The sequence below is a fragment of the Streptomyces sp. NPDC038213 genome, assembly GCF_055600495.1.
Window position 1 is genome coordinate 1 of sequence record NZ_JBVJYM010000026.1, and the last position, 55,336, is coordinate 55,336.

Sequence of the window (55,336 nt, forward strand, 5' to 3'; positions counted from 1 at the left end):
GGCGTTGATTTTTGGCACGCTGTTGAGTTCTCAAGGTGCGGACGCTTCCTTTGTACTGACCCTCTCGGGCTTTCCTCCGGGCGCTTCCTTCGTTCTCGCGTTTCCGACTCTATCAGATCTTTTCGGACCCGATTTCCTCGGCGCTTTCCGGTCCAAGCCGCTTTCGCGCTTTTCCCTTCCGGCATTTCCGACTCTATCAGACCCTTTCGGGCCTGACTCCCAGTCAGCGGGCTTTGCCTTGGGACTGTTGGGCCCTTCCGGCTCCCGAAACACTAGCGGATTTCCCGGGGAACCCGTAATCGGGCCGTGGTCATGAATTCAGGCATGCCGAATTCACTCCCGGTGGGAGATCGCGCTGTGTCAGCTTGGGTTGCCGCGACGAGGCGGCGGACGGCCGTCCCGGACCGTTCCGGATCCAGGACAACTCGGAGGAGATTAGGCGCCCGAGGCCACCACGTCAATTCGAGGCGTGCTGACGGGGCTCCGCGAGGGCGTCGAGAGTTCGGGGACGGGTCTGACCGCCGTAGACAGTGAAGGCCCGTGCCGTGCACGGTCGGGTCGCTGAGCCCCGCCGCCCGGCGCGGGCGCGGGACCGTGTCCGCCGCGCTCCCCGTGCTCCCCTCCCGGGGTGAGCCGGGTGAGGATGAGGAGGTCGTACGCGGCGAAGCACTCGGCCGCCGCGGTGCGCAGCCGCTCGTCGCGCCCCGCCTGTACGTACAGCTCGAACGGCGCGATGTGGCGGCTGTCGGAGGAGTGGCCGCCCGCCACCTGCGCCACCGCCTCGGCCGCCTGCCCGATGTCGGGGGAGTCCCCGCGCTTCGCGGAGCGGGTCCAGGCGCGCGGCGGGTTCGACGGCTCCGTACGGCGGATCGGGGAGGCCCGGCGGGCCCGCCGGTAGCAGCGGCGCCGGCACCGCTCCAGCGGACCGGACCCCGCCCCTCCCCCCGACACGCCGCGCGCAGGGGGCTCCCTGTGCGCCGACCGGCCGCGGGCCCGCGCGCGGCGGCGGGCCGGGGCGGGCGTACGGCTGCTAGGCAGGCGTGACCGCAGGCCGCCCACGGCCACGCCACCGCCCCCGGGAGACACCGTGCCCACCCGCGCCTCCGTACGCCGCCGTTCCCCCTTCGGCCTGCCCCTCGGGCTGTCCGCCGCCGCCCTCGCCGCCGCCGCGCTCGGCGGGCTGCTCGCGCCCGCGCAGGCCGCGGACGCCGGGCCCGGCGCGGCCGGCCGCCCCGACCCGTACCTCCAGCGGCAGCTGGACCGGCTGGTGGCCCGGGAGGACGGCCCGCCCGGCGTGATCGCCGTACTGACCAAGGGCGACCAGACGCAGGTGTACAGCTCGGGCGTCGGGGACATCGCCACCGGCCGCCGGCCCCACATCGACGACCACATGCGCATCGCGAGCATCGCCAAGGCCTTCAGCGGCGCGGTCGCGCTGCGGCTCGTCGACCGGGGGGAGCTGTCGCTGGACGACACCATCGGCGAGGTGCTGCCCGCGCAGCCGGCCGCCTGGCACGCCGTCACCCTGCGCCAGCTGCTCCAGCACACCAGCGGGCTGCCGGACTACTCGCGCGACCCGGAGTTCCTGAACATCCTGCGGGCGGACCCGCGCCACGTCTTCGACCCGCGCACCCTGCTGGACTTCGTCGCGGACGAGCCGCTGCTCTTCCAGCCGGGCAGGCTGTACGAGTACTCCAACTCCGACAACATCGCCGTCGCCCTGATGGCCGAGGCCGCCACCGGCCGCCGCTACGAGGACCTCCTCAAGGAGCTCGTGTACCGCCCCCTCGGCCTGCGCCGCACCAGCCTGCCGCTGGGCTACCGGCTCCCCCGCCCCTTCCTCCACGGCTACGACGTCACCCCGCCCGCCGACCCCGAGGACGTCAGCGAGGCCATCGGCGCCTCCGGGGTCTGGGCCTCCGGCGGCATCGTCTCCACCCCGCGCGAGCTGGGCGCGTTCATCCGCGGGTACGCGGGACCGGCGCTCGTGTCGAAGAAGACCCGCAAGGAGCAGCTGACCTTCCTGCCCGGCGACTCCTCGGAACCGGCCGGCCCGGGCACCAACGCCGCCGGGCTCGCGCTCTTCCAGTACACGTCCCGCTGCGGGGTCCTCTACGGCCACACGGGCAACACCCCGGGGTACACCCAGCTCGCCGCCGCCACCCCCGACGGCAAGCGCTCCCTGACCTTCACCCTCAACACCCAGACCAGCAAGAGCAACAAGCCCGGCCTCCTGGCCCTGCTGCGCACGGTCCAGGAGGACTTCGCCTGCAACCTCCTGAAGGGCTCCTCGGACCACTGATTCCCGCCCGCCGCCGGCCCCGGACCCGGGACCGGCGGCACGCACCTGCGGCGACTCGGCCCCGCGGCGCTACACCCAGGGGTCCGTGAGTTCGCGGAGGAGGGTGAGGGAGGTGCGGAGCTGTTGCATGCGGCGGGGGCCCAGGTGGGATTCCCATTCGCGTTCCACTTCGGCCACCACCGCGTCCGCCACGCGTTTCGCCGCCTGCGCCCGGTCGGCCAGGCAGACCAGGCGGGCGCGCTTGTCGGTGGGGTCGGGGGTGCGGCGTACGTAGCCCGTCTTCTCCAGCTGGTCGACCAGGAAGCCGGCGGTCTGCTTGGTGACCTGGGCCTGGGCTGCGAGGTCCGTGAGGCGGGTGCCGTCGGGGCCGATGCGCTGCATCACGCGCGCCTGGGCGGGGGTGAAGTCGTCGAAGCCCGCCTCCGCCAGGGCCGCGAAGACGCGGTTCTCCAGGGCGCGGTACGGGAGGAAGAGGAGGACGCCCGTGTTGGGGGCGCCGTCCGCCGTTTCACCCGGCATTCCGGTTCGCCCTCCCTCCGACTTGACTGTAGTCAGAGACGCTGACTAATTTGGTCAGTGAAGCTTACCAGTTTCTGTGGCTGCTCTCACCAAGTGGGTGATCACCGTGACCGCGAACTACCTCCTGGCGACCGACGAGCTGTGGGAGACCGTCGGGCGCGAGCGGACGGAGCTGGCCGAGCTGCTGGAGGGGCTGGGACCGCAGGAGTGGGACCGCCCCACGCAGTGCGGGGACTGGCGGGTACGGGAAGTCGCAGCGCACCTGAGCATCGGCGCCCGGTCCACCGTCCCCTGGGCCCTGCGCGAGTTCGCACGCGCCCGCGGCAACACCGACCGCATGATCCACGACACCGCCGTCGCCGCCGCCCGGCGCCCGACCGCCGAGATCACGGCCGACCTGCGCGCCGTCGCCGGCTCCCGCCGGATGGCCTTCGGCACCACGCCCCACGAGTCCCTGATCGACGTACTCGTGCACGGCCAGGACATCGCGCTCGCCCTCGGGCGCGAGCGGACCATGCCCCCGCGCGCCGCGCGCGACGCGGCCGAGCGGGTCTGGACCATGCGCTTCCCGCCCCGGCCCTGGCCCCTCCCCGAGGCCCGCCTGACCGCCACCGACGCCGACTGGTCGCGCGGGAGCGGCCCGGAGGTGCGCGGCCCGATCTGCGCCCTGCTGTTGCTGCTCACCGGGCGCACGGCCGCCGCCGAGGGGCGGTTGGAGCGGGTGGGAGGGTGAGCGCCGGGGCCGGAGGCCCGGGGGGTCAGGAGGCCGCGGGGGCGACCCAGGCGCCCGTCAGGGACTGGACGGCCGAGCCGTCGGTGTCGGCCAGCTTGGTCGCGGTGAAGGCGCGGGCCCATTCCGAGGTCTGGATGCGGAAGGCGGGGCGGTCGGCGGTGAGCGCCTCCAGGACGGAGGCGGCCGCCTCGTCGGGGGTCTGGGCGCCGTTCAGGAACTGGTTGACCGTACGGTCGAGGTAGGCCCGCAGCGGTACGGCGTACGCGCCCGCGGCCGCGATCTCGGCCTCCAGGTCGAGGCCGATGTTGTTCACGAACTCGGTGGCGACGGCGCCCGGCTCGACCACGCTGACGGACACCCCGAGGGCCGCCGCGACCGGCGCGAGGCTCTCCATGTACCCCTCGACGGCGAACTTCGCGGCGCAGTAGGCCTCGTTGAAGGGCTGGCCGACGACACCGCCGACGCTGGTGACGGTGACCAGCCGGCCGCCGGTGGCGCGCAGGTGCGGAAGGGCCGCCTTGGAGACGTGCAGCACGCCGAAGAAGTTGACCTCCATCACCGTGCGGACCTCGTCGACGTCCTCGTTCTCCAGGGTGCCCAGGTGTCCGGCCCCGGCGTTGTTCACCACCGCATCCAGGCGGCCGTAGTCCGCGACCACTCCCCCGACGGCGGCGGCGACACCCGCCTCGTCCGTGACGTCCAGCTGCCGGACGTCGAGCTCGACGCCCGCATCGGCGGCGGCCTTGCGCAGGGCGTCGGCGCGGCCGGTGTCGCGCAGGGTGGCCACGGTCCGCCAGCCGGCCCGGGCGGCGGCCACGGCCGCGGCCAGGCCGATGCCGGAAGAGGTGCCGGTGATCAGGACGACGGGCGCGGCGGGGGAAGGGATGGTGGTCACGGCGGGGCCTCTCTCACGGTTGCCAGATTAAGTGCGTGTACACACACCATAGACATTATGTGCGTGTGCACGCAACCGGTATCCTCGTGACCATGGCGAAGAGGAAGATCACCCAGGCGGAGATGCCCGTCGCGGACCACGCCTTCTACGGGCTGGTCTGGGCCGGGACCGTCCTCACCGAGCGCGTCGACCGCGCCCTCACCAAGGCGCACGACCTGCCCGTGTCCTGGTTCGAGGTCATGCTGTGGCTGTCCTCCAGCCCGGAGCCGGTCCCCGCCTCGGTGCTCGGCAACAGCACCATGCTCAGCCGCAGCCAGGTCTCCCGGGTCGTAGACGCCCTCCAGGGCCGCGGGCTGGTCACCCGAACCCCCTCCGCCCGCGACGCCCGCTCCGTCGAGGTCGCGCTGACCCCCGCCGGGCACGAGCTCTTCGCCGCCGCGGACGCCACCCGCCGCGCCTGCCTGGCCCCCGTCTTCACCGAGCTCCTCGACGAGGAGGACCTGACGGCGCTCAGCACGGTGTGGCGCAAGCTGAAGGAGCACAAGGACCGGTTCGCGTAGCCGCTGCGCGTCCGCGGGCCCCCGGCCCCGACCGGCCTGCGGACTTCCCGTACCCGGGCGGCCCGCCAGGTCCTAGAGTGTCGGCGTGAACGAGCAGAACCCCGCACTCATCGCCGGCCGCTACGAGCTGGTCGAACGCATCGGCCAGGGCGGCATGGGCCGGGTCTGGCGCGGTGTGGACCGCCAGCTCTTCGGGCGCGAGGTCGCCGTGAAGGAGATCCTCTTCCCGCCGGGCATGGAGGACGCCGACCGCGCGATGCTGCTGCGCCGGTTCACCGGCGAGGCCCGCGCGGCGGTCAGCCTCAGCCACCCGGGGATCATCACCATCCACGACGTCGTGGAGCACGAGGGCGCCCCCGTCATCGTCATGGAGCTCGTCAAGGGCCAGTCGCTCGCCGCGGCCGTCCGCGCGCAGGGCCGGCTGCCGCTGCGCCGGGTGGCGGAGATCGGGGCCGCGATGGCCGAGGCGCTGGCAGAGGCCCACGAGGCCGGGATCGTCCACCGCGACATCAAGCCGGACAACGTGCTCCTCGCCAAGGACCGCGTGGTCCTGACCGACTTCGGCATCGCCCACCTCGCGGACGCCACGACCCGGCTCAGCCACAGCGGCAGCGTCATCGGCACCCCGCAGTACATGGCCCCCGAGCAGCTCGACGGCAAGCGCCCGACCCCCGCCAACGACGTGTGGGCCCTCGGCGCGACCCTTTACCACGCGGTCGAGGGGCGGCCGCCGTTCGAGGCGGACGGGTTCCACGCGCTGGCCGTGGCCGTGTTCACCCGCCCCCACCGGCCGCCCGTGCACGCGGGCCCGCTGGGGCCCGTACTCGACGCCCTGCTGGCCAAGGACCCGGTGCAGCGGCCGGACGCGGCGCAGGCCGCCGAGCTGCTGGCGGCCGCCCTGGGCGCGGCGGGCGCTCCGCCCACCGTGCCGCCCCGGCCCCCGGTCCCGCCGCGGGATCCGCGCACGGTGCCGCTGCCGCCGCCTGCGGGTACGGGTACGGATGCCGGTGCGGGAGCGGACGCGGATGCACGGACTCCGGCGCCCGTGCCCACCCCCACCGTCGCGGATCCCGCGGGCGGCACCGGAGGGGCAGCAGGCACCGGAGGGGCAGGAGACAGCGGCGGTACGGACTCCCTCGTCACCCTCGACGGCAGCGGCGCCGGCCACGGGACCCGCAAGGCGGCGGCCGGTGCGGGCGGGCGCGGGCTGTCCCGGCGCTCCGTCGTACTCGCCGCCGCCTCGGCCGTGCTCGTCAGCGGGTCCGCGCTGGGCTGGGTGCTCTCCCAGGGCGACGGGAACGGCGGCGGGAAGAGCGAGGGCAAGGGCGGTGCTGCCGCAGGGGCGCCCGCCGGTTCCGGGGGCGCGGCCGTGACCGTGGTGATCGGGGTGGACGCGCCGCTCAGCGGCGGGCTGGCCGCGCTCGGCGGCGGAATCAGGAACTCCGCGGAGCTCGCCGTACGGACCGCGAACGAGAAGAAGCACGTACCCGGCGTGACCTTCGAGGTCAGGGCCCTGGACGACGAGGGGCAGCCCGCGAGGGGCACGGCGAACGCCTCGCAGTTCGCCGCCGACAAGAAGGTCCTCGGCGTGGTCGGACCGCTCAATTCCGGCGTCGGGCTGGCCATGGCCCCGGTGCTCGAACAGTCCGGACTGGTCAACGTCTCCCCCGCCAACTCCGACCCCCGCCTGACCCTCGGCGAGGAGTGGGCCACCGCCCCGGCCCGCCCGTACGCGACCTACTTCCGCACGGTCGCCACGGACATCGCCCAGGGCCGGGCCGCCGCCCGGTTCCTCCTCGGGAGGACGGAGACGGCCGGCCCCGGGACGGGCAAGGTCTACGTCCTGGACGACGGCGGCAGCTACGGCACGGCGCTCTCCTCCGTCTTCGACGCCGAGTTCGCCCGGCTGGGCGGGACGGTCGTCGGCACGGACCGCATCGACCCCGCGCAGGACGACTTCGCCTACCTCGCCCCGCAGATCAAGGCCTCCGGCGCCCGCGCCGTGTACTTCGGCGGCTACTACGACACCGCCGGGGCCCTCTCCCGGCAGCTCAAGAAGGCCGGGGTGACCGTCCCCGTGATGGGCGGCGACGGCATCTACGACCAGGGGTACCTGGCCGGCAGCCCGAAGGTCGAGGAGGACCTCGCCACCAACGTCGGCGTGCCGACCGACAGCCTGCCGGGCGGCGCGGACTACGCCGCACGCTACGAGGCGGCGGGGTACGACGAGCCCGCCGGACCGTACGGTGCGTACGCGTACGACTCGGCCTGGGCGCTGATCGAGGCGGTGAAGGCGGTCGTGGCGGGCAACGGCGGCAAGCTGCCGGAGTCCGCGCGGGCGAAGACGGCGGCCGCGATGGCGGGCGTGTCCTTCGAGGGGGTCACCGGCCCGGTGTCCTTCGACGCGTACGGGGACACGCGCAACCCGCGGGTGTCGACGCACGTGGTGAAGAACGGCGCCTGGAAGACGTGGGGCGCGAACGTCACCACCCCCTGACCGGCCCGGGCCGGACCCGGATCCCGCTCAGCCCCCGGCGGGCCGGTCAGCCGCCGCGTTCGCGGGCGTCGCAGGGGCCCCCGCCGACACCGGCGCCACCACCGCGAAGGCGACCCGGACCGTGAGTCCGCCCTCCGGTGCCGGGTTCGCGGTCGCGGTCAGTTCGGCGCCGTGCGCGCGGGCGATGGCGGCGACGATCGACAGGCCGAGTCCGGCGCCCTCGCCGGGGGCGTGCCGCCGGGCCTCGCGGCGCCGGAAGGGCTCCAGCAGCCGCGGCACGTCCGCGGCCGGCACCTCCGGCCCGGTGTTGGAGACCACGAGCGAGCCCTCCGGCCCCGTCCCCACGGTGATCGTGCCGCCCTCGCGGTTGTGGCGGACGGCGTTGGCGAGCAGGTTGCGGACCAGGTGCCCGAGGAGGACCGGGTCCCCGCGCACGACCAGGGGCGCGAGGGTGCTCCCGACCGTGAGGGCACGGGCCGCGGCCTGCTCGGCACACGCGGCGAGCTCCGCCGCCGCCGTCTCCCGCAGGTCCACGGGCGCCGGGTCCTCCAGCCCCTCCCCCGCCGCGGCCAGGACGAGCAGCCCTTCGATCATCTGCTCGCTCTCGTCGCAGACGGCGAGCAGCTTGTCCCGGATCCGGGCCACGCGCTCGGGGTCCGGGGTGCCCGCCAGGCCGATCTCGGCGGCGGCGCGCTGCACGGCGAGGGGGGTGCGCAGCTCGTGCGCGGCGTTGGCGGCGAACCGGCGCTGCGCGGCCACGAGCTGTTCCATCCGCCCGAGCATCCCGTCGAAGGTGTCGGCGAGCTCCTTCAGCTCCCCGGGCGGGGAGTCGAGGGCGATGCGCTCGTGGAGGTTCTCGCCGGAGAGGCGGCGGGCGGTCTCCGTGATCACCGCGACGGGGCGCAGCACCCGGCCGGCCATCCACCACGCGAGGAGGATGGACAGGACTGCGAAGGCGGCGAGGGCGATGAGGGAGTAGACGAGCAGCCGGTGGAGGGCGGCGTCGGTGACGGCGGCGGAGATGTTCTGCGTGACCTGGAAGGACTTGAGCTGCTCGGGGCTGAGGCTGCCGGGGGGCAGTTTGCGGGCCGGTACGGCATCGGCGGGCAGGTGTACGAGCTCGCCCTCGGTGAGCTTTCCGGCGGGGGCGGTGGTGCGTACGGCGGTGGTGAGGCTGCCCAGCATTCCCTGGCTGACCAGGACGTACACCAGGGCGACCAGTCCGCCGCCGGCGAGGAGCAGCAGGGCTCCGTAGAGGGCGGTGAGGCGCACGCGCTCGCTGCCGGGCCGGAAGCGGGGACGGGTACGGGGGCCCGTACTGGTATCCGTACTGGTATCCGTACCAGTGCCGGTGCGGATACCGCTCGCGCCCCGTCGGGTACGGCGCATCATGCCGCGTCCCCGGGGGCCGCGATGCGGTAGCCGGCGCCGGGGACGGTCTCCACGACGGGCGGTTCGCCGAGCTTGGCGCGCAGTTTGCTGACCGTGACGCGGACGGCGTTGGTGGCGTAGCCGGTGTGCTCCTCCCAGACCTGTTCGATGAGGTCGTCGCTGCTGACCACCGCCCCCTGGGCCCGTACGAGGGCTTCGAGCACGGCGAACTCCTTGGGCGACAGGGCGAGGCGGCGGCCGTCGCGGGTGGCGGCGCGGCGCGCGGTGTCGACGGCGACCCCGCTGCGCTCGACCACGGGCGGCAGGGCGGGCCGGGTGCGGCGGCCGAGGGCCAGGACGCGGGCGAGCAGCTCGTCGTACGCGAAGGGCTTGGTGAGGTAGTCGTCGGCGCCGAGGGCGAGGCCCTCGACGCGGTCGCGGACGGTGCCGGAGGCGGTGAGCATCAGGATGCGGGTGAGCAGGCCCTGGCGGACCACCTGGCGGCAGACCTCGTCGCCGTGCAGTCCGGGCAGGTCGCGGTCGAGGACCAGGACGTCGTACTCGCCGAAGCGCAGCCGGTGCAGGGCCTCCAGGCCGTCCGCCGCCTCGTCCACGGCGAGGGCGTCGCGGCGCAGCCCCTCGGCGATCATCTCCCGGAGGAACTCCTCGTCCTCCACCACCAGTACTCGCATGTGCTCCTCTCTATCCGAGGCGGGGGTTTCGGCGCTGTAAAGGTCCGCCGTTAGGGAAGCGAAACAGCGGTTCGGCGGAGGGTCTGCGGTATGAACTCACATTCCGCAGCTGCCGGCGGTACCCGGCGGCGCTCCTCCTCCCTGACGATGACCACGGCGGCGGTCCTGACCGGGCTGGCCCTGCTGGTGACGGCGTGCACGAATTCGGCTGACGGGTCGGGCGGGTCCGGCGGGTCCGGTTCCGCCGGGTCCGCGGGGTCCGGCGAGGGATCTGGCTCCGGTTCCGGATCCGGATCCGGTACGACCTCGGGGGCCGACGCCGACGCCGCGCTCAAGCTGCGCCAGTGCCTGCGCAAGCAGGGCCTGGACGTGCCGGACCCCGAGCCCGGGCAGGACCCGCGGGGCATGACCCTGGGCGGCGGGGCGAACAACGACCCGCAGAAGTTCCAGAAGGCCCTGGAGGCCTGCGGCAGCGGGCCGAAGGGCGGGGCGGCGGGCCCGACCCAGGAGGAGAAGGACTCCCAGCTGCGCTGGGTGCGCTGCATGCGCGACAACGGCCTGAACCTCCCCGACCCCTCCTTCGAGGGCGGGATGATGAAGGCCACGGAGATCCCCGAGGGCCAGGAGGAGGCCTTCAAGAAGGCCGCCGAGAAGTGCAATGCGGCCGGATCCTGAGGGGGCACCTGTGAGGAAGTGGCTGGTGGCGGGCTGTGCCGTACTCGTCGTCGCGGGCGGCGGCGGGTACGTGGTGACCGCGCAGGCGGGCGGCGGCGGGGACGCGGACGGGGAGCGGCGGACGGACGGGCTGCCCCCGGCCACCGCCCCCGTAACCCGCGGGGACCTCTCGAACGGCCGCCAGGTCGAGGGCACGCTCGGGTACGCGAAGGAGCGCAAGCTCAACGCGGGTGTGGCCGGGGTGCTGACCTGGGTGGCCGCGGAGGGCTCGGCGGTCGCGCGCGACGAGCGGCTGTACGAGGTCAACGGGCGGGCGGTGCGGCTGATGTACGGGTCCGTGCCGATGTACCGGGCGCTGGGGTCCGGGGACAAGGGCGAGGACGTGGAGCAGCTGAAGGCCAATCTGGTGGCCCTCGGCTTCGGCACCGGGCTCGATCCGCAGGACCGCACCTTCACCAAGGGGACGGTCGCGGCGGTGAAGCGGTGGCAGGACGCGCACGGGCTGAAGGAGACCGGCCGGATCGGTCCGGAGGACATCGCGTTCGCCTCGGGTCCGCAGCGGGTCCGGTCGGCGGACGCGGCCGTCGGGGACCAGGCCGGTCCCGGGAAACCGGTGCTGACGCTGACGGGGACCGAGCGGGTGGTCCGCTTCTCCCTGGAGGTGGCACAGGCCGCGGCGGCGAGGACCGGGGACCGGGTGACGGTGTCCCTGCCCGGCGGGGGGACGGCCGGCGGGCGCATCTCTTCGGTCGGCCGTACGGCGGAGGGGGAGGGCCAGGGTTCCGGGGGCGGGTCCAGTTCCGGTTCTGGTTCTGGTTCCGGTTCTGGGGACGGCAAGGCGAAGGTCGAGGTGACGGTCGCGCTGGACCGGCCGGGCGGGGTAAAGGCCCCGGACCGCTCCCCCGTCTCGGTGTCGCTGACCGGCGAGACCGTGAAGGGCGTGCTGTCCGTACCCGTGAACGCGCTGCTGGCACTGGCCGGCGGCGGGTTCGGCGTACAGGTGGTGGAGGACGGCGCGGGCGGGCCCCGGGTGCGGGAGGTCCGCGTACGGCTCGGGATGTTCGGCCAGGGGCGCGTGGAGGTCACGGGCGACGGCCTGAAGGAGGGCGTGAAGGTGGGTGTCCCCGCGCTATGAGGACCGGTAGTGAGGCAGGCGGTGTAGGCCCGGCGGGCACGGTGGTGGAGCTGAAGGGGGTCACCAAGGAGTACCCGGGCGGGGTGGCGGCCCTCCGGGGCGTGGACCTGACCGTGCGCGCGGGCGAGCTGCTCGGGATCGTGGGCCCGTCCGGGTCCGGGAAGTCGACGCTGCTGCACATCGTGGGCACGCTGGACCGGCCCACGGCCGGGTCGGTGGCCATCGCCGGCCATGACGTGCCCGCCTTGTCCGACCGGGCGCTGTCGGCACTGCGGGCCCGGCACGTGGGCTTCGTGTTCCAGTCCTTCCACCTGGTCCCGGGCATGAGCGCGCGGGACAACGTGGCGGAGGGGCTGCTGTACTCGGGGCTGCCGCGGGGCGAGCGGCGGCGGCGCGCGGCGGGGGCGCTGGAGCGGGTGGGGCTGGGCGACCGGCTCGGCCACCGGCCGCACCAGCTGTCCGGCGGGCAGAAGCAGCGGGTGGCCATCGCGCGCGCGGTGGTCGGCGAGCCCGATCTGCTGCTGGCGGACGAACCGACGGGCGCCCTGGACTCGGCTTCGGGTGAGGCGGTGATGGAGCTGCTGCGCGAGCTGAACCGGGACGGGGCGACCATCGCGGTGATCACCCACGACCAGGAGGTGGCGGCCTCGCTGCCCCGGCAGGTCCGCATCCGCGACGGGCGGATCGTGGCGGACGTATGGCAGGGGGCGGCGGCATGACGGACGCAACGACGGGCGGAAGGAAGCCCGGCGGGAAGCCCGGCCGGGGCCGGACCCGGCTGCGGCCGGCGCGGCTGTCCCCGCGGGACGTGCTGCACGTGGGCTCCGCGGGGCTGCGGGCGCGCCCCGCCCGGGTGGTGCTGTCGGCGCTCGGCATCGCGATCGGCATCGCCACGATGATCGCGGTGGTGGGGATCTCCTCGTCCAGCCAGGCGAAGCTGCTGCGGGAGCTGGACCGGCTGGGTACGAACATGCTGGTCGTGACCCCGGGCCAGTCGATGTTCTCCGGGCAGGACACCGAACTGCCCAAGGAGTCCCCAGGCATGATCGGCCGTATCGCGGGCGTGGAGAAGGTCGGCGCCACCGGTACGGTGCGGCACTCGGTGCGGCGCAGCGAGAAGATCCCGGCGGAGGAGACCGGCGGGATCGCGGTGCTCGCGGCGCGGGGCGACCTGCTGGGGACCCTGCGGGCGCAGGTCCGCAGCGGGGCCTGGCTCAACGCGGCGACGGGGCGCTACCCGGCCGTGGTGCTGGGCGACGTCGCGGCCCGGCGGCTGGGGGTCACGGCCCCCGGCGGGCAGGTGTTCATCGGCGGCCGGTACTTCACGGTGACGGGGATCCTCGCACCGGTGCCGCTGGCCCCGGAGATCGAGCGGGCGGCCCTGGTCGGCTGGGACGCCGCGCAGTCCCTGCTGGGCTTCGACGGGCACCCGACCGCGGTGTACGAGCGCTCGGCTGACGCCGCGGTGGCCTCGGTCCGGGGGCTGATCCCGGCGACCGCCAATCCGCGGTCCCCGCAGACGGTCTCGGTGACGGACCCCTCGGCGGCCCTCCAGGCGAAGGCGGCCACGGAGGGCGCGTTCTCCACCCTCCTGCTGGGCCTGGGCGGGATCGCCCTGCTGGTGGGCGGGGTGGGGGTGGCCAACACCATGATCATCTCGGTGCTGGAGCGGCGCCACGAGATCGGGTTGCGGCGCTCCCTGGGGGCGACGAAGGGGGCCGTGCGCGTGCAGTTCGTGACGGAGTCGCTGCTCCTGTCCGGGCTGGGCGGGCTGGCGGGCATCGCGCTGGGCGCGGCGGCCGTGGCGGCGTACGCGGTGGCGGGATCGCTGCCGTGGGTGGTCCCCCTGTGGTCGGTCACCGGCGGCTTCGCCGCCACCCTGGCCATCGGCACCCTGGCGGGCCTCTACCCGGCGGTCCGCGCCTCCCGCCTCTCCCCGACCCTGGCCCTCCAGGCGGTGTAGCCCCGCACCCGCACCCGCCCTCACAGCCGTCCCCGCACCCGGCGCCGGTCCGGAGCTGGCCCGGAGCCTCAGCTGAGCCGTCCAAGCCGAGGCCCCGGGCCGGGGGCCGGGGGCCGGGGGCGCTCACCCCCTCCGCACGCGCCCCTCCCGCACCACCACACGCGGTGTCACTTTGAGTAGCGAAACCCTACCGTCGATTACGGAAAGTGTTCGACGAGCCATCGAGGCAAGGGGCAGAGCCATGAAGAAGACGAAGAAGCAGACGCGTGCCGCAGCGGGCCGGGCGGCCCGCGCGGGAAAGGCGCTCGGAGCATGCGCGGCCGGACTGGCCCTGGCCCTCGCGGCCGCGGGCACGGCACCGGCGGCGAGCGGCGCCCTGGTCATCGACGGGGCAGTCCACCACAACCCCTCGGGCTGCTACCACTTGGGCGACTTCGCCCCCTCCTCCGTGCTGAACCTGACCACCGAGACGGCCTTCGTCTGGTCGGGCCCCTTCTGCAACGGGCAGGTGACGACCGCCGTCCTCCCGGGCCAGACCCTCCACCCGGCGCCGGGCATGAGCGTGTTCATCATGTAGGGCCGGGCCGCCTGCCGCCGCCACCCGCCGGATCAGGGCAGTTGCGACTTCTCCGCGTAGTAGCCGTAGGCGAAGCCGCCCGCGCCCGAGCCCGCGAGTTCGGCAGAAAAGCCGAAGGCCCCGGGCCCGGGCACCTCGACACTCCGCTGCTCGATGGACCCGTCGCACGCCTGCGAACCGGCGGCCGCCGGCACGTCCTTGCCCCCGACGGTGAAGGCCAGCTTCACCGTGGCGCCCCCGCTGCACACGAACGCGAACGTCACGCTCAGCACACCGTCCGGAAGGCCGGGGTGCGTGTTGCCGAAGCTCGGCCCCAGCGCACCGGACCCGCCCCCGAGGGACTCCAGGTTCTCGAAGACCCGCTCCAGCTGGGAGTTCAAGGCCCCGCCGTCCGCCGCCTCCAGCGTCGGCACGGGCGCGGCCTTGCCCGGCACCGGACTCTTCGGAGGCTTCGCGGCCGGTTCCTCCCCACTGCACGCCCCGGCGCCGAGCAGCGCCACAACACACAGCGCAGCGCCCAGCCTCGCCCTACGGCTCATGTTTCCCCCTGGTATGCGGCTGTGCCCAGTCGGCCCCTGGTCGGAGGGCCGGGCCTGCCGCCGTTTGCATACGGCGACGCTCCGACCAGGCGCAGTGGTTCCCAACGGCGCAGCTCACAGCGTCAGCGGGGGCGGCGCTTCGTCCGGCGGGGGCGGGGTGCTGCGGCGGGGAGGGCGCCCACCGGCGCGCGGAGGTGGGGCGTGGCCCGGGGGCGGGGGCCGCCGGCGCACCACCAGGCCAGGGAGCCGTCCGAGTCCTCGCGGGGATGCATTCCCAGGCCGTGCTCCGGGCAGACCGGCCAGGCCTGCCAGAGGCGTTCGGTGAGGGTGTCCTGTGCGGCTTCCGTGACGGCGGCGAGAGCGGCTGCGGGGTCGGCCGCGGACTCCGGCTCCAGGCAGTTGCCGTGCCATTCGCCGTTGGCGAGGGCGACGTAGACGCTCTCCGGCTCGTCCGGTGCGTAGGGCGGAAGGGCCAGCAGGCGCAGGGGGCGCTCGTCGGGGAGGGTGGCCGCCAGGTCGCGGTTGAGGAGGTCGAGGGCCCCCTCCCAGGCGGGGTACTCGCCGGGTGCGACCCTGCGGGGGTCGAAGGAGGCTGCGGGACCCGGCGGGTCGGTGGGAGGGCGCACGGCACCTGCTCTCGGGGCGGGAACGGCAGCCGATCGTACCCGGCCGCCGTTCCCGACGGTCCGTCAGCGCCGGCGGGCGGCGGGCAGGGCCCGGTACAGGCCCACGGCACTGAGGAGCAGCATCGCGATGCCCAGGGGGATGTGGAGGGAGGGGATGTGCAGGACGCCGAGGAGGACCTGCGCCGAGGCGAGGGCGAGGAATCCGGCCGCGTGCCGGACGGGGCGCGGGGAGCCGCCGCCCGGGCGCCAGGCCAGCACCGCGGCGAGGAGGTACAGCATCGAGGAGCCGTACATGACGCGCGAGCCGATGTCGTGGAGGGCGTAGCCGTGGGAGGAGGACAGCAGGACGGCCGCGGTGGCCGTCTGGAAGGAGAGGGCGAGGGTCTGGAGGGCTATGGCGGTGCGGAGGAAGGCGGTGTTGCCGGGTGCTTCTGCCGTCGCGGATGCGGACATCGCGGGCGTCCCCTGTTCTGCCGGTTGGCGGTGGTCGGTAGGGTCTCGCTGAACTGACGACGCAGGTACGGGGATTGTGAGGCGGCATGTCTTCGCCGGGGGCTGGGGCCGGGGCCGGATCGACTGAGGCGGCCGTGGCGCTGGTCGAGGGGGAGCGGGGGCGGCTGACCAATCTCGGCTACCGGCTGCTCGGTTCGCTGGCCGAGGCCGAGGACGCGGTGCAGGAGACGTACGCGCGCTGGTACACGATGGCGCCGCAGCGGCGGGCCGCGATCGTCTCGCCGGGTGCCTGGCTGACGCGGGTGTGCGGGCGGATCTGCCTGGACGTGCTCGGATCGGCGCGGGCCCGGCGGGAGCGGTACGTCGGCACGTGGCTGCCGGAGCCCGTGCCGGACCGGGCGCAGTGGGCCGCGGGCGCAGGGGGCGGCGCGGCCTGGCCCGCGGATCCGGCCGACCACGTGGTCCTGGACGAGTCGGTGGACATGGCCCTGCTCGTGGTGCTGGAGACAATGACCCCGGCGGAGCGCGTGGCGTACGTCCTGTACGAGGTGTTCGGCTTCCCGTTCACGGAGATCGCCGCGATCACGGGCCGGTCGCAGGCGGCCTGCCGCCAACTGGCCTCCTCGGCCCGCCGCCGCATCCGCGGCGCGGCGACCGCATCCGCGGGCGCGGCCAAGAGCGCGGGCGCGGCCGCGGCCCCGGGCACCGGACAGGCAGCCGTCGTACGGCGGTTCAAGGAGGCATGGGAGGCCCGGGACATCGGGGCCCTCGTCGGACTCCTCGACCCGGACGCCGTCATGGTGGCCGACGGCGGCGGCCTCGTCAGCACCGTCCTGCGCCCGGTGGCGGGCGGCGCACGCGTCGCGGAATACCTCGTACAGATCGCCTGGCGGGCCCCGGCCCTCGGCCTGCTGGAGCGCACAGTCAACGGCACCCCGGGCCTGGCCGCCCTGCACCCCGCAGGCGGCACCGTGACGGTGGCCGCCTTCGAACTGACCGCGGACCACACCCGCATCCGCCGCATCTGGGTCATCCGCAACCCCGAAAAGCTCCGCGCCTGGAACGAGGGGGTACCGTCCCGTCCCTAACCCGCCGACCTGGTGGTCTGCGGTCATGCTCAAACGGCCCTCAGTCGGCTGCCAGGCAGCGACGCCACAAAGGGACCGAATTCGTCACTGTGACGTGAATTTGCCTCAAGTGCAGTGCAGTTCAGTACGCCTCTGCAATGCTGGAGGCCGATCGAGAGGGGCCGCAGCGATGCAGTGGAAGATCCACGGGGAACGTCCGATCTACGAGAACAAGTGGGTGAACCTGTGGCTCACCGACGTGGAGACGCCGGACGGCAACCGCTGGGAGCACCACGTCGTCAAGCTCCGTCACCTGGCCGTGGCCGCCGTGGTCAACGATCGCCAAGAGGTCCTGATGATGTGGCGCCACCGCTTCATCACGGACGCGTGGGCCTGGGAGCTGCCCATGGGTCTGGTCGAGGCGGACGAGACCCCCGGCGAGGCCGCTGCCCGTGAAGTCCTTGAGGAGACCGGTTGGCGTCCGGGCCCGATGAAGCCCCTCATCTACGCCGAGCCGGCGAACGGCATCACGGACTCCCAGCACCACCTGTTCCGCGCCGACGGCGCCACGTACGAAGGGCCGCCGACCGAGAAGAACGAGTCGGACCGGGTCGAGTGGATCCCCCTCGCCAACATCCGGGGCATGATCGACCGCCGCGAGATCGTCAGCAGCGGCTCCCTCGTCGGCCTCCTCTACGTCCTGATGGACGAAGGCGTTCGCTGACCTGGAGTGGGAAGCACCGCCCGTAGACGCGCCTCGAAAGCGAGAGCGGCTGGCACCTCGCGGTACGGCGCAAGCTGCTCGTAGAACTCGCGGAGGTGCCCCGCCACCCGCTCGGACGACACCGCCGCGGCGGGCACCAGCGCCTCGATCGCCAACCTCACCCACCACCCGCTCGTCATCCTGGACTGGGAGCGCTGGGGCGCCGTCCCCGTCGGCTACGACCCCGCGATGCTCTACGTCAACAGCCTCCGCGCCCCCGCCGTCGCCGACCGCATCCGAGCCGAGTTCGCCCACGTCCTCGACACCCCGGCCGGCCGGTTCGGCGAACAGATCGCCCTCGCCGAGATGCTCCAGGCCGTCGGCCGCGGCTGGTACGCCGACCTGGCCCCGCTCCTGCGGCAGCGCGCGGAGGAACTCACCGGAGTCAGGTTGAAGTCCACTACAGGCAGATGCCGTTGAGCGTGGAGGGGGGTCGCTAGGGACGTACCGGCCCGCCCTCCCCCGCCCGTCAGGGTAGGAGTTGGCGGGTCAGGGAGTCGGCTGCCCAGTGCTGCCAGCGGTGTGGGGGCCAGCCGCGGGTGGTGGTCAGGAGGGTGTAGGTCTCGGGGCCGAGGAGGGCTGTTGCCGTGTCGGCGGCGGAGGCCTCGTCGTGGCCGGCGCGCAGGCCGCCGGGGGCCTTGGCGGCCAGGGCGCGGGCGAAGTGCAGCTGGACGGTGTGCCGCTGGTCGAGGCTGAGCTGCCAGAGGGCGGCGATTTCGGGCTCCGAGGAGGCTGCGGCCCGTACGGCTTCCAGGAGGGGCGCGGCCCGCTCGAGGATGCGGCGGGCGCCCGCGGCCTGGAGGGCCAGCTGCGCGGCCGGGTCGCGTTCCGCGAGGATCTCGCGGGCCCAGGGGCGGTCGAGGGTGGCGACGGGGTCGGTGTCGCCCGCGATGGCGGTGTCGAGGACCTCCTTGAGGAGGGCCCGCTTGTTCCCGAAGGTGAAGTAGACGGTCTGGACGCCGACCTGGGCGCTGCGGGCGATGTCCTCGACGGTGGTCCGGGCCCAGCCGCGCTCCGTGAACAGGGCCTCCGCGGAGTCGAGCATCCTCGTGCGGGTCTGCCGGGCCTTCTCCGCCCGGGTCTGCGCCGCAGCCATCCGGCTTCCCTTCGTCCCGTTCTCCGTCCGTCTGAATTGGCTGTAGTGAGACTACAGTGTGTTTCACTGGAGTGTGACTACAGCGAATGAGGGTGGGGGCGGCGGGCGCGTACTCGTCGTGGGCGGGTACGGAGCCGTCGGGGCCTCGGTCTCGGTGGCTCTCGGCGCCTGGTTCCCCGGGCGCGTGGTGCCCGCGGGCCGTGATGCGGTACGGGCCGGACGCCTCGGCGGGGTGGCCGTGGACGTCCGCGACCCCGCGGACTTCCGGCGGGTGCTGGACGGCCTGGGGGACGTGGCCGCCGTGGTGTTCTGCGTGGAGCCCCCGGACGCGGGGCCCGCGCGGATCTGCCTCGAACGCGGCACCCACCTCGTGGACGTGGGTGCGACCCGCGCCCTCCTGGAGGAGGTGGCCGCACTCGACGGGGTCGCGGGCGCCCGCGGCGCGGCGGCCGTGCTCAGCGTCGGCGTCGCACCCGGGCTGACGAACCTGCTCGCCCGGCGCGTCCACGAGGAGCTGGGCGGTGCCGAGCGGATCGACCTCGGCGTCCTGCTCGGCGGCGGGGAGCGGCACGGCGCCGACGCGGTGCGGTGGACGGTCGCGGGGCTGAGCGAGCCGGTGGTGGCCCGGCCGCTGCGGATCTCCCTGCCGGGGTACGGCGGGCGCACCGCGCACCCGTTCCCCTTCTCCGACCAGCACACCCTGCCCGCCACCCTCGGTGTGGCGGAGGTGACCACCCGGCTGTGCCTGGACTCGCGGGCCCTGACCGCCGCCCTGTTCGCCCTGCGCCGGACGGGCCTGCTCGGCGGACCCGGCGGGAGCGGACCCGGCGGAAACGGCCCCGGGAGCGGCCCCGGCGGCGGCCCGCGGCGCCGAGCCCTCCTCACCCGGGCCTTCGGCCGCGTGCACCTCGGCGGGGACGGTTTCGCCGTGCAGGCGGCGGCCCGGCGCGGGGACCGGCGGGCCGCCCTGACCCTGACCGGGCGCGGGCAGAGCCGGGTGACCGGGCTGGTGGCCGCGTACACGACCCGCGCGCTGCTGCAGGGCGCCGTACCGCCCGGGGTCCACCACATCGAGCAGCTGCCGGTCCTGGCCGGCCTCCCGGAGCAGCTGGCCCCGCACGGGGTCGCGCTGCACCGGGCCGTGCCCGCGGCCCGCTGAGCCCGGAGCGCGGCCCGGGGACCGTGCACGCGCCGGTGGCCCGCCCCGGCCTCCCTCGTAGGGCAGGCGGAGCGGGCCACGGGATCAGGGGCCCCGGGCGGGGCGGGATGGGCGTGCTACCAGGTGCCCGGTGGGGCCGTCCAGCTCTTCACGGCCCTGCCGTAGTCGTATGTCCCGTTCTCCCCGGCGAAGAAGGTGAACGTGGCGTACGAGCCGTTGCCGTAGTCGTACAGCGCGGACCAGTCGGACCTGCCGTCGCCGTTGACGTCGCCGCTGACCGGGGAGGCCGCGTCGGCGCTCCAGTTGCCGTTGCCGCTGTCCATGGTCATCGCCGGGGCCCCGAGGGTGCCGTCGGCGTTGCCGCGGAACTGGAACAGGCCCATGCGGTGGTTGGCGTAGCGGTACTGGGCCGCCAGGTCGGCGCGGCCGTCGCCGTCGGTGTCGCCCGCGCTGAGCTTGACCGGGTCCAGCTGCCAGTAGCCGGCGCCCGCGGACCAGCCGGAGAGCGCGAAGCCCGGGTGGGTGCCGTCCGGGCGGGCCAGGCCCGTGAAGACCCGGACGGCCCCGTCGCCGTACACGTACAGGCCGATGATGTCGGTCCGGCCGTCGCCGTTGACGTCTCCGGCGGCGTACTTGGCGTTCTCGTACCACCACCAGCCGGGGTGGGTCTCCTCGAAGCCCTTGACAGGGGCCTCGAAGCCGGCGCCGTCGCGGAACTTCCAGGTGAAGTTCGCCATGCGGCCGTTGGAGTAGCCGTAGATGCCGATGAGTTCGGCGCGCCGGTCCCCGTCGGTGTCCCCGGCGAGCAGGGTGGTGCGGTACCAGTCCCAGCCCGCGGCCTGGGTCCAGCCGGAGGGGCCGGCGCGCAGGGAGCCGTCCGGGGCGGCCAGCCAGGTCAGCAGCCGTACGGAGTTGTCGCCGTACAGGTACAGGGCGCCGACGTCGGTGCGGCCGTCGGCGTTGAAGTCGCCCGCCGCGTACTTGGCGCTGCCGACGCACCAGCTGTTCGCCGGGCCGCGTTCGGATTCGAAGGGGGCGCCGAGTCCGCCGTCCGCGGTACCGGCCTGGGTCCACCAGGCGAATCCGCAACTCCCGTAGTCCACGATGGTGGCGAGGTCGGAGCGGCCGTCGCCGTTGAAGTCCCCGGACAGGGGGACGCGGACGGTGCCCTCGCCGGCGCCGTAGGTGTGGTCGGTGATGCGGTGGTTGGTGCCGTTCCAGCGCATGTAGCCGCCCTGGAAGTCGGAGCGGGCGCCGTTGGTCTGCGCGTACTCGTCGGAGACCGGGAAGCCGAGGTAGCCGTTCTCCCAGCCCCTGTTGGCCCATTCGGTGCGGATGCCGCCGCGGACCACGCGGGCGCCGGTGGCGGGGCTCCAGTAGATGGACACGTCGTTGCCCGCGGGGTCGCGGAAGTGCACGTACTTGCCGTACAGGCGCGGGGTGTTGCGCGGGGCGGCCAGCGGGTGGCCGAAGGAGGTCCCGCCGACGGCCAGGTACTTGGCGAGGATGGGACCGCAGACCGGGTGGGTGCCCGTGGCCGCGGTGCCGAAGGACTGGCAGGTGCTCCAGTCGGTCACCGAACTGTCCCGCAGGACTTTGGGGGCGCCGAAGCGCAGCCCGTCGGCGTCGGGGGCCCGGCCCTCCCAGGTGCTGATCCGCCCGTCGGGCGCGAGGGCCCACAGGTCGGCGAAGCCGTCGCCGTCGGTGTCCCCGTCGCTGGAGACGCGGGGGTACGCGGCGTCGGTCAGGCCGGTCTGGATCGCGGTCCCGGAGCGGCTGCCGTAGGCGGTGAACACCGGTTTGTCCTCGGCGTCGCGCTGCGAGGGGTACGCGTAGAGGCGGCCGTCGCGGCGGTCGCGGGCCCACAGGTCGGGCAGCCCGTCCTTGGGGCCGGAGACGCTGCCGGTGTCGCCGGGGGCCATGAGTTCGAGGTCCCACCAGCCGCCCCTGCCGACGAGCCGGGGCGCGGTGAGGGCGTTGGTGCCGTTGGCGCCCTTGAAGAGCCAGAGGTTGGCGTTGCGGCCGGTGCCGTCGTCCTCGACGGTGAGCAGGTCGTAGCGCGGGGTGGAGGGCGGGCGGGTGCCGTCGGCGTCGCCGAGGGCGATGACCTGGCGGACCCGGGACCAGTCGGGGGCGTACTCGTCCCCGCAGGTCTGGTCGACGGTGTTGAAGGGGTTGACGCAGCCGGCGGCGGGGCGGGTGGTGCTCAGGCGCTGGGCACCGGCCGGGGTGAAGTACTGGTTGTCGTTGGCCGCGGGGCCCGCGTTGTTGGCGGTGTTCAGGTAGTAGTACAGCGCCGCGTCGCCGGGGCGGTGGGCCCACAGGTCGTCGGCGTAGCTGCCGTTGCCGCCGCGGTGGGTGAGGTCCACGCCGGTCCAGCTGCCGCCGGGGGCGCCGGCCGCGGCGCCCGCGGGCTCGCCGCCGGCGGCCGGGTCGCGGTTCTTGGAGTACAGGCGCAGGTCTCCGGAGGAGTCCGGGACGAGCAGGTCGACGTAGCCGTCCTTGGTGATGTCGCCGAGTACGGTCTTGGCGGCCGGGTCGTCGGGGGCGTAGAAGGCGTGGGTGAACTCCGGGGAGCGGTTCCCGGCCCGGTCCACGGAGCGGACGTGGAGCACGTTGGTGCCCCAGGCGGTCACGGGGAGGGTGACGGAGGCCTTGCCGGCGGAGTCGGCTGCGGCGCTCTGCCCGCCGGTGGCCGGGAGGGGCCCGTTGAGGGACCACTCGAAGCGGTGGACGCCGGAGCCGCTGCCCGGGTCGGTGCCGGTGAAGGCGAAGGTGCCGTCGGAGCCCGCGGTCTTGAGGGGGGCGGCCGGGCTGCCGGCGGCCGGGAAGTCCGCCGAGGCGACGGCGGGGGCGGCGGGGGCGGTGAGGTCCACGGAGAAGCTGCAGCCGCGGCTCCAGTTGCCGCTGTTGATCCCGTCGCCGCCGCGGACGTACCAGTCGTACTGGTGGCCGTCGACGAGGCTGCCCGCCATGGCGCTGATCTGGCTGCCGTTCGGTACGGCGGGGTTGGGGATCCAGCCCCACTGGCGCAGGGTGCTGCCCGCGGTGAGGTCCCACAGGTTGAAGTCGGCGTCGATGTTGTCGCCGTCGGGGTCGGTGACGGTCGCGTGCAGCCCGATCCCGCCGGTGGCGGCGTTGGTCGCGCCGATCCAGCCGCAGTCCCCGCGGGTGGGGTTCTGGGGGGCGGGGGTGACGTACAGGTTGCGCGGGGCGTCGGGCAGGGAGTTGTACTCGACGTACAGGAACGGCAGGGAGTGGGGGTGCGCGGTCTTGCGGGTGTAGCGCTTGAAGCCGTTGGAGGTGGCGCTGGTCTCGTCCGCCCCGTACATGCCGAAGGTCAGGTGGGCGCGCCAGCCCTCGTCGCGGACGAGCTGGGTGATGTCCCAGCCGATCTGGTTGACGGCCCCGGTGCAGCCGGCGCCGCCGGCGCTGTTGGAGGAGGCGCGGCCGAGGTGCTTGAGGTTGGCGGGCTGGGCGGTCCACTTGGTGCCGGCGTCGATCGTGCCGGTCCAGTAGAGGTCCACGGCGTGCGTGTTGGCGCAGGTGTTGTCCGCCGCGTAGGACTGGACGGCGTTGAAGGTGGCGAAGTTGACCGTCTTGCCTGCCGGGTTGAAGGACTCGACCTGCGCGAAGGTGTGCTGGCGGCCCTTGCAGGTGGTGGCCCAGCGCTGGTTGCCGACGCCCATGTCGTACTTGTCGGCGTAGTCGTCGTAGTGCCCGACGGTCGGGCAGCCCTCCTGGACCCAGGTCCAGTGCTGGGTGCCGCGCCAGATCTGCTTCCACGCCGGGTCGATGTACACGGGGTACACCGTGTCCGGGGCGGTCAGCAGCGAGCGGTCGGCGGTGACGGTGAGGGCGCCCGCCGAGGGTACGGCGGCCACCTTCGCGGTACGGGCGGTGTCGCCGGGGCCCGCGGTGTCCGAGGCGGCCTTGACGGCGCCGGGCGGCGGGGCGTCCTGTGCGGCGGCGGCGCGGCCGGCCGCCTTGGGGGCGGGCGGGGTGCGGCGCGAGGAGTCCCACATGGCCGCCGCCGGGGAGCTGAAGACCTCGCGGCCGGCCGTGTCGGTGGCGGCGAGCCGGCCGTCGCCCCGCTTGCGGACGCCCACGCCCTTCGTCTTCATGCCCATGCGGTACGAGGCCACGGCAGGGTTCTTCGCGGCCTGCGCCGTCTTGACCACCAGGACCTGGGTGAAACCGCCGTCGGCGGTGGCGGTCACGGCGAGGTCGACGTCCGGGAGCACGTTGCGGTACGTGGCCGTGGCCCCGCTGACGGACGGCTCCGGGAGCGCGGTCGGCCAGCTCAGCTCCAGCCGCTCGCCGCCCTTGCCGTTCAGCCGGGCCATGGGGGCGCGCCCGCCGCCGGAGAGCGCGAGCCCGCCGAGCGCCGCCCGCGGCCGCCAGCCGCCGTCGGCGGTGCGCACCAGCGTGGCGTCGAGCGGGACCCAGGCGCCCTGCTGCCTGACGCGGACCGGAGCGGCGGAGCGGGTCAGCGCGTACGAGCCGTCCGGCTTGGCGACCACGGTGTCGGTCTCGGTGGTCAGCGCGGCCACGGGCACCGGCTTCCCGGTGCGCCGCGCCCGCGCCGAGGCCTCGGCCTGCGCGGAGACGGCCGGGTCGGCGGCCTTCGCGGGGCGGGGGGCCTGGCGGGCGGGGGATTCGAGGCCGGAGGCCTTGGAGGAGGAGCCGGAGGACTTGCGGGCAGTCTTGCCCGCGGCCGTCTTGCCGTCGGGCTTCCCGGCGGAGTCCTTGCGGCCCGGGTCGGTCGCGGCGGCGGACGGGCTCGGGGCAGCGGCGGCAGCAGCGGCGGGCGGTGCCGTCGGCAGGGCTACGGCTAACGAGACGACGGCCGCCACGGCCCAACGGAAGGACCGGGGCCGGCTGTGGCGCCGGTGGATGGCTCTCATACGCGTCTCTCCAACGGGGAGGAGGGGCACGGCGGGGGTACGGAGTCGATGGCCCCCGGCGCCGAATCGGCTGGAGTGTCACATGGAGGCAGACGCTCCGTCCCGGCCCCCCGAGCCCGCCGCCGCGACCGCGCGAGCCCGCCTCCAGCCGCGGCCCAGCAGCCTCCGAGCCGGTCCCGAGCAGTCGTCGAGCCAGTCCCCGTATTTCTTTGAGGGATCGTCAATCCTGTTTGCCGTCTGCACAGTTCAGATGCGCCCAACGGTTGCGCGCGGACCCCTCCGCGGGTCCGGCAGCGCAGGGTGCGGGCGGCGTACGCCGCTTTCGACCCTGGGGGTTCTGTTGCGCGCCACACGATCGTTACCGTCCGGCGGAAGCCGGCCGTCCCCGCGCCCGCACCACCCGTCCCGGCCGCCGGTGGTACGGGCCCTCGCCGCCGCCGTCACGGCCCTGGTGCTGCTGGCCCCGACCGCGGGGGCCACGGGCCCGGACGCGCAGCCCGCCGCGGAGCCGAAGGCCGACCTCCTCTGGTCGCCGCGCGCCCTCGGCGAACTCACCCCGGTGTCGGGCCGCCCCGCCCCGAAGGCGAAGCCCGCGGGCCCGCTGAGCGACCAGGCCCCGCCCTGGCGCCCGGGCCCCACCCGCTGGCCCGCGGCCGCCGCGTCCGAACTCCGCCTCTCCCCCGCCTCGAAGACCGGTCCCCGCACGACGGCGGCGCTCCCGGTCTGGGTGACCGCGGCCCCGGCCGCAGCAGGGCCCGGGAGCAGGGTGGCGAAGGGGGCCGAGCCCGCGCAGCCCGCCCGGTCGGCGCAGTCCGCGGCGGGCACCAGGGTCGCCGCCCCCGCCCCCGCGGCGGACGGCGCCCGCGTCGGCGTCTCCGTAGCCGACCGCGCCGCGGCCCGCCGGGCCGGAGTGGACGGCCTGCTGGTCTCCCTCACCCCACGCGAGGCCACCGCCGCCGGCCGGGTCCGCGTCGGCCTCGACTACTCCGCGATCCGGGACGCGTACGGCGGCGGCTGGGCCACCCGGCTGCGCCTGGTCACCCTGCCCGCCTGCGCACTGACCACCCCGCAGCTCGCCCAGTGCCGCACGGCCACCCCGGTACCCGGCGCCCGCAACCTCGCGAAGGCCCGCCAGCTCACCGCCGAGGTGACCCTGACGGCCCCGCCCGCCCGGCCCGCCAAGGCACCGGCGGCCACCGCAGCGGCCGCGGCCACCGCCGGGTCGACCGTCCTCGCGGCCACCGCGGCCCCCTCCGGCTCCGCGGGCGATTTCACGGCCACCTCGCTCTCCCCGACCGGCTCCTGGTCGGCGGGCGGGAACACGGGCAGCTTCCACTGGTCGTACCCCGTCTCCGTGCCCCCGGCCCTCGGCGGCACCGCGCCCGCGGTGACCCTGGCCTACGGCTCCGCGAGCGTCGACGGCCGCACCGTCAGCCGCAACGCGCAGTCCTCGTGGCTCGGGGACGGCTGGGAGTACAGCCCCGGATTCATCGAGCGCTCGTACCAGAGCTGCAAACAGGACGGGAAGGACGGCACCCCCGAGTCCTGCTGGAGCACGAAGCAGCCGGTGACGATGTCCCTCAACGGAAGCGACGGAATCCTCGTCCAGGACGACTCCGGCAAGCAGTGGCGGACCGCCGACGGCTCCCAGACCCGCATCGAACTCGCCAAGCTGCCCGCGGGCGTGGGCAACGGCGACGACGACGGCGAGTACTGGAAGGCGACCACCGCCGACGGCACGCAGTACTACTTCGGCGCCCAGCTGAAGCCGGGCGCGACCAGCGGCACGGCCTCGAACTCCACCTGGACCCGGCCGGTCTTCGCCAACCAGGCCGGAGAGCCCTGCCACCGCAGCGACTTCGCGCAGTCCTGGTGCCAGCAGGCCTGGCGCTGGAACCTGGACTACGTGGTCGACACCCGCGGCGGCCTGACCAGCTACACCTACGCCCGCGAGACCAACCACTACGCGCGCCACCCCGACACCGCGCACCCCTACGGCACCCTCACCCCGTACACCCGCGGCGGCACGCTCACCGAGATCGGGTACGGCTCCAAGCTCGCGGACGCCGGCGGGCCGACCGCCCGCGTGCTGTTCACCTCGGCCGAGCGCTGCGACCCGGCGCTGAACGCCCAGGCGGACTGCTCCCGGCCGCCCACCGCGGGCACCGCGGCCGCCTGGCCCGACGTGCCGTTCGACCAGAACTGCGACGCGGGCACCGCCGTGAAGGACTGCAAGCACTACGGACCGACGTTCTGGTCCACCAAGCGGCTCGCGAAGATCACCACGCAGGTACTCACCGGGGGCACGCCCGCCACCGTCGACGAATGGACCCTGACCCACCAGTACCCCAGCCCGCAGGACGGCACCACGCCCTCCCTGTGGCTGGCCTCGATCGCCCGTACCGCCCACGGCGGCGGCAGCTCGCTGGCCCTGCCCTCCACCGACTTCGCCGGGCAGTTCCTGCCGAACCGGGTGGACACCGCCTCCGACAGCCGGCCGCCGCTCAACCGCCGCCGCATGACGGCCGTCACCACCGAGTCCGGCCTGCGCATGGCCGTGGAGTACGCCCCCGCCGACTGCGCGCCCGGCTCCTTCCCCGCCCCGGACTCAAACACCCGCCGGTGCTACCCGGTGTACTGGAACCCGGACCCCGGGACCAGCATGGACCCGACGCTCGACTGGTTCCACAAGTACGTCGTCGCCGGGATCTCCGAGGTGGACGCGACCTCCGCGGGCGCCGGCCCCTCGCCGACCCGCACCACGCGCTACGAGTACGTCGGGCCCGCCGCCTGGCACCGCGACGACAGCGAGCTGACCGAGTCGGCGTACCGCACCTGGAACGACTTCCGCGGCTACGGCGAGGTCCTGGTCCGCAAGGGCAACACGCAGGCCAACCCCGTGGACAAGACCACCCTGTCCGCCACCGTCTACCTGCGCGGCATGGACGGCGACGCCAAGGCCGACGGCACCCGCCGCTCGGTGGCGGTCCCCGGCGGCAGCGCCCCGGACTCCGGCCCGCTGGCGGGCTTCGTCCGCGAGACGCGCACGTACAGCGGCGACGGCGGCACGGTGACGGCGCGTACGGTCAACGACCCCTGGACCGGACCGGTGGCCGCCCGCCACGCCCGCGGCGGCGGACTGCCCGACCTGACGGCCCAGGCGGTGCGCACCGCGAAGGCCACCACCAAGTCCCTGCTGTCGGACGGCGGCTGGCGCACCACGGCCCAGACCACGTCCTACGACCCGGCCTCGGCCAAGGCCCTGACCGTGCTGGACAGCGCCGACGGCCTGCCCGACCAGTGCACCAGGACCTCGTACGCCTCCCACACCGGGGCGAACATCCTCGCCGTGCCCGTGGAGTCGGTCGCGGTCGCGGGCGACTGCGCGACGGCCCCCGGGACGGCGACGACCACCTCCCACAGCCGCACCCTCTACGACGGCCTGCCCTTCGGCCAGGTCGGCACGGTGGGCGCGGTCACGACCGAGCAGGTGGTGGACGCCTACAGCGGTCCCAGTCCCTCGCACACCCTCGACACCGTCACCGAGTACGACGCCTACGGCCGTACGGTCAAGGTGACCGACGCGCTCGGCAACGCGACCACGACCGCGTACACCCCGGCGTCCGGCGGACTGCCGACGAAGGTCGCGGTCACCGGGCCCACCGGCTGGACCAGCACCACGGAGTACGCGACCGCGCGCAACCTGGAGGTGAAGGTCACCGACATCAACAACCGCGTGACGGAGAAGGCCTACGACGCGGCCGGCCGGCTGGTCAAGGCGTGGAAGCCGGGCCGGGCCCGCGCCACGCAGAGCCCCAGCGCCGAGTTCTCGTACCAGACGGGCAAGACCGCACCGAGCGTCATCACCAGCAGGGTGCTGCGCGACGACGGGAACTACGACACCTCGTACCAGATCCTCGACGCCTTCCTCCAGGTCCGCCAGACCCAGGCCGCCCCGGTGGACCAGTCGCCCGGCCGCATCCTCACGGACACCTTCTACGACTCGCTGGGCCGGGTCGTGAAGACCAACGAGCCGTACTGGGACAAGACCACCGGCCCCTCCGGCACCCGCTTCCTGGTCAACGACACCGAAGTGCCCTCCCAGAAGGGCGTGTTCTACGACGGGCAGGGCCGCAAGACCGCCGAGACCCTCTCCTCGCACGCGGTGGAGCAGTGGCGCACCGCCACCCTCTACCACGGCGCCGACCGCACCACCACGCTCCCGCCCGCGGGCGGCATCGTGACCACGGCCCTGGTCGACGCCCGCGGCAAGACCTCGGAGCTGCGCCAGTACAAGGACCGGGCGCTCGCGGGCAGCGACGACCGCGCCGCCTACGACCCGCTGGGCTACGCGTACGACTCCCGCGGCCTGCTGAAGACGGTCAAGGACTCGGCGGGCAACACCTGGACGTACACCTACGACCTGCTGGGCCGCCGCACGGCCGAGGACGACCCGGACCACGGGCGCACGGAGACGGCCTACGACGCCGTCGGCCGGGTCGCGAAGACGAAGGACGCCCGGGGCCGCGAACTGCACACCGTCTACGACGCCCTCTCCCGCAAGACGGCCCTCTACAAGGACGCGGTCGCCGACGCCAACCTCCTGGCCGCCTGGTCCTACGACCGGCTCGCCAAGGGCGAGGCCGACGGCTCCACCCGGTACGTCGGCGGCAAGTCGGGGGCAGCGTACAAGACGGAGGTCACGGCCCTGGACGTGGCGTACCGCTCGCTGGGCACGAAGGTGACCATCCCGGCGGCCGAGGGCAAGCTGGCCGGCACGTACACGACCGGTACGGCGTACGCCCCGGTCAGCGGCCGGCCCGTGGCCTCGACCCTGCCGGCCGTGGGCGGGCTGCCCGCCGAGACCGTCACCACCGGGTACAGCGACACCGGCCTGCCCGTCACCCTGTGGAGCGAGGAGTCCAACTACGTCAACCGGGTCACGTACGACCCCTTCGGCCGGGTGCGGCGCGCGGTCTACGGGGACGTGCCCCGGCAGGCCGCCTACACCCCGCAGTTCGACCCGGCCACCGGCCGCCTGACGGCCACCGCCTTCGACCGGCAGAGCGCGCCCGGCGACACCCTGGTCACCGGGTCCGTGGACGCCCTCTCCTACCGCTACCAGCCCTCCGGCAACCTCTCCTCGGTCACCGCGCGGCGCGACGACGGGCCCGCCGGCTTCACCACCGACCGGCAGTGCTTCGCGTACGACCACCTCAGCCGTCTGACCGAGGCGTGGACGGACAAGGGCGCGGCCTGCGCCGCCGAGCCGAAGGCCTCCGACATCGGCGGCCCGGTCCCCTACTGGCAGTCGTACTCCTTCGACGCCACGGGCAACCGCACCAGGCTCGTCGACCACGACCCGTCCGACGCCTCCGGCGCCAAGGACACCACGACCATCTACACGGCGCCCCCGGCCGGGGCCGCCCGCCCGCACTCGGTCAGCTCCACCAGGACCACGGGCCCCGCGGGGACCACGGAGGCCTCGTACACCTACGACGCGGCGGGCAACACCGTGACCCGCCCCGGCGGGCAGACCCTGACCTGGGACCACGAGGGCAAGCTGGCCGCCAACGGCGCCGGCAGCTACCTCTACGACGCCTCCGGGGACCGGCTGATCCGCCGCGAGCCCGGCCGGACCACCCTGTACCTCGCGGCCGGTGAGCTCAGCCTGAACACGGCGACCGGCCAGGTGACGGGCACCCGCACGTACGCGGCCTTCGGCGGCGGCCCCTCGATCGTCCGCACCGCGGACTCCCTGACGTACGTCTCCGCCGACCGGCACGGCACGGCCACCACCACCCTGGACGCGGGCACCCTCGCGATCAACCGCCGGGCGCAGAAGCCCTACGGCGAACAGCGCGGCCCGGCCCCCTCGAAGTGGCCGGACGACCGCGGGTTCCTGGGCATGCCGCAGGACTCCTCCGGCCTGACGTACATCGGCGCCCGCGCCTACGACCCGGCGCTCGGCCGGTTCATCAGCACCGACCCGGTGATGGCACTGGACCGGTCGCAGCAGGTGCACGGCTACCTGTACGCGGGCGGCAACCCGGTCACCAACAGCGACCCGACCGGCCTGGACTACTGCCCGAGCACCGACTGCAACCACCACGACCCGGGCACGGTCGCGATGCTCCAGAACACCACGCTCGCGGAGGGCGAGGCCACCGTGGCGAGGGTGCGCAAGATGGAGGCGGCCCTCGGCATCCCGTGGCGTCCTACGACGGTGCGGCCGCGGGTGCTCGTCATCGTCACCGTCCCGCAGAACGACCCGATGGCACCGAAGAAGGCACCGGTGGGGCCCTTGCGGCCGGAGGTGGTGAACGCGAAGCCGCTGCTGCCGGGCCTGCAGCCGCCGAAGGCCACCGAGGCATCGTTCATCGAGCAGCTCATCAGTGCCGACCCGGACTGCGGCCTGGGGAACGGCGGCTTGAACGAGTCGTGCACCGCGATGAACACCGCCGAACCGATCGTCTCGGTCACTACAGCAGGAGCCGTTGCCATCTGGGACGACCTGGTATAGGGCGGCAAGGGGAAGTTCGTCACGGTGGTGAAGGTGGGAACGGGGTCGCTAGCAGGGGTCGGACTCACCCTGTCCGTGATCACCAACTACCAGGAGAACGGTGGCGACCTGAAGCAGACCGCCATCGACAGCACCATCGACTGGGCGTACGTGGGCGCCTGGTCCAAAGCGGGCTTCGACTTCGGTGTGAAGTACTGCAAGGGTCTCAGCACGTACGGCGTCGCCTGCGTGGCTACCAGCACCTTCACCGGGGCAGCAATCGGGTTCCTCACGGACGACTATGTCAAGGGCAAGATCAAGGAAGGTGGTTCGTCGCTCAAGGACGCGGCAGTAGACGGTCTCAAGAACACCGTAAAGGGATTGCTCGGGAAACCCCTCCCCTAATCCAGACTGCCGTCCACCGCACAGGCTGTGCCCCCGTCCGCGATCCGCGGGCGGGGGCATACCCGTGTCGGGCGCCGTCACGCGCTGTCAGGCGCGCGGGGTCGCCTCCCGTACCGCCGCGTGGACGGCGCGGGCCAGGCGGGCGCCCCACAGGGAGCGGGGGCCTGCGAAGGGTTCGGGGGCCTCGTCGGGGTGGGGGGTGCGGGTGGCGATGCAGACGGCGTCCGTGGGGGTGCCGGAGCAGTCGTGGCCCAGGTCCAGGAGGGCCTGGACCTTGGCTTCGGTGGCGGTGGCCACGGCGTTGACCAGGGCGGCGTCGGTCAGGGCCACGGGGAGGGCCGCGATGATGTTGATGGTGCCGGGCGGGGGCGGGACGGCGGTGCCGGCGGCCGGGGAGGCGGCCCAGCCGCGTACCGATATGCCGGAGGTGGCGACGGCCTCGGCGCCCCCGTCGCGGGCCCGGCCGGGGCGGGCGACCCGGGCGGCGGTCATCAGGCCGACCCCTTCGCCGTACACCCCCGCTGCCCGGGCCAGTTCGGAGAGGTGCCGGTCGGGGTCGGTGCGGCGGTAGCCGTGCGCGACCTGGGCGTTGAGGACCCAGGCGCGTTCCCCGATGCCCCCGCCGAGGACCGCGCTGCTGATCATCCGCCAGCCGTCCCCGGCCCGCCAGAGCAGGGAGTGCAGCTCTTCGCCGTCCTCGCGGCGGACGGAGGCGTCGAGGTCGAGGAGGCCCGGGAGGGCGGGGAGGGCCGTTGCGGTGGGGAGCGGGGCGGTGGTCACCGGGGTGATCGTACGCCCGGCTCAGGCCGCGACCCGTGCCGCGTAGGCCGCCAGCTGGGTGCGCAGGGCTTCGCGGGGGAGGCCTTCGCGGCCCGCGAGGCGTTCGACGAGGTCGGCACGGGTGGCGGCGAGGAGGGCGTGGGCGGTGAAGGCCGCGGTGGCGGGGTCGGGGCGGTGCGGGAGCCCGGCCAGGGTGGCGGCGAGGAGGGCGTGCCAGTGCTCGTACTGCCCGCCTTCGTAGGGGCTGGGGGAGCTGCCGCCGTCCTCCAGGGCCAGGGCGAGGGGGCGGTTGTCGAGCTTGAAGCAGAGGAGGGCGTCGAGGAGGGCGGGGACGCGCTCCTGCGGCGGGGTGCCGGGGCCGAGGGGCGGCGGGCCGGAGTCGACGGCCCGGCGGAGCGGTTCGAGGCGGGTCTCGTAGAGGGCGCGCAGCAGGCCGGCGCGGTCGCCGAAGGCGCGGAAGACGGTGCCCTTGCCGACCCCGGCCGCGGCGGCGATATCGGCCATGGTCAGCGCTTCGGGGCTGCCGGAGCGGGTGAACAGGGCGTCGGCGGCGTCGAGTACGGCCTGCCGGTTGCGGGCGGCGTCCTTGCGGGGCCTGCGGTCGGACTCGGGCATGCAGCGGACTCCTCCGGTTGAAAAACGGACCCTGGGTCCGTATCGTCAAACCGGACCGAGGGTCCACATTCTACGAGAAGGGTCCCCCACCATGCCCGTTCCCGCACCCGTTCCCCTGCCTGCTCCCCCGCCCGCCTACGGTTCCGCACCCACCGCCGCCTTCGCTGCAGCCTCCGGGGCCGTGGGCGCTTGCGCCGGGGGCGGCCGATGAGTGCGCACCGCGGTCCCGGCCGGCCCGGCACCACCCTCGTCATCGGGGCCACGGGCACCACCGGCAGCCGTACGGCCGCCCGGCTGGCCGCCGCCGGGCACCCGGTCCGGGCCGCCTCCCGCCGGGCGACCCCCGTGGCGGGGGCCGACCCGGTGGCCTTCGACTGGTACGGGGAGGCCGGCCACGCCCGCGCCCTCGAGGGGGCCGACCGGGTCTACGTGGTCCCGCCCGTGGGCGACCCCGATCCGGCGGCCGTGGTCGTACCGTTCCTGCACCGGGCGCGGGCGGCGGGGGTCCGGCGGGCCGTCCTGCTCAGCGCCTCCGCCGTGCCGGAGGGCGGGCCGGCCGTCGGGCTCGTCCACCGGGCGCTGCCCGGCATCTTCGACGAGTGGGCGGTGCTGCGGCCCTCCTGGTTCATGCAGAACTTCACCGGCGCCCATCCGCACGCCCGCAGCATCCGCGAGGAGGGGGCCGTCCTGACCGCGGCGGGGAGCGGGCGGGTCGGGTTCGTCGACGCCGAGGACATCGCGGCCGTCGCCGCGCACGCGCTGACCGCCGTACGCTCCCCCGACACCGACCTGGTCCTCACCGGTCCGCAGGCCCTCGGCTACGACGAGGTCGCCGCCGTCCTCAGCGGGGTCACGGGCCGTACGGTCGTCCACCGCGCCCTTCCGTACGAGGAGATGCGCGACCGGCTCGCGACCACGATGCCCCTGGAGTTCGCGGAACTCCTGGCGGGGATGGACGTGGCCGTGGCCGCCGGGGCGGAGGACCGGATCACGGACACCGTGCCGCGGCTGACCGGGCGGCCCGCGACCGGCTTCCGGGCCTTCGCGGAGCGCGAGCTGCGCCCCGGACGGTGACCCGCAGAAGGACCGGGCGGGGGGGCCGGGCGGGGGCCCTGGAGGGGGGCCGCCCCGGCCGCCGGCCGGTCAGAAGTGGGGGCGGCCCATCGGGGCGTCGCCCCAGTACCCGCCGACCTCGCGGTGGTACTCGGGGTCGCCGAGGTGCTGCGGCCGGATGAACTCCGGGGCATCCTTGACCTGGTCCTTGGTGCGGTCGACGTAGATCCGCTCCTCGGTGGGGTCGATGCGGGTGATCGTGCCGGCCGGCAGCAGGACCTCCTTGCCGAAGATCCACGGGCCGGTGTCGACCACGATCCAGGAGGAGTCCGTCTCGGCGGAGTGCTTGTCGACCTTGCCTATCGTGCCGTCCACGGCCTCGACCTTGTAGCCCGTCAGGTCGACGCCTTCGAGGCGGCCTACGGTGAGGCGGTAGGCCCAGATGTTCTGGTCGGCCGGGTTCCCGCCGCCCGTCTCGCCGGTCCGGTCGAATGCGTTGCGCTCAGTCATGGGATGGCTTCCCTTCTCTGGTGTTCGGTCTGTGGCGCGGTCTTCTGCCGTTGCGTACTGCGTGTTCCGTACTGCGTGCTACGGGCTACCAGCGGTACCAGCGCCCGGAGCTGCCCGCGGGCCGGGCGACGAAGCCGAGCAGCCAGACGACCAGCACGGCGAGGGCCACCCACCACAGCACCTTCAGCGCGAATCCGGCGCCGAAGAGGATGAGGGCGAGGAGCAGGACGAGGAGCAGGGGGACCATGTGGTCGTTCACCTCCGTGGCTGGGGGGGGTGCGCACCGCGGGTGCGCCTGGACGTTCAGCGGCTGCGGCTAGCGGCGGCCGCGGCTGCGGCTGCGGGCCGTCCGCACGCCGCGCTCGGCGAGGGCCTCCGCCTGCCGGGCGACGCCGGCGGCCGCATCGGCGACGCGGTGGGCGAGGGCCGATACCCGCTGCTGCGGGCCGGACCCCTTGCGGGACCCGAATCGCGACCTCGACCGCGAACGCGAACGGGAGCGGGACCAGGGCCGGGAGTCACCGCCGCCGCTGCGGTGGCGCAGCCGGTCGCGGAAACTGTCCCGGGAGCGCGGGGTGGAGGTCAGCGCCTCGATGGCGGCGCCGAGCCGGTTCCGTACCGCGGTGGGGTGTCGGAGTGTCATATCGCCTCTGTCCCTTCCTTGGACGGCGGGGGTCTGCCGGAGCGGAGGTCTAGCGGCCGCTGGTCAGACTGCGGACGAGCACGCCCAACGCGAGGGCGAGCAGGAGCACATGGAGCCAGAGCGGGCCCGGAGGGCCGTTGCCGGCGGCGAGTTCGAGCATCGTGTCGGGGGTCATGGACCGCACTTGCCCGGGCTCCCGGGATTGACTCACATCTGTTTTCAGCCACTCTTTTTCAGCCGTTTCGGCTCCACTTCCGCGGGATCCGACGACGCCCCGCACCCGCATGTCCGCATGTCCGCGGCGGGAGGGGGCAGACGGAGGACGATTCAATCGATCACAGGACGAGAGCGAGGAGCTGCCGTATGCGGAGCGTGGGCGTAGAAGAGGAACTGCTGCTGGTCGATCCCGGTACGGGCGAGCCCCTGGCGGTCTCGGGGGCGGTGCTCGCGGCGGCGGACGGCGAAGGGCACACGCTGGAGTCGGAACTCCAGGAGGAGCAGCTGGAGTTCGCCACCAAGCCCGTCACCGAGATGGGCGAGCTCCAGGAGGAGATCCTGCGCTGGCGGGCCGAGTCGGCGCGCCACGCGGGTACGGCCGGGGCGCTGGTCGCGGCGCTCGCCACCTCCCCCCTGCCGGTCCGCCCGACCCTGTCGCCGGGCCGCCGGTACGAGTGGGTGGCGCAGCAGTTCGGGCTGACCGCGCAGGAGCAGCTGACCTGCGGCTGCCACGTCCACGTGTCCGTGGAGTCGGACGAGGAGGGGGTGGCCGTACTGGACCGGATCCGGCCCTGGCTGCCGCTACTGACCGCGATGAGCGCCAACTCCCCCTTCTGGCAGGGCGAGGACACCCTGTACGGGAGCTACCGCAGCCGGGTGTGGAACCGGCTGCCCTCGGCCGGGGCCACCGACCTCTTCGGCTCGGCGGACGCCTACCACGAGCAGGTGCGCGCGATGGTCGGCTCGGGGGTGCTGCGCGACCGCGGGATGGTCTACTTCGACGCCCGGCTGTCCGCCTCGTACCCGACGGTGGAGGTGCGGGCGGCGGACGTGTGCCTCGACGCCTCGACGCCCGTGCTGCTGGCCGCCCTGGTCCGCGGGCTGGTGGAGACCGCGGCCCGGTCCTGGCGGGCGGGCGAACCGCCGGCCCGGATCGGCACCGGCCTGCTGCGGATGGCCGCCTGGCAGGCGGCCCGCTCAGGGCTGGACGGCCCGCTCAGGGCTGGACGGCCCGCTGCTGCACCCGGCGACCCTGGAGCGGACCACACCGGAGGAGGCTGTCGACGCGCTGTTCCGCCACGTCGCGGACGCACTGGCGGACGCGGGCGACGAGGACCTCGTACGCGCCGGCACCGCCGCCCTCCTGGACCGCGGCAACGGCGCCCGGGTACAGCGCATGCTCCACGAGAAGGAGTCCGACCTCGCGACGGTGGCCCGCCGCTGCGCGGAGATCACGGCATCCGGGGTCGGCTGAGCACCGGCCGGGCCGAGGTCGGGCACTGGTCGACCGCCGGTGCGGGAGGCGACCGGGGGCAGGGCGGCCGGGTGCACGGCCGGCCCTGCCCTCAGGTGCCGCAGCTCGGGGATGGGCTGCTCGTTCCGCCTTTTCCGCCGGCCTGGGGCCCGTACGCGTCCGCGGGCTACGCGTACGCGTCGGCCTCGTCGGAGCGGCCCGTGGCCTGCGATGCGTCCTCGGGCGGGAGGACGAGGCCCGGTATGACCGGGGCGGCGGACATGGGGGCGGCCAGGTACGCGAGCAGGCCGGCGATCTCGCGGTCCGCCTCCGCGGGGTGGCGGAAGCGGGCGCCGGGGGCGATCACGTAGCGGTTGCGGCGGCCGTCGCGGGTGCGCGTGAGGTAGCCGTCCGCCTGCAGGTCGGTGACGATCGCCTGCACGGTGCGCTCGGTGAGTCCGCAGTCGGCGGCGATATCGCGCAGGCGGACCCCCGGGTCGCGCGCGATGGCGATCAGGACCCGGGCGTGGTTCGTCAGAAAGGTCCAGCGGGTGCGCCTGGAACCAAGATGCTCGTTATCCACACGAACATTCTGGAATGAAGACTCCTGAAAGGCAACTACAGAAATAGTTTTCCGGTATCACTTGACGTGTGTCCGATGCACCGGCAGGGTTCTGGGTGAGCGGAACAGGGGTTCCGCTACGTCCGATCCCGAAACGATCGCCCCCGGGCGATCGCGACCGCACCGTAAGCACCCGTGCCCAAGGAGCGCAGACCATGACCACGACGGCCACGGCAGAGGCCCCGTCCGCAGCCACGCACACCACCACGTCCGTGACTCCGATGACACCCGTGACGCCCACGGTGCCCGTACCGCCCGTGAAGAGCATCTCGCCCGACCTCGAGGGACTGCCGGAGGTGCCCTGTCCGAGGGAGCTGCCCACCTCCGAAGCCAGGGACCTGACCCGCGTCTTCTTCGAGCGGCTGCGGACCCTGGAAGAGGGGACCCGCGCCTACCAGTACGTGCGCAACACCCTCATCGAGATGAACGTCTCACTCGTGAACTTCGCCGCCCGCCCCTTCCGCGACCGCCCCGGCGGCCCGGAGAACGCGGACATCGTGCAGGTCGGCATCATCGGCCTGATCAAGGCCATCGACCGGTACGACCCCGAGCGCAACACCCAGTTCACGACGCTCGCGCTGCCGTACATCACCGGCGAGATCAAGCGCCACTTCCGGGACGCCTCCTGGGCGGTGCGGGTCCCGCGCCGGCTCCAGGAGCTGCGCCCGCAGCTGGCCCGGGCCTCCGAGGAGCTCGCCGCCGTCCTGGGCGAGGACCCCACCCCGGCCCAGCTCGCGGACCACCTGAACCTCACCGAGGAGGAGGTCCGCCAGGGCCTCGTCGCGTCCAACGGCTACTCCACCCAGTCCCTGGACGCCCCCCAGGACTCCCCCGGCGGGGACTCCCGGGCGCCCTCCCCCGGCCGCACGGCGCGCTCGCTCGCCGAGACCGTCGGCGCGGTGGACCCCTCGCTGGAGGCCTTCGAGGACTGCCACACGCTCGCCCCGCTCCTCGCCGGGCTGGACGAGCGCTCCCTGCGGATCCTCCAGCTGCGCTTCGGCGAGGAGATGACCCAGGCGCGGATCGGCGAGGAGATCGGCCTCTCGCAGATGCACGTCTCCCGGCTGCTCTCCCGCACCCTGGAAACCCTCCGCGAGGAACTGCTGCGCAACGACTGACGGCGCCCGCACGGCCCCGGGGCAACGCTCCCGGGGCCGTGCGGGTTTCCGGGTACGTCGGCCAGCGGACCGGCGGATCAGGCGCGCGGCGGCAGGCCCGACCTCATCCGGACCGCGTCGATCTCGGCCCATACCGCCTTGCCGGTGCCGCAGGTCTCGGTGCCCCAGCGGTCGGCGAGCCTGCGGACGATGTGCAGCCCGTGCCCGCCCGGTATCCCCGGGCGCGGCGCGGTCAGCGGCTGCGGCAGCTCCGCGCCCCGGCCGTCGTAGACCTCGACGCGGAACGCGTCCCCGGCGTGCAGGACCAGCTCGTGGCAGCCGTCGGCGTGCAGATGGGCGTTGGCGACCAGCTCGGACACGATCAGCAGCGCGTCCTCCACGGTGGCGTTCCCCTCCCGGCTCCAGCCCCAGTCCGCCAGCGCCTGCGCCGCGAACTCCCGGCTGCGGGAGACCTGACGGCCGGTGCCGCGCAGCGGCAGCCGCCTGAGCCGGTCGCCCGTGTACGGGCTGCGGCTGGACGCCGCTGACAGGCCCTCGGGGCCTCCCTCTCGTGGTCCCGCACCCCGCCCGGCTCCGCCGGTGCCCGGCTCGGCCGCCGCGCCCAGTGCGCTCTCCCCGCTCTGCACCGCACCCTCCCCCTCGCCGCATGCACGCGTCGCGGCGGTACGCCGCACACGCAACCCACAGCCGTCCTGCGGCCGTTCCTCCACGCGGAAACGACCGTAGCCGACGCCTCCGACATCCGGCCCCCGATATCCACCGGCCGGATCCCGGCCCGCCACCGGCCCGCCGGATCCCGGCCACCGCCACCCGACCTCCGACCTCCGACCTCCGAGGAGTCATGGACAGCCTCACCCGCCTGCTCGCCGTCCTGGGCGGCGCCCTCCTGCTCGCCCTCGCCGCGGTCTGGCTCGCCGACCTGCTGCTGCGGCGGGCCGACGCCCGCCACCCCGACACCCCGCTCTGGCACATGCTGCGCCGCTGCGGCCCCTCCCTGCGGGTGCTGTTGATTGCGGCCGTCCTCCGCGGGGCGTACCGGCAGATCCCGTGGGAGCCGCTGCGGGAGCACCAGGCTGCCGCGGGCCGGATCCTGACGCTGGTGCTGATCGGCGCGGGCGCGTGGTTCGTCGTCCGGACCGCCTCCGCCGTCGTCGAGTCCTCGTACGCCCGCTACGCCTCGGGCACCCGGGACGCCTCCCGGCTGCGCAGGGTCCGTACGCAGGTCACGCTGATCATGCGGATCGTCGTGGCCGTCACCGCCGTGGTCGCCGCGGCCGCGATGCTGCTGACCTTCCCCGACTTCCGGGCCGTCGGCACCTCCGTCCTGGCCTCGGCCGGAATCATCGGCATCGTCGCGGGCGTGGCCGCCCAGTCCACCCTCGGGAACCTCTTCGCCGGCTTCCAGATCGCCTTCGGCGACATGGTCCGCATCGGCGACACCGTCGTCGTGGAAGGGGAGTGGGGCGTGGTCGAGGAGGTGACGCTGACCTTCCTGGCGGTCCGCACCTGGGACGAGCGCCGGATCACCATGCCCGTCTCGTACTTCACCGGGCGGCCCTTCGAGAACTGGTCGCGCGGCGGGGTCCAGATGACCGGCACGGTCTTCCTCCACTGCGACCACACCGCGCCCGTGGCCCTGATGCGGGAGCGGCTCAAGGAGGTCCTGGACGCCTGCCCGGCCTGGGACGGCCGCGGCTGGGACCTCGCGGTCACCGACGCCACCCCCACCACCATCGTGGTGCGCGCCATCGTCACCGCGAAGGACGCCGACGACCTGTGGACGGCCCGCTGCACGGTGCGCGAGCAGCTGGTCGGCTGGCTCGCGGAGAAGCACCCGTACGCCCTCCCCCGCGTGTCCACCTCACCGGCCGCCCCCTCCCCGGACACCGGCTCGGGCACCGGCTCGGGCCGGGGCTCGGTCCCGACGCAGCGACGGGGGCCGCACCGGCACGAAGAGCCGTGAGGACCAGGGGGTTGGGGGTACGGGCAGTCAGTCCGTACCCCCAACCCCCTGCGCCGCTCTACTGGCCCGCCGTCCCCTCGTGCCGCACGGTCGTCCCGGGCGGGCGGAAGCAGGCCGTGATCGCCTTGCCTCGGTGGCAGGAGTGGACGTCCCAGTCGTCCGCGAGCGCGTCGACGATGCCGAGGCCCCGCCCGGACGTGGCCCCCGCGCCCGCCGCGCGGGGCTGCGGCAGCTGCGGATGGTCGTCCGCCACGCTCACGTGCACACACTGCCCGTCCCAGGTGAGGACGAGGTGCGCGGTGCTCCCGGCGTGTACGTGGGCGTTGGTCACCAGCTCGGAGACCGTGAGCAGCACGGAGTGGGCGGTGTCCTGCGCCTCCCCGGCCCAGGGCAGGGAGTCCAGGTGCCGGGCGGTCCAGGCCCGGGCGGCCCGTACCCCCTCCGCCACCGGGAACGAGTGCGCCCATCCCACCGCCCGTAGCTCCAACGCCCTCACTCTCCCTGTTTCCTGACGGTTCGACAGTCTGCTCCTACCCTTCGGCGGCCGGTCGCATCCCGGGGCGCTCAGCAGGTTTCGGAGCGCGGGACCGGGCCAGACGCGCAGAAGACGCACAGCAGGACCGGCACCCACCGACAACCGACGACGAGGCGAAAGGAGTCGGCCCATGCCGAACACGACCCGTCTGCCCGGCCGGGCGGAGCACCACTGGACCTGGCAGGAGGACGCGGCCTGCCGGAACCTCGGTACGGACAGGTTCTTCCACCCGCCCGGCGAGCGCGCCGAGGAGCGCTCGCAGCGGGACCAGGCGGCCAAGGAGGTCTGCGCCCTGTGCCCGGTGCAGGCCGAGTGCCTGCGGCACGCGCTGCGCGTGCAGGAGCCGTACGGGGTGTGGGGCGGCCTCACGGAGGACGAGCGGCGCTCGCTGGCCCGGCGCCGGGCGACGACGGCCGCCCGCAGCAGCAGCCGCGGCGCGGCCTAGATCCGGGGCACGGCCCGGCGAACCGGTCACCTCGCTCGGCGCCGCGCACTGCGACGGGACGCTCCAGCTGACCGCGGCCACCTCCGAGCTGTGCACGTCAGCCGCTGGCCCGACCGCACCTGCTCCCCGGCTACCGGCTACCGCCGCACACCGGCCGCCGGTCCGGCGGCCAGGGCCCGCGAGATCGAGATCAGCAGGTCCCGGTCCGCGGCCTCGGCGCGGCGCAGGGCCGCCACGGCCCGGGCCCCCTGGTCCGGTACGGGCGGCTCCTGGCGCGCGCGGGCCGCGGCCGCCGCCGCGAACATGGCCGCCAGCCCGGCGGCCTCCGCCTCGTACGGCGCCGCACCGCCCTCCCGGGCCCGGCGCCGGGCCTCCTCGCGCACCCCGTCCGTGCAGTGCGCGGACAGCTCCAGCATCCAGTCGTGGATGGTCGTCATCCGGTAGAGCAGGACCTGTTCGGGCCCCGCGTACCAGGGCGGGGAGAGCAGGAGGCTGCTCTGCGGGGCGCCGCCCGCGCGGCCGGCCAGCCGCCACAGCGGCCGCAGGGCGCGGATCCCGACGAGGGGTTGCCACACCCGGTCGATCAGCGGGGGCCCGTAGGCGGGGACGAGCAGCCCGACGCCGATCATCATCCCGCTGGCGGACATGAACGGCGACAGGCTGTCGTTGAGGACGTCCCACTGCCGGCCCGCCCAGCGGGCGGCGATGGCGGTCAGCTTGAAGGAGCCGAAGATGACGTTGGCCAGGGCCGCGACCACCAGCACCAGCAGACCGATGCGCAGGGAGGAGTCGACGGCGGTCCTCCTGCGGTGCGCCGTGCGGCGGCCGATGTCGAGGAGCCAGTTCCAGCAGACCACCGCCGTGGCCGCACCGGCGACGACGTACGTCAGGAGGTAGAGGACCAGCATCTCGCGGATGAAGGGGGTCTGCGCGTAGTACGTGTCGAAGTCCCGCGGGCGCTCCACCGGCGCCTCGCCCAGCGCGAACAGCACCACCAGCGCCGCGATCACCGCGCAGCAGCCCGCCAGCCACACCCGGACCCGGCGGCGGGTCCGGCCGCACTCCCCCGCCTCGCCCCGCCAGTGGTCCAGCAGCACGAGGGAGGCGCAGGCGTACGCCGTCATGAGGCAGTGGACGAGCAGGGCGGAGAGGTTGTCGATGCCGGAGGCCCGGTTGACCGCGCTGACGGTGGGCGGGGCGGAGAAGACGAACGCCGCGCAGGGCAGCAGGATCAGGGCGTGGACGGTGCGGACGGTCGGGTTGCGCCAGTCCCGCAGCAGGGCGGGGGTCTTGGCCAGCAGCGCGACGCCCAGCACCGAGGCCGGTATGTAGTAGTTGGCGCCCTGGGCCATCAACGGCCCCCGAGGGAGGTCCAGATGCGGCCGGTGCGCTCGTCGGAGGCGGTGCGGCTGCGGGAGCCCAGGAGGAAGGGCCGGAACCGCGCGGCCAGCATCCGCCCGAACCGCTCCGCGCGGCGCTCCTCGTCCAGGTCGTAGTCGGTACGGGCCGCGACGTGCGCGACCGCGTCGCCGAGGGTCCAGCGCCCGCCGAGCAGGCGGGCGGCGGCCGGGGTGCCGCCGGGGTAGCCGGAACCCCCTCCACCGGACCCGTCGGCCCCGTCCGCCCCCTCGGACTGCGCGGCGTCCCGGGCCTCCTTGCGGTGCCACAACTCGTGTCCCAGGATCACCATCTGGTGCATCGGCAGGGTGTTCTTCTCCACCGCGACGACCTCGTAGTCGCCCAGGTCGATCCACAGCCCGCTGACCGTCCCGGAGGGGAACTCCTCCAGCATGAGCCGGACTTCTCGCCCGCTGCTGTGCGTCAGGTGGGCGCAGACGGCCCCCATCAGCCCATGCGGCTGCGAGGCCTGGCCGCCGGTGCGCATCGCGCCCGCGAACAGCTCGTCCCGGTGGTGCCTCATCTCGCGCGAGAGCCCCACCGCGCCCCACATCTTCCCCACCGGACGCATCCCTTGCCGACGTACCGCAACTCCGCGCGCCGCACACGCGCTCGGGGGGCATTCTGTCAGCTCATACGACCGCTCCCGTCGGGGCGGGGTGCCTGGTCCGACGGGCCGGGGTGCCGGGCGCCTCGGACAGGGGCTCCCGGGGGGGCGGGGCGCCGGACCGCCGGCCGCCCGGTTCAGCTCCCGCCGGCCCCCTGCTCCCGGGCGCGCTCCTCGCGGGAGCGCCGGGCGATGGACTCGATCAGGGCGATGATGGGCTGTGCGGTGTCGTCGGGTACGTCGGCCAGGGCGCGCGCGGCGTAGTTGACCACGCCGTGCCCGGCCCCGGGGGCGGCCGCCTCCCGGTCGCGCAGCCGCTGGAGGTCCTCGTCCTGGCGGGCGACCGTGCGCTCCAGCAGGTCCTGGTAGATCCGCTGGAGCACCCGGTCCAGGGCCTCGGCGGGTTCGGCGACGAGGAATTCGATGCCCTCGCCGAAGAAGGCGGCGATGCCGTCGGCGTGGTGGAGGTTCGGCGCCTTGCCCGTCTTGATCATCTTGTCGAGCCACTGGGCGCTGGTCCCCGCCCCGGCGGCGATCTCCGCGAGCGAGTACGCCCGGCGGCTGCCGTCGGGGGACTCCTTCAGGCGCGTGCGGCGCAGGAAGAGGATCCGGTCCACGACCTGGTGCGGGCGCTCCTCCGCCTCGCCGTCCCCGCCGCGGACCACGGACAGGGCCGCGGCCGACCGGCCGCGCAGCAGCGCGTCCACGGCCGCCGGCTCCAGCCCGGAGGCGAAGGACAGGCCGCCCTCCCCCTCGATCCGCAGGACCTCGGCGGGCCGGAGCCCGCTGCGCTCGGCCAGGTCGGCGATCCGCCGCGCGGTGCCGGCCGGGTCCGGAGCAGGCCTGTCGCTCATACGAACCCCCCTCGGCCGGCTTCGCCGACGCTGCTGATGTGGTGACACGGACACGGATTGCCAAGCAGGACAGTAACCCCGCACACCAAACCAGGCAACCACAACTGAACCGATCTCAACCACCGTTGCATCACAACCGGTTCAAACCACCCCAAAATTCAGCCCATGGCGGCCCTCCCGAGAACCCGGTTCCGGCTACTCCCAGGCCGCCGCACCGCGCAGCAGGTGGTGGTCGGACATGTTGTCGGTCCGCCCCAGCGCATCTCCCTGCACGGTCTTGAAGTGGTCGGCGGACACGAAGAGGTAGTCCAGTTTGCCGTTGGCGTGCGTCCTCTCGCCGGAGCGGCAGTAGTTCAGGCCCTCACAGGTCCCCTCCGGGAACTGCTCCGCGTCGGTCTCGTCCACCTCCCCGTAGCGGCCGGTCCCGCCCTGGAAGCCGTAGAACTCGTCCATCTCGGGGTCGAGGGGCTGGGCGTTGAAGTCCCCGCCCAGGATCACGGGCAGGTCCTGCGGCAGGGACCAGGCGTCGACCTGGGCCCGTACGGCCTTCGCCTGCTGGGTGCGGGCCGTGTCGATCTGGTCCGCGTCGTTCTCGTCCTCGTCGCCCAGGTGCGTCAGGTGGGTCACGCAGGCGAGCGACGTACGCCCCTCGATGCCGCCCTTGGCGCACAGCAGCGCCCGCTTGTTGCGGTCGGCCGTGCTCGCGGGCAGGTCGGCGGTCAGGCGCTCGACGGGCGCGGCGGACTTGACGAACACCGCCATGCCGAAGCGCTTGTCGTCGGTGGCGGTCCACTTGGCGCAGCCGGCGGGGCCGCTGGAGGTGGCGAGCCAGACCGGCTGGTAGCCGGTGAGGCTGTCGCGCAGGGCGGCGTACTGGCCGTAGCAGGTCTCGGTGAGCAGGAGGGTGTCGGCGGACCAGTGGTCCACCGAGGACTTGATCGTGGCGGCCCACTGCTCCGCATCGACCCCGGTGTGGGCGCACAGGTTCCCGCAGGCGTTGTACGTGAGCATCCGCACGGAGGGCGCGGTCGAGGGGGTGACGACGTCGGCGCGGGCCGCGGCGGGCGCGAGGCCGACGGTCGTCAGGAGGGCGGCAGCGCCGACGAGCAGGGTGCGGCGCAGGGTCCGCAGGGGTGGGGCAAGGGTCATCGTCCCGGGCTTCCTCATGGCAGGAACGTGCCTCTGACGTGCACGTTTACGGGCACGAGTATCGCGGAGGCGCCCGGGACGGCGACGGCCGGGGCAGCCGCGGTGCCGGCAGCCTCGTCGGCCGCGACGACGGAGGCCGCGGTGCGCGTCAGCGCGGTCGGACCGCCGTGACCACGTAGTAGTCGAGGAGCTTCTCCTCGTAGGCGCGCAGGAAGTTGCGCGGCCAGGTGCCGGGGGCCCACCAGCGCGACAGCCAGGTGTCCCAGCCGGGCCAGACCTCCGGGCCGATGGAGGCCGTGCGCACCCCGGTCAGGCCCGCGGCCGCGAAGGCGGCGGCGAGGGCGGTCACGGGGCGGGCGATGTCCAGGCCGCTCGCGTACGTGTCCAGGAGTCCCGCGAGCTGTTCGGGGCGGCCGGGGGCCTCGTCCGCGGTGAAGAAGCTGGTGACGGCCACGGCTCCGCCGGGCCGCAGGACCCGCGCCGTCTCGGCGGCGAACCCGGCGAGGTCGGGGAAGTGCTGTACGGCCTCGACGCTGACGACGGCGTCGAAGGCCCCGTCCTGCCAGGGCATCGCCTCCGCGGCCCCCTCGGCGAACCGCAGCCGGCCCGGCTGCTCCGCCAGCAGTACGGCCTGCTCCTCGCGCGCGCGGGCCAGCTGGTCGGGGTGGATGTCCATGCCGGTGACGGCGGCGGGCCCGTACTCCGCGAGGGCGATCGCGCAGCCCGTGCCCAGTCCGCAGCCCACGTCGAGGACGCGCCGCTGGCGCAGCGGCCCGGCGGCGTCCAGGACGTGCCGGTAGAGGGCCTGCTGGCTGCGGGCCCGCTCCTCCTCGCCGAGCGGGCCGGCCAGGTCGATGCCCTGCCAGTAGCCGAAGTTGATGAAGCCCCCGCCGAACATCGGCTGGTGCCCCAGGTCTAAGGGGCCGTACGTCTCCTGCACCTCCGGCCGGATGCCGGGGCGCTCCTGTCCGGTACCCGCGTCTTCCCTCGCCACTGCTGCACTCCTCCCGGGCACGACCCGACCGCTGCCACCGCCGCACGTGTGCGGATCCCACGGATCATGCCCCGGCGGGGCGCGGCCATGCCGGGCGGAGCGGGCTACTCCGCAGGCTGCTCCGCGGCCCCGTCCGGCCGGGCCCGGCGGGGGCGGGGTACGAGCTCGCCGCCGCAGTTGGGGCAGCCGTGCCGCATCTCCTCGGTGCAGGCGGTGCAGAACGTGCACTCGTACGAGCAGATGTACGCGGGCCCGTCGGGCCGTACCCCGCCGTCCCCGCACCGTTCGCAGCGCTCGCGCATCTCCAGGGCCATGGTGCTCTCCTCGGCTCGTGTCCTCGTCGCCGTCCTGTCCGGGTCCTCATCCTGCGGGGAGGCGATCTTGGCCGGAAAGGGGCGGCCGGGACAGCTGTGCGTACGATCCGGCCGCCGCGCCGAGGCGGGGTTCGGTGATCTGGTACATCCCGACGAGCCAGTCCGCGACCCTGCCGAGGCGGCGGGCCTGCGGCAGGCCCGCGAGCGGTCCGGCCAGCAGGCCGTGGCCCTCGACGAGGCAGGTGCGGACGAGGGCGCGGACCTCCTCGGGGCCGGCGCCGAGGAGGAGGGCGTTGATGCCGGCGCCCTCGTGGCGTTCGCGGTGGGCGGTGCGCAGGTCGTTGGCCAGCCGGACGGCCCGCTCGAAGTAGTCGGCCGCCTCCGCCAGCCGGTCCAGGCGGGCGGCGGGGACGGGGTCCGGGTCCGCGGCCCACCAGGCGGCGCAGATGGTGGTGAAGCCGACGCTGTGGTGGTGGTCGAGGTAGGCGTCCAGGGCGGGCGGGCAGGCGCCGAGGGCGTGGGCGCGGCCGGCGGTCCACTCGTAGCGGCAGGCGTCGAGCATCCGGTCGAGGCGGTCCAGCCAGAGGCCTTCGAGGTCGGGGCGGGGCGCGGCGGCCCGGAGGGCGGCGGCGACGGAGGCCAGGAGCCGTTCGGCGGGGACGCCGGGGCGGGGCTCGCCGCCGCGGGCGGTGCGGCGCAGGCCCTCGATCAGCTCCTCGACCTCCTGCGGGGTGCGGGCCGTGACGTCGAACCCGTCGTCGGCGACCTGGGCCCACACCACGCTCATGGCGGCGGGCAGCAGTTCGTCCGGGCCGGTCTCGGGGGCGGCGGAGGCGAGGGCGAGGGCCGCCATCTCGGCGACCTGCGGGCCGGTTCCGGCACCCGTGGCGGCGGTCCAGGCGTCGAGGCGCCGGAGCAGCTGGATCGTACGGGCGCCCAGGAGGGCCGCGTCCTCGACCGGGACGGGGGCGGCGGTCCGGACGGGAGGCGCGGGAGGCGGGTGGTGCGCGGGAGGCACGGGGCGGGCCGGGCCCGGGGCGTGCGGGTGGGGTACGGTCACCGGCCGTACCCTCGCACGCCGCCGCGCCGGGGCCGGACGGCGACACGCCGCCCGGTCCCGGCGCGGACCCGGGTACGGGTGGGGCCCCGTACCCGTACGGGCACTACCGGTGCTACCGGTGCCGCCCCTGCCGTCAGGCGGCGCCCGGGGCGGCGGCCTCGCCGACGAGCTCCTCCAGGACGTCCTCCATGGTGACGAAGCCGATGACCTCGCCGGCGCGCTCGCCCTCGGCCGCGGTGACGGCGGCCAGGTGCGTGCCCGCCGTGCGCATCGCGGTCATGGTGTCGTCCAGCGGGGTGCTGCTGGCGATCTCCGTGACCGTGTGGAGCGCGGCGCGGGGGAACGGCGCCGTCCGGTCGGTGGCGGCCAGGGCGTCCTTGATGTGGAGGAAGCCCAGGATCCGGCCGCCGGGGCCCGTGACGACCAGCCGCGAGAACCCGTGCCGGGCCGCGGTGCGCTCCAGCTCGCGCGGGGTGATCCCCTCGGCGACGCTGACGAACTCCCCGCGCGGGATCATGATCTCGCCGACCGTGCGCGTGCCCAGTTCGAGGGCGTCGTGCAGGCGCGCGCTGTCCTCGGGGGCGATGAGGCCCGCGTCGCGGGAGTCCTCGACCAGCCGGGCCAGCTCGTCGTCGGTGAAGACGGCGGACACCTCGTCCTTCGGCTCCACCTTCAGCAGCCGCAGCAGCATGTTGGCGAAGGCGTTGATGCCGAAGATCAGCGGGCGCAGCGCGCGGGTCAGGGCGACCAGCGGCGGGCCCAGCAGGAGGGCGGTGGGGGCGGGTGCGGCGAGGGCGATGTTCTTGGGGACCATCTCGCCGATGAGCATGTGCAGGTACGTGGCCAGGGTCAGGGCGATGACGAAGGCGATGGGGTGGACCAGCGCCTCGGGCACGCCGACGGCCTCGAAGGGGGGCTCCAGCAGGTGCGCGATGGCCGGTTCCGCCACGGCGCCCAGCACCAGCGAGGAGACGGTGATGCCGAGCTGGGCGGTGGCCATCATCGCGGACAGGTGCTCCAGCCCCCACAGGGTGGCCTTGGCGCGGCGGTTGCCCTTGAGGGCGGCCGGTTCGATCTGGCTGCGGCGTACGGAGATCAGGGCGAACTCGGCGCCGACGAAGAAGGCGTTGGTGACGAGCGTGAGCACGCCGATCAGCAGCTGGACGGTGGTCATCGGCCCTCCTCCCCGGAGCGGTCGGCCTCTTCGGCCCCTGCGGGCGCGGCGGGCGGCGCGGTGAGCGCCACGCGGTCGGCCCGGTGGTGGTCTATCGCGAGCACGGTCAGCTCCCAGCCGGAGACGGTGAGCTCGTCACCGGTGACGGGGATGCGGGCCAGCTCGGTGGCGACGAGGCCGGCGAGGGTCTCGTACGGGCCCTCGGGGGCCTCCATGCCGATCTGCTCCAGCTGGTCGAGGCGGACGGAGCCGTCGGCCTGCCAGGCCCGGCGGCCGTCCTCGCGCCCGGGGACCTCCAGGAGGTCGGGGACCTCCAGCGGGTCGTGCTCGTCGCGGACCTCGCCGACGACCTCCTCGACGATGTCCTCGACCGTCGCGACGCCGGCGGTGCCGCCGTACTCGTCGATGACCACGGCCATCGTGCGGGACTTGCGGAGCCGGCCGAGCAGGGTGTCGACGGGCAGGGAGTGCGGGACGAGGAGCGGCTCGGTCATGAGCGCCGTGACGGCGGTCTGGGGGCGCTCGTCCTCCTCCAGCGCGAGCACGTCGCGCACGTGGAGGGTCCCGACGACCTCGTCGAGGGTGTGGCGGTAGACGGGGAAGCGGGAGGTGCCGGTGGCCAGGGCCAGGTTCGCGGCGTCCTGCGCGGTGGCGTGCGCCTCCAGGGCGCGGACGTCCACGCGCGGGGTCATCACGTTCTCAGCGGTGAGCCCGCCCAGGTTGAGCGTACGGACGAACAGCTCGGCCGAGTCCGCCTCGATCGCGCCCTCGCGGGCGGAGTGGCGGGCCAGGGCGACGAGCTCCTCGGGGCTGCGGGCGGAGGCCAGCTCCTCGGCGGGCTCCAGGCCGAAGCGGCGCACGAGGCGGTTCGCGGTGTTGTTCAGGTGCCGGATCAGCGGGGCGAACACGGCGGTGAAGGCGCGCTGCGGGCCGGCGACGACCTTGGCGACGGCCAGGGGCCGGGAGATCGCCCAGTTCTTGGGGACGAGCTCGCCGACGACCATCAGGACGATCGTGGAGAGCACCACGCCGAGCAGGGTCGCGGTGGTGGGCACCGCGCCTGCGGGCAGGCCGAGGGACTCCAGGGGGCCGCGCAGCAGGACCGAGACCGCGGGCTCGGCGAGCATGCCGATGACCAGGGAGGTCACGGTGATGCCGAGCTGGGCGCCGGACAGCTGGAAGGTGAGCTTCTTCGCGGCGGCGAGGGCGCCGGCGGCGCCGCGCTCACCGGCCGCGGCGGCCCGCTCGAGCTCACTGCGCTCGACGGTGGTCAGGGAGAACTCGGCGGCGACGAATACGGCGCACGCGAGGGTGAGCGCGAGCGCGAGGAGGAGCAGCAGGATCTCGGTCACCGTGCCACCCCCGCTCCCGACTCGCTGGTATTCGGGCAGGGCGTGGCACGGCTGGGACTGGGAGGTTCACCCATTGCGGGTCTGCTGCTCCACTTCTTTCTCGGCGGACGCGGTCGAACCGACGCCCGGAAGCCTGTTTGATTACGCACAGTATCCGAGGCCTAGGGTAAAGGGCAAGTAAATTACCCCTCACGTCTCACGACCAGACACCGCCCCGATCCCGGGGCGGACCGGCCTCCAGAGGCAGCGTAACGACGAACCGCGCCATCACCGCGCCCCTGACCGCCGAGTCCACCCCCGCGAGGTCCACCCCCACACCCCCCGCTCGACACCTGAGCCCCTCACCCGCCGGGGAGCCGGCCCGAGAAGACCTGCTCCCACCCCTCCTCTACCGAGTCGCGGGCGGCCACGGGGGTGTCGCCCGCGCTCGTGAAGAGGGCGGTGAGGAGGGGGACGCTGTGGGCGAGGGCGGCGGGCGGGAGGGGGCCGGTGGCGGTCAGGGAGGCCAGGCCGTGGCCGACGGCCCAGCTCTGCACGGCCAGCGCGGGCGCATCGACGTCCCCGCGGAAGCGTCCGGCCGCCTTGGCCCGCTCGACGGCGGACACCAGCCGGTGCAGGGTCGCGTCCGCGGCCCCGGCGTCCTCCAGGGCGAAGCCCGCGTCGAACATGACGCGGTAGAAGTCCGGATGGTCGAGCGCGTTGGCCAGGTACGCGGCCCCCAGCGCGGACAGGTCGCGCACCGGGTCCGCCGAGTCGGGTACGGCGTCCAGGCGGACCGCGAGCCGGGTGAACCCCTCCTGCCGCAGCGCCCGCCACAGCCCGTCCATCCCGCCGAAGTAGGTGTACACGGCCATCATGGACACGCCGGTCCCCGCCACCAGGGTGCGGAGCGTCACCGGCTCCCGGGCCGTGAGCATCTGCGCGGCCCGGTCCAGCAGCAGGGTGCGGACCGCCGGGTCCTTCGTTCTCGCCATGAGCCCACCATACATAGCACCGCTATGCTTTGATGGCCCGCGAGCACCCGCCCCAACTCATGGAGGAACCGTGGCCGTTGCCCTGTTCAACCCCGACGGGCTGCCGAAGCCCGAGGTCTACCGGCAGCTGTCCGTAGCGACGGGCACCAGGACGGTCTTCCTGGCCGGCCAGGTGGCCCGCGACGCGGAGGGCCGGCCGGTGGGCGGGGGCGACCTCGCCGCCCAGGTCGAGCAGTGCTACCTCAACATCGCCACCGCCCTGGCCTCGGTCGGCAGCTCGTTCGACGACGTGGCGAAGCTGACCGTGTACGTGGTCGACTGGCACCCCGAGAAGATGCCCCTCCTCGGCGAGGGCGTAGCCCGCGCCGCCGCCACCCTGGGCGTGGACCCCACCAAACCGATCACCCTCCTGGGCGTCACAGCCCTCGGCGAACCGGACCTCCTGGTCGAGGTCGAGGCGGTGGCGGTCCTGGAGTAGGCGGTACGGGGGCGGGGCCGGGGGGAACCTCGGAGCACTCCTCGACCACGGCGCAGAGCCGCCGCACGAGGCTCAGGCACGAGAACGCCGGGTCCGTTCCCTCCTTCATGTGCGGTGCGTCCCGCAACCACTGCTCCCACAGCCCGCCCGGGCGCTGGAAGCGTGCGTACCGGCGGGTTCCGAGGTTCAGGTCGACCAACTGCAGGGCGCCCATGACCACCGGCTGGTCGTAGCCGAGGTCCGGCCGCCGCAGGTAGCGGTCGAGGTAGGCGGCGAGCAGATCGGCATCGCGGTCCGTCCCGAAACCGGCCAGCGCCACGCAGTAGGACAGCCCCGCACAGCAGACCTCGCTGGCCAGCAGGAGCTCCCCGATCCGCTCGCGGAACTCCGTCCGCCCGCCCACGGCCACGAGCCAGGCCGCCGTCCTCCGCTCCCGCCAGCCGGGTGCCCCCAGCAGGGCGGAGATCTCCTGCGCGGTGATGGCCTGCGCGTCCGCGCCGAGCGCCCGCACGAACCGTTCGTACGGGGGATCCGGCATGCGCAGCAGGCCGCCGCCGAGCTTCAGATAGCGCCTCTCGGGCGTGACGTAGCGGCTGATCAGCGCCGACAGCGCGGTTTCATCGCGGGGAGGGTCGTCCACGGGCTCGATCCTGCCTGCCCGGTACGCACCGACGCCAGGCGGTTTCGCCGCGCTGCTCCGGCCTGCGCGGACTGCTGCCGCTTGGGCGGGCGCCGGTGCGAGGATGGCCGGTATGACGATCATCATCAAAGGGGCCAACTCCCCGCTGCCCGGGGGCCCGTACCGCATCGCCGTGACGCGGGAGGCGCGGCCGGGCGCCCCCCTGGTGGCCGCCTTCGCGGTGCTGCTGGACGCGCAGGGCAGGGTGCGCGGCGAAGCCGACGTCGTACGGGGCGACCGGCCCGCGGACCCCTCGGGTGCGGTGCGGTATCTGGGCGGCGAGGCCGCGGACGGGTTGCTCGTACACCGGCTGTCGCTGGACGAGGAGGCCGTGGAGCCGGAGGTCCGGCGGGTGCTGATCGCCGCCCTCGCCTCGGGCGGGACCTTCGGGGAGGCCGCGGCGCTGCGGCTCGAGGTGGCCGGGGCGGAGGGTCCGGAGGCGGTGCGGTACGAGGTTGCGGACGCGGGCCCGGAAACCGCCCTCGTACTGGGCGAGTTCTACCGCCGTGACGGCTCCTGGCGCTTCCGCGCCGTGGGCCAGGGCTACGGCACGGGCGCGACCGCGCTCGCCGCCGACTACGGCATACCGGGCGGGGCCCTGCCCGCGGAGCCGGAGGTGGGCGGGGTGCCGGAGGTGGAGGTACGGAAGGTCGCCGAGCCGCCCGTGGGGGTGGGTGGGGCGGCCCGCGAGACGGGCACGGCGGACACCGCGGATACGGTGCCAGAGGGGGCTGGGGGCGGCGAATCCGCTGAAGGCGGCGAAGCGGTTGCGGCGGCAGGGGCCACCGGGGCGGCAGCTGATGCGGCAGGGGTGACGGAGGCCGCAGGTGTGGCGCGGCCCGCCAGGGCCAGTGCCTGGGATGCGGTGCGGAGTGCGGGGCCGGACAGGGGGCCCGCGCCCGCGGGGGTACGCGCTGCGGGCGGCAAGCCGCCGCAGGGTGCGGGCACCGACGGGGATACCGGGGGCGGGGAGGTCGCGGAGGTCGGGCCGCCGGTGGCCGCCTCGTCTGCCGCCCCCTCGTCCGCGCCCAAGGGACCGGGCGGCGCGCATGCGGCTCGGCTGGCGGCCGAGGCGAATGCCGTGGTGGCTGCGCTGGCCGGGGCGTTCAGTCCGACGGCCGGGTCGGCGGAGGGGGCCGCCGTGGTGCCCGCCGGCGAGGTGTTCCACGCGGTGGACGGCGACGGGGACCGCATCTTCTCCCTCGGGCGCCCGGCCCCGAGGGGTCCGCTGATCATCGAGGTGTCGGCGGTCGGCGGCGGGCGGTTCACCCTCGCCGTGCTCGACTCCGACGACGCCCAGGAGCAGGTCCTCCTCGACACCTCCGGCCCGGTGGACGGCGCCCGCGTCCTGGCCGTCCGCGGCAGGCGCGCCCTGCGGCTGCGCGTGGAGGCCCGGGGCGCCTGGACCCTGCGGGTCCTGTCCCTCGGCGCCGCCCGCCGCCTCGACCCGGCGGGCACGGGCACCGGTTCGGTCTCCGGCACCGGGCCCGACGTACTCCTGCACGACGGCCCCGCCTCGGACCTGACCCTCCGCCATCACGGCGCGAAGAAGGACGGCTTCGGGGCCGAGGCCGCCGGGCTCGACCGCGTGGAGCCGTGGCAGCGCACGAAGCTGATCGACGACGAGGGCCGGGTCGAGGCCACCCACCCCGTGCAGGCGGGCCCCCTGCTCGTCCTCGTATCCGCGCGGGCCGCCTGGTCCGCGGAGCTGGTGCCCGCACCCGGACACCACCGCACCCCCGAACAGGCCGCGAAGGCGCGGGCCGAGGCCGTGGCCTCGGGGGTGTACGAGGGACGCGGCAAGCTCGACGTGACCGTGGTGAACCCGCAGCCCGGCACGCCCGCGGTGCTGGAGTTCGAGCGGACGGGGGCGCGCAGGCGGCACAGCTGGTTCTGGATCTGGGGGCTGGACGAGCAGGGCGGGGTGAGCGCGCTGCACATCTTCTCCACCACGCGGGACGCGCGCGGGCAGCTGCTCGTCTTCTCCAAGGGGGCGTCCGAGGTGCGGCTGCGGGTCGAGGGCTCCGGCAACTGGCGGCTGCGGGTCCGCCCGGTCTCCGCGGCGGGGACGCTGGCGGGCCGTGCCTCGGGCCGCGGTCAGGCCGTCCTGCGGTACGCGGGCCCGCCCGCCCTGATCCGGGCCGTGTGCGACGGGGCGGAGGACTCCGGCAGCTACGTGCACACCGTCCAGCCCGACGGTACGAGCGACAACTCCGGGCGCTTCGGCACCGGCAGGCCCCTGACCGGGGCGCTGGCGGTGGGGCCCGAGGGCTGGTGCCACGTACTGGTGAAACTGGACCACGCGTCCGCCTGGACCCTGGAGGTGCGGCCGCTGCACGAGGCCCGCGAGGTGAAGCGGAAGCTGTCGGGCGAGGGCTGGGAGCTGGTCTCCGTACCGGGCGGCTCCGCCCCGGACGCGGAGGTGGAGCTGGAGGTCCGGGTCGACCGGGGCTCCGAGTCCGACCACATCGTCCTGGTGACCATCGATGAACACCTGCGTCCTGAAAAGCAGTTGGGCACCTCGGCCGGGGTCTACAAGGTCCGGCCCGGGCTCATCGGGGTCCGCACGGAAGCGAAGTGGACCCTGAAGGTGCGCCGCTGACGGAGCCGGCGCGAGCGGGGACGCATCCCCGAGGGCCTCGCGGAGGTGCCGCAGCCCGCGGCCGCCGGCTTGTTCGGCAGCTGCGGCCGCGGCGCCTCCGCGGGCCGCTTCTGCGGCGGGGGCGTCCGCGGCGGGTAGGCAGGCGGCAGCCTGGGCCCCGCAGGTCCAGGGCATCGCGCACGCTCACCCCCGCAACCTACGCCGGGCGCCCACCGCCCCGCAGGGCGTTGATCAGACCGGTGACCCTACCTGCTGGTAGCCACCCGGTCGGGTACCCCGCACCGCGCTCAGCGGAACTCGTGGACGACCTCGATGCGCCCGGCGATGTGGGCGTTGAACTCGTCCAGCTCCCCGGCCGGAACCCACAGCTCGAGGATGGTCCGCCCGCCGGCCTGCCGGACGGGGTACCGGCGCAGGAACGCGGAGTCGACCTCGAAGCGGGTGACGAAACCGGCGCCGTCGTGCTGGACGTTCCAGTCCCGGGCGATCTTGATGGCGTACTCCTCGTTGAGGACGGGGTAGAAGATCGGC

Annotated in this window: 52 protein-coding genes and 1 pseudogene (1 of these 53 cut by a window edge); 22 read left to right on the top strand and 31 right to left on the bottom strand. The window is 74.4% G+C overall.

Annotated features, from left to right (window positions below):
• Positions 1–435: 435 nt before the first annotated feature.
• The gene (locus ACZ7JZ_RS27485) at positions 436–1,095 is read right to left on the bottom strand and encodes a hypothetical protein (RefSeq protein ID WP_470943738.1); all 660 of its coding nucleotides are present in this window, start codon (positions 1,093–1,095) and stop codon (positions 436–438) included.
• Between ACZ7JZ_RS27485 and ACZ7JZ_RS27490 the strand changes: the two genes are divergently transcribed.
• Entirely contained in the window at positions 1,088–2,302 is a 1,215-nt protein-coding gene (locus ACZ7JZ_RS27490) for a serine hydrolase domain-containing protein (RefSeq protein WP_470943739.1), read from the top strand. The two genes, ACZ7JZ_RS27485 and ACZ7JZ_RS27490, sit on opposite strands and share 8 nt — an antisense overlap.
• A gap of 69 nt (positions 2,303–2,371) precedes the next feature.
• On the opposite strand, the gene ACZ7JZ_RS27495 is transcribed toward ACZ7JZ_RS27490, so the two are convergent.
• Positions 2,372–2,821, bottom strand: a complete 450-nt coding sequence (locus tag ACZ7JZ_RS27495) for a MarR family winged helix-turn-helix transcriptional regulator (protein ID WP_470943740.1) — start codon at positions 2,819–2,821, stop codon at positions 2,372–2,374.
• A gap of 76 nt (positions 2,822–2,897) precedes the next feature.
• On the opposite strand from ACZ7JZ_RS27495, the gene ACZ7JZ_RS27500 reads away from it, so the two are divergent.
• Positions 2,898–3,554, top strand: coding sequence for a maleylpyruvate isomerase family mycothiol-dependent enzyme (locus ACZ7JZ_RS27500; protein ID WP_470943742.1), 657 nt, complete (start codon positions 2,898–2,900; stop codon positions 3,552–3,554).
• A gap of 25 nt (positions 3,555–3,579) precedes the next feature.
• On the opposite strand, the gene ACZ7JZ_RS27505 is transcribed toward ACZ7JZ_RS27500, so the two are convergent.
• A complete protein-coding gene (locus ACZ7JZ_RS27505) occupies positions 3,580–4,440 on the bottom strand; it encodes an SDR family NAD(P)-dependent oxidoreductase (protein ID WP_470943882.1) in 861 nt (286 codons plus the stop codon).
• Between the two features lie 101 nt (positions 4,441–4,541).
• Between ACZ7JZ_RS27505 and ACZ7JZ_RS27510 the strand changes: the two genes are divergently transcribed.
• Both ACZ7JZ_RS27510 and ACZ7JZ_RS27515 read left to right on the top strand, forming a co-directional pair.
• On the top strand, positions 4,542–5,009 hold the full coding sequence (locus tag ACZ7JZ_RS27510) for a MarR family winged helix-turn-helix transcriptional regulator (RefSeq protein ID WP_470943743.1): 468 nt from the start codon (positions 4,542–4,544) through the stop codon (positions 5,007–5,009).
• An 85-nt stretch (positions 5,010–5,094) separates the two neighbouring features.
• Complete coding sequence (locus ACZ7JZ_RS27515; protein WP_470943744.1) at positions 5,095–7,506, top strand: bifunctional serine/threonine-protein kinase/ABC transporter substrate-binding protein; 2,412 nt, start codon at positions 5,095–5,097, stop codon at positions 7,504–7,506.
• 27 nt (positions 7,507–7,533) lie between these two features.
• Here ACZ7JZ_RS27515 and ACZ7JZ_RS27520 read toward each other — a convergent pair whose 3' ends face one another.
• Together ACZ7JZ_RS27520 and ACZ7JZ_RS27525 are read right to left on the bottom strand one after the other, a co-directional pair.
• Positions 7,534–8,778, bottom strand: a complete 1,245-nt coding sequence (locus ACZ7JZ_RS27520; protein WP_470943745.1) for a sensor histidine kinase — start codon at positions 8,776–8,778, stop codon at positions 7,534–7,536.
• A 116-nt stretch (positions 8,779–8,894) separates the two neighbouring features.
• Positions 8,895–9,569, bottom strand: coding sequence for a response regulator transcription factor (locus tag ACZ7JZ_RS27525; RefSeq protein ID WP_470943746.1), 675 nt, complete (start codon positions 9,567–9,569; stop codon positions 8,895–8,897).
• 90 nt (positions 9,570–9,659) lie between these two features.
• Between ACZ7JZ_RS27525 and ACZ7JZ_RS27530 the strand changes: the two genes are divergently transcribed.
• From ACZ7JZ_RS27530 to ACZ7JZ_RS27550, 5 genes are all read left to right on the top strand, one after another.
• Positions 9,660–10,244, top strand: a complete 585-nt coding sequence (locus ACZ7JZ_RS27530; protein ID WP_470943748.1) for a hypothetical protein — start codon at positions 9,660–9,662, stop codon at positions 10,242–10,244.
• 10 nt (positions 10,245–10,254) lie between these two features.
• Positions 10,255–11,379 carry a peptidoglycan-binding protein gene (locus tag ACZ7JZ_RS27535; protein ID WP_470943749.1) on the top strand — a complete coding sequence of 375 codons (1,125 nt, stop codon included), beginning with the start codon at positions 10,255–10,257 and terminating at the stop codon, positions 11,377–11,379.
• The gene (locus ACZ7JZ_RS27540) at positions 11,376–12,098 is read left to right on the top strand and encodes an ABC transporter ATP-binding protein (RefSeq protein ID WP_470943751.1); all 723 of its coding nucleotides are present in this window, start codon (positions 11,376–11,378) and stop codon (positions 12,096–12,098) included. The genes ACZ7JZ_RS27535 and ACZ7JZ_RS27540 overlap by 4 nt, the downstream gene beginning before the upstream one ends.
• Positions 12,095–13,342, top strand: coding sequence for an ABC transporter permease (locus tag ACZ7JZ_RS27545; RefSeq protein ID WP_470943752.1), 1,248 nt, complete (start codon positions 12,095–12,097; stop codon positions 13,340–13,342). Before ACZ7JZ_RS27540 ends, ACZ7JZ_RS27545 begins: the two co-directional genes overlap by 4 nt.
• Before the next feature lie 241 nt (positions 13,343–13,583).
• Entirely contained in the window at positions 13,584–13,919 is a 336-nt protein-coding gene (locus ACZ7JZ_RS27550; protein ID WP_470943753.1) for a hypothetical protein, read from the top strand.
• Between the two features lie 32 nt (positions 13,920–13,951).
• On the opposite strand, the gene ACZ7JZ_RS27555 is transcribed toward ACZ7JZ_RS27550, so the two are convergent.
• The 3 genes from ACZ7JZ_RS27555 to ACZ7JZ_RS27565 all read right to left on the bottom strand — a co-directional run bounded on the left by ACZ7JZ_RS27555 (position 13,952) and on the right by ACZ7JZ_RS27565 (position 15,537).
• Positions 13,952–14,332 carry a hypothetical protein gene (locus ACZ7JZ_RS27555; RefSeq protein ID WP_470943754.1) on the bottom strand — a complete coding sequence of 127 codons (381 nt, stop codon included), beginning with the start codon at positions 14,330–14,332 and terminating at the stop codon, positions 13,952–13,954.
• A 248-nt stretch (positions 14,333–14,580) separates the two neighbouring features.
• Positions 14,581–15,084 (bottom strand): hypothetical protein, encoded by a 504-nt coding sequence (locus ACZ7JZ_RS27560; RefSeq protein ID WP_470943756.1) that lies wholly within the window; start codon positions 15,082–15,084, stop codon positions 14,581–14,583.
• A 63-nt stretch (positions 15,085–15,147) separates the two neighbouring features.
• Entirely contained in the window at positions 15,148–15,537 is a 390-nt protein-coding gene (locus ACZ7JZ_RS27565; RefSeq protein ID WP_470943757.1) for a hypothetical protein, read from the bottom strand.
• 86 nt (positions 15,538–15,623) lie between these two features.
• On the opposite strand from ACZ7JZ_RS27565, the gene ACZ7JZ_RS27570 reads away from it, so the two are divergent.
• From ACZ7JZ_RS27570 to ACZ7JZ_RS27580, 3 genes are all read left to right on the top strand, one after another.
• Entirely contained in the window at positions 15,624–16,625 is a 1,002-nt protein-coding gene (locus ACZ7JZ_RS27570) for a sigma-70 family RNA polymerase sigma factor (RefSeq protein WP_470943759.1), read from the top strand.
• 169 nt (positions 16,626–16,794) lie between these two features.
• Positions 16,795–17,328 (top strand): NUDIX hydrolase, encoded by a 534-nt coding sequence (locus ACZ7JZ_RS27575; RefSeq protein WP_470943760.1) that lies wholly within the window; start codon positions 16,795–16,797, stop codon positions 17,326–17,328.
• 228 nt (positions 17,329–17,556) lie between these two features.
• The gene (locus ACZ7JZ_RS27580; protein WP_470943762.1) at positions 17,557–17,787 is read left to right on the top strand and encodes a hypothetical protein; all 231 of its coding nucleotides are present in this window, start codon (positions 17,557–17,559) and stop codon (positions 17,785–17,787) included.
• Between the two features lie 49 nt (positions 17,788–17,836).
• Here ACZ7JZ_RS27580 and ACZ7JZ_RS27585 read toward each other — a convergent pair whose 3' ends face one another.
• Positions 17,837–18,463, bottom strand: a complete 627-nt coding sequence (locus ACZ7JZ_RS27585; protein ID WP_470943764.1) for a TetR/AcrR family transcriptional regulator — start codon at positions 18,461–18,463, stop codon at positions 17,837–17,839.
• 73 nt (positions 18,464–18,536) lie between these two features.
• On the opposite strand from ACZ7JZ_RS27585, the gene ACZ7JZ_RS27590 reads away from it, so the two are divergent.
• On the top strand, positions 18,537–19,622 hold the full coding sequence (locus tag ACZ7JZ_RS27590) for a saccharopine dehydrogenase family protein (protein ID WP_470943766.1): 1,086 nt from the start codon (positions 18,537–18,539) through the stop codon (positions 19,620–19,622).
• A gap of 116 nt (positions 19,623–19,738) precedes the next feature.
• Here ACZ7JZ_RS27590 and ACZ7JZ_RS27595 read toward each other — a convergent pair whose 3' ends face one another.
• A complete protein-coding gene (locus tag ACZ7JZ_RS27595; RefSeq protein ID WP_470943768.1) occupies positions 19,739–24,529 on the bottom strand; it encodes a hypothetical protein in 4,791 nt (1,596 codons plus the stop codon).
• Positions 24,530–24,944: 415 nt separating this feature from the next.
• Between ACZ7JZ_RS27595 and ACZ7JZ_RS27600 the strand changes: the two genes are divergently transcribed.
• Positions 24,945–31,052: an RHS repeat domain-containing protein gene (locus ACZ7JZ_RS27600; RefSeq protein WP_470943770.1), complete on the top strand. Its 6,108-nt coding sequence runs from the start codon at positions 24,945–24,947 to the stop codon at positions 31,050–31,052.
• A gap of 75 nt (positions 31,053–31,127) precedes the next feature.
• Positions 31,128–31,436, top strand: a complete 309-nt coding sequence (locus ACZ7JZ_RS27605) for a hypothetical protein (RefSeq protein WP_470943771.1) — start codon at positions 31,128–31,130, stop codon at positions 31,434–31,436.
• Positions 31,437–31,523: 87 nt separating this feature from the next.
• Here ACZ7JZ_RS27605 and ACZ7JZ_RS27610 read toward each other — a convergent pair whose 3' ends face one another.
• Both ACZ7JZ_RS27610 and ACZ7JZ_RS27615 read right to left on the bottom strand, forming a co-directional pair.
• The gene (locus ACZ7JZ_RS27610; RefSeq protein ID WP_470943773.1) at positions 31,524–32,216 is read right to left on the bottom strand and encodes an adenosylcobinamide amidohydrolase; all 693 of its coding nucleotides are present in this window, start codon (positions 32,214–32,216) and stop codon (positions 31,524–31,526) included.
• A 21-nt stretch (positions 32,217–32,237) separates the two neighbouring features.
• Positions 32,238–32,831, bottom strand: coding sequence for a TetR/AcrR family transcriptional regulator (locus ACZ7JZ_RS27615; protein WP_470943774.1), 594 nt, complete (start codon positions 32,829–32,831; stop codon positions 32,238–32,240).
• 207 nt (positions 32,832–33,038) lie between these two features.
• Between ACZ7JZ_RS27615 and ACZ7JZ_RS27620 the strand changes: the two genes are divergently transcribed.
• A complete protein-coding gene (locus ACZ7JZ_RS27620; protein WP_470943776.1) occupies positions 33,039–33,905 on the top strand; it encodes an NmrA family NAD(P)-binding protein in 867 nt (288 codons plus the stop codon).
• Positions 33,906–33,974: 69 nt separating this feature from the next.
• Here ACZ7JZ_RS27620 and ACZ7JZ_RS27625 read toward each other — a convergent pair whose 3' ends face one another.
• The 4 genes from ACZ7JZ_RS27625 to ACZ7JZ_RS27640 all read right to left on the bottom strand — a co-directional run bounded on the left by ACZ7JZ_RS27625 (position 33,975) and on the right by ACZ7JZ_RS27640 (position 35,212).
• Positions 33,975–34,394, bottom strand: a complete 420-nt coding sequence (locus tag ACZ7JZ_RS27625; RefSeq protein ID WP_470943777.1) for a PRC-barrel domain-containing protein — start codon at positions 34,392–34,394, stop codon at positions 33,975–33,977.
• Between the two features lie 85 nt (positions 34,395–34,479).
• Positions 34,480–34,641 carry a hydrophobic protein gene (locus tag ACZ7JZ_RS27630; protein ID WP_470943883.1) on the bottom strand — a complete coding sequence of 54 codons (162 nt, stop codon included), beginning with the start codon at positions 34,639–34,641 and terminating at the stop codon, positions 34,480–34,482.
• A gap of 69 nt (positions 34,642–34,710) precedes the next feature.
• Positions 34,711–35,037 carry a hypothetical protein gene (locus tag ACZ7JZ_RS27635; RefSeq protein WP_470943779.1) on the bottom strand — a complete coding sequence of 109 codons (327 nt, stop codon included), beginning with the start codon at positions 35,035–35,037 and terminating at the stop codon, positions 34,711–34,713.
• 49 nt (positions 35,038–35,086) lie between these two features.
• Positions 35,087–35,212 carry a hypothetical protein gene (locus ACZ7JZ_RS27640; protein ID WP_470943781.1) on the bottom strand — a complete coding sequence of 42 codons (126 nt, stop codon included), beginning with the start codon at positions 35,210–35,212 and terminating at the stop codon, positions 35,087–35,089.
• A gap of 188 nt (positions 35,213–35,400) precedes the next feature.
• Here ACZ7JZ_RS27640 and ACZ7JZ_RS27645 point away from each other — a divergent pair.
• Positions 35,401–36,508 (top strand): annotated as a pseudogene (locus ACZ7JZ_RS27645) (glutamate--cysteine ligase).
• Positions 36,509–36,674: 166 nt separating this feature from the next.
• Here ACZ7JZ_RS27645 and ACZ7JZ_RS27650 read toward each other — a convergent pair.
• Positions 36,675–37,070 carry a helix-turn-helix transcriptional regulator gene (locus tag ACZ7JZ_RS27650; protein WP_470943783.1) on the bottom strand — a complete coding sequence of 132 codons (396 nt, stop codon included), beginning with the start codon at positions 37,068–37,070 and terminating at the stop codon, positions 36,675–36,677.
• 194 nt (positions 37,071–37,264) lie between these two features.
• On the opposite strand from ACZ7JZ_RS27650, the gene ACZ7JZ_RS27655 reads away from it, so the two are divergent.
• Positions 37,265–38,227: a SigB/SigF/SigG family RNA polymerase sigma factor gene (locus ACZ7JZ_RS27655; protein ID WP_470943784.1), complete on the top strand. Its 963-nt coding sequence runs from the start codon at positions 37,265–37,267 to the stop codon at positions 38,225–38,227.
• A gap of 77 nt (positions 38,228–38,304) precedes the next feature.
• On the opposite strand, the gene ACZ7JZ_RS27660 is transcribed toward ACZ7JZ_RS27655, so the two are convergent.
• Complete coding sequence (locus ACZ7JZ_RS27660; RefSeq protein ID WP_470943786.1) at positions 38,305–38,853, bottom strand: ATP-binding protein; 549 nt, start codon at positions 38,851–38,853, stop codon at positions 38,305–38,307.
• Between the two features lie 215 nt (positions 38,854–39,068).
• On the opposite strand from ACZ7JZ_RS27660, the gene ACZ7JZ_RS27665 reads away from it, so the two are divergent.
• Entirely contained in the window at positions 39,069–40,190 is a 1,122-nt protein-coding gene (locus tag ACZ7JZ_RS27665) for a mechanosensitive ion channel family protein (protein ID WP_470943787.1), read from the top strand.
• A gap of 58 nt (positions 40,191–40,248) precedes the next feature.
• On the opposite strand, the gene ACZ7JZ_RS27670 is transcribed toward ACZ7JZ_RS27665, so the two are convergent.
• Complete coding sequence (locus ACZ7JZ_RS27670) at positions 40,249–40,662, bottom strand: ATP-binding protein (RefSeq protein WP_470943789.1); 414 nt, start codon at positions 40,660–40,662, stop codon at positions 40,249–40,251.
• Between the two features lie 193 nt (positions 40,663–40,855).
• Between ACZ7JZ_RS27670 and ACZ7JZ_RS27675 the strand changes: the two genes are divergently transcribed.
• Positions 40,856–41,170: a WhiB family transcriptional regulator gene (locus ACZ7JZ_RS27675; protein WP_470943791.1), complete on the top strand. Its 315-nt coding sequence runs from the start codon at positions 40,856–40,858 to the stop codon at positions 41,168–41,170.
• A gap of 137 nt (positions 41,171–41,307) precedes the next feature.
• On the opposite strand, the gene ACZ7JZ_RS27680 is transcribed toward ACZ7JZ_RS27675, so the two are convergent.
• From ACZ7JZ_RS27680 to ACZ7JZ_RS27725, 10 genes are all read right to left on the bottom strand, one after another.
• Entirely contained in the window at positions 41,308–42,522 is a 1,215-nt protein-coding gene (locus ACZ7JZ_RS27680; protein ID WP_470943793.1) for an MAB_1171c family putative transporter, read from the bottom strand.
• Entirely contained in the window at positions 42,522–43,130 is a 609-nt protein-coding gene (locus ACZ7JZ_RS27685; RefSeq protein ID WP_470943794.1) for a toxin-antitoxin system, toxin component, read from the bottom strand. Before ACZ7JZ_RS27685 ends, ACZ7JZ_RS27680 begins: the two co-directional genes overlap by 1 nt.
• 182 nt (positions 43,131–43,312) lie before the next feature.
• Entirely contained in the window at positions 43,313–44,029 is a 717-nt protein-coding gene (locus ACZ7JZ_RS27690) for a hypothetical protein (RefSeq protein WP_470943796.1), read from the bottom strand.
• Positions 44,030–44,224: 195 nt separating this feature from the next.
• Positions 44,225–45,178, bottom strand: a complete 954-nt coding sequence (locus ACZ7JZ_RS27695; protein WP_470943798.1) for an endonuclease/exonuclease/phosphatase family protein — start codon at positions 45,176–45,178, stop codon at positions 44,225–44,227.
• A 148-nt stretch (positions 45,179–45,326) separates the two neighbouring features.
• The gene (locus tag ACZ7JZ_RS27700; RefSeq protein ID WP_470943799.1) at positions 45,327–46,172 is read right to left on the bottom strand and encodes a class I SAM-dependent methyltransferase; all 846 of its coding nucleotides are present in this window, start codon (positions 46,170–46,172) and stop codon (positions 45,327–45,329) included.
• A 104-nt stretch (positions 46,173–46,276) separates the two neighbouring features.
• Positions 46,277–46,486, bottom strand: a complete 210-nt coding sequence (locus ACZ7JZ_RS27705; RefSeq protein WP_470943801.1) for a DUF1272 domain-containing protein — start codon at positions 46,484–46,486, stop codon at positions 46,277–46,279.
• Between the two features lie 46 nt (positions 46,487–46,532).
• Positions 46,533–47,546 carry a terpene synthase family protein gene (locus ACZ7JZ_RS27710; RefSeq protein ID WP_470943803.1) on the bottom strand — a complete coding sequence of 338 codons (1,014 nt, stop codon included), beginning with the start codon at positions 47,544–47,546 and terminating at the stop codon, positions 46,533–46,535.
• Between the two features lie 133 nt (positions 47,547–47,679).
• Positions 47,680–48,720 (bottom strand): hemolysin family protein, encoded by a 1,041-nt coding sequence (locus ACZ7JZ_RS27715; RefSeq protein ID WP_470943805.1) that lies wholly within the window; start codon positions 48,718–48,720, stop codon positions 47,680–47,682.
• The gene (locus ACZ7JZ_RS27720; RefSeq protein WP_470943806.1) at positions 48,717–50,072 is read right to left on the bottom strand and encodes a hemolysin family protein; all 1,356 of its coding nucleotides are present in this window, start codon (positions 50,070–50,072) and stop codon (positions 48,717–48,719) included. The genes ACZ7JZ_RS27715 and ACZ7JZ_RS27720 overlap by 4 nt, the downstream gene beginning before the upstream one ends.
• Before the next feature lie 341 nt (positions 50,073–50,413).
• Positions 50,414–51,046, bottom strand: a complete 633-nt coding sequence (locus tag ACZ7JZ_RS27725; RefSeq protein ID WP_470943808.1) for a TetR/AcrR family transcriptional regulator — start codon at positions 51,044–51,046, stop codon at positions 50,414–50,416.
• A gap of 70 nt (positions 51,047–51,116) precedes the next feature.
• Here ACZ7JZ_RS27725 and ACZ7JZ_RS27730 point away from each other — a divergent pair, with 70 nt between their 5' ends.
• Positions 51,117–51,524: a RidA family protein gene (locus ACZ7JZ_RS27730; protein ID WP_470943810.1), complete on the top strand. Its 408-nt coding sequence runs from the start codon at positions 51,117–51,119 to the stop codon at positions 51,522–51,524.
• On the opposite strand, the gene ACZ7JZ_RS27735 is transcribed toward ACZ7JZ_RS27730, so the two are convergent.
• Positions 51,463–52,164, bottom strand: coding sequence for a DUF6000 family protein (locus ACZ7JZ_RS27735; protein ID WP_470943812.1), 702 nt, complete (start codon positions 52,162–52,164; stop codon positions 51,463–51,465). The genes ACZ7JZ_RS27730 and ACZ7JZ_RS27735 overlap by 62 nt on opposite strands.
• A 112-nt stretch (positions 52,165–52,276) precedes the next feature.
• Between ACZ7JZ_RS27735 and ACZ7JZ_RS27740 the strand changes: the two genes are divergently transcribed.
• Positions 52,277–54,805 (top strand): TerD family protein, encoded by a 2,529-nt coding sequence (locus ACZ7JZ_RS27740; RefSeq protein ID WP_470943814.1) that lies wholly within the window; start codon positions 52,277–52,279, stop codon positions 54,803–54,805.
• 287 nt (positions 54,806–55,092) lie between these two features.
• Here ACZ7JZ_RS27740 and ACZ7JZ_RS27745 read toward each other — a convergent pair whose 3' ends face one another.
• Positions 55,093–55,336 carry the 3' portion of a hypothetical protein gene (locus ACZ7JZ_RS27745; RefSeq protein WP_470943815.1) on the bottom strand. It continues 131 nt past the right edge of the window, so the window shows 244 of its 375 coding nt (coding positions 132–375); its start codon lies beyond the right edge, outside the window; it ends in the stop codon at positions 55,093–55,095.

What these genes read in the sequence shown, in the direction of transcription:
- ACZ7JZ_RS27495 (WP_470943740.1), bottom strand. Translation starts at nt 2,821, where the DNA reads ATGCCGGGTGAAACGGCGGACGGCGCCCCCAACACGGGCGTCCTCCTC.
- ACZ7JZ_RS27510 (WP_470943743.1), top strand. Translation starts at nt 4,542, where the DNA reads ATGGCGAAGAGGAAGATCACCCAGGCGGAGATGCCCGTCGCGGACCAC.
- ACZ7JZ_RS27525 (WP_470943746.1), bottom strand. Translation starts at nt 9,569, where the DNA reads ATGCGAGTACTGGTGGTGGAGGACGAGGAGTTCCTCCGGGAGATGATC.
- ACZ7JZ_RS27530 (WP_470943748.1), top strand. Translation starts at nt 9,660, where the DNA reads ATGAACTCACATTCCGCAGCTGCCGGCGGTACCCGGCGGCGCTCCTCC.
- ACZ7JZ_RS27540 (WP_470943751.1), top strand. Translation starts at nt 11,376, where the DNA reads ATGAGGACCGGTAGTGAGGCAGGCGGTGTAGGCCCGGCGGGCACGGTG.
- ACZ7JZ_RS27545 (WP_470943752.1), top strand. Translation starts at nt 12,095, where the DNA reads ATGACGGACGCAACGACGGGCGGAAGGAAGCCCGGCGGGAAGCCCGGC.
- ACZ7JZ_RS27550 (WP_470943753.1), top strand. Translation starts at nt 13,584, where the DNA reads ATGAAGAAGACGAAGAAGCAGACGCGTGCCGCAGCGGGCCGGGCGGCC.
- ACZ7JZ_RS27565 (WP_470943757.1), bottom strand. Translation starts at nt 15,537, where the DNA reads ATGTCCGCATCCGCGACGGCAGAAGCACCCGGCAACACCGCCTTCCTC.
- ACZ7JZ_RS27570 (WP_470943759.1), top strand. Translation starts at nt 15,624, where the DNA reads ATGTCTTCGCCGGGGGCTGGGGCCGGGGCCGGATCGACTGAGGCGGCC.
- ACZ7JZ_RS27575 (WP_470943760.1), top strand. Translation starts at nt 16,795, where the DNA reads ATGCAGTGGAAGATCCACGGGGAACGTCCGATCTACGAGAACAAGTGG.
- ACZ7JZ_RS27580 (WP_470943762.1), top strand. Translation starts at nt 17,557, where the DNA reads ATGCTCTACGTCAACAGCCTCCGCGCCCCCGCCGTCGCCGACCGCATC.
- ACZ7JZ_RS27585 (WP_470943764.1), bottom strand. Translation starts at nt 18,463, where the DNA reads ATGGCTGCGGCGCAGACCCGGGCGGAGAAGGCCCGGCAGACCCGCACG.
- ACZ7JZ_RS27595 (WP_470943768.1), bottom strand. Translation starts at nt 24,529, where the DNA reads ATGAGAGCCATCCACCGGCGCCACAGCCGGCCCCGGTCCTTCCGTTGG.
- ACZ7JZ_RS27615 (WP_470943774.1), bottom strand. Translation starts at nt 32,831, where the DNA reads ATGCCCGAGTCCGACCGCAGGCCCCGCAAGGACGCCGCCCGCAACCGG.
- ACZ7JZ_RS27620 (WP_470943776.1), top strand. Translation starts at nt 33,039, where the DNA reads ATGAGTGCGCACCGCGGTCCCGGCCGGCCCGGCACCACCCTCGTCATC.
- ACZ7JZ_RS27625 (WP_470943777.1), bottom strand. Translation starts at nt 34,394, where the DNA reads ATGACTGAGCGCAACGCATTCGACCGGACCGGCGAGACGGGCGGCGGG.
- ACZ7JZ_RS27630 (WP_470943883.1), bottom strand. Translation starts at nt 34,641, where the DNA reads ATGGTCCCCCTGCTCCTCGTCCTGCTCCTCGCCCTCATCCTCTTCGGC.
- ACZ7JZ_RS27635 (WP_470943779.1), bottom strand. Translation starts at nt 35,037, where the DNA reads ATGACACTCCGACACCCCACCGCGGTACGGAACCGGCTCGGCGCCGCC.
- ACZ7JZ_RS27640 (WP_470943781.1), bottom strand. Translation starts at nt 35,212, where the DNA reads ATGACCCCCGACACGATGCTCGAACTCGCCGCCGGCAACGGCCCTCCG.
- ACZ7JZ_RS27655 (WP_470943784.1), top strand. Translation starts at nt 37,265, where the DNA reads ATGACCACGACGGCCACGGCAGAGGCCCCGTCCGCAGCCACGCACACC.
- ACZ7JZ_RS27665 (WP_470943787.1), top strand. Translation starts at nt 39,069, where the DNA reads ATGGACAGCCTCACCCGCCTGCTCGCCGTCCTGGGCGGCGCCCTCCTG.
- ACZ7JZ_RS27675 (WP_470943791.1), top strand. Translation starts at nt 40,856, where the DNA reads ATGCCGAACACGACCCGTCTGCCCGGCCGGGCGGAGCACCACTGGACC.
- ACZ7JZ_RS27680 (WP_470943793.1), bottom strand. Translation starts at nt 42,522, where the DNA reads ATGGCCCAGGGCGCCAACTACTACATACCGGCCTCGGTGCTGGGCGTC.
- ACZ7JZ_RS27690 (WP_470943796.1), bottom strand. Translation starts at nt 44,029, where the DNA reads ATGAGCGACAGGCCTGCTCCGGACCCGGCCGGCACCGCGCGGCGGATC.
- ACZ7JZ_RS27695 (WP_470943798.1), bottom strand. Translation starts at nt 45,178, where the DNA reads ATGACCCTTGCCCCACCCCTGCGGACCCTGCGCCGCACCCTGCTCGTC.
- ACZ7JZ_RS27705 (WP_470943801.1), bottom strand. Translation starts at nt 46,486, where the DNA reads ATGGCCCTGGAGATGCGCGAGCGCTGCGAACGGTGCGGGGACGGCGGG.
- ACZ7JZ_RS27715 (WP_470943805.1), bottom strand. Translation starts at nt 48,720, where the DNA reads ATGACCACCGTCCAGCTGCTGATCGGCGTGCTCACGCTCGTCACCAAC.
- ACZ7JZ_RS27725 (WP_470943808.1), bottom strand. Translation starts at nt 51,046, where the DNA reads ATGGCGAGAACGAAGGACCCGGCGGTCCGCACCCTGCTGCTGGACCGG.
- ACZ7JZ_RS27740 (WP_470943814.1), top strand. Translation starts at nt 52,277, where the DNA reads ATGACGATCATCATCAAAGGGGCCAACTCCCCGCTGCCCGGGGGCCCG.